General features: G+C 61.1%; 53 protein-coding genes and 2 pseudogenes (1 of these 55 only partly in view). 38 read left to right on the forward strand and 17 right to left on the reverse strand.

From position 1 onward, the window contains the following. On the reverse strand, positions 1 to 1,206 hold a 1,206-nt coding region (gene istA, locus PQR53_RS31770), incomplete at its 3' end, for an IS21 family transposase (RefSeq protein WP_408463171.1). Positions 1,207 to 1,371: 165 nt separating this feature from the next. Between istA and PQR53_RS31775 the strand changes: the two genes are divergently transcribed. The 4 genes from PQR53_RS31775 to PQR53_RS31790 all read left to right on the forward strand — a co-directional run bounded on the left by PQR53_RS31775 (position 1,372) and on the right by PQR53_RS31790 (position 6,982). Then, positions 1,372 to 2,904 (forward strand): hypothetical protein, encoded by a 1,533-nt coding sequence (locus PQR53_RS31775; protein WP_408463174.1) that lies wholly within the window; start codon positions 1,372 to 1,374, stop codon positions 2,902 to 2,904. Positions 2,905 to 3,295: 391 nt separating this feature from the next. Continuing rightward, on the forward strand, positions 3,296 to 4,981 hold the full coding sequence (locus PQR53_RS31780) for a hypothetical protein (RefSeq protein ID WP_408463176.1): 1,686 nt from the start codon (positions 3,296 to 3,298) through the stop codon (positions 4,979 to 4,981). Then, the gene (locus PQR53_RS31785) at positions 4,978 to 5,553 is read left to right on the forward strand and encodes a hypothetical protein (RefSeq protein ID WP_408463179.1); all 576 of its coding nucleotides are present in this window, start codon (positions 4,978 to 4,980) and stop codon (positions 5,551 to 5,553) included. Before PQR53_RS31780 ends, PQR53_RS31785 begins: the two co-directional genes overlap by 4 nt. Before the next feature lie 4 nt (positions 5,554 to 5,557). Next, a complete protein-coding gene (locus PQR53_RS31790; protein WP_408463182.1) occupies positions 5,558 to 6,982 on the forward strand; it encodes a tyrosine-type recombinase/integrase in 1,425 nt (474 codons plus the stop codon). 122 nt (positions 6,983 to 7,104) lie between these two features. Here PQR53_RS31790 and PQR53_RS31795 read toward each other — a convergent pair. After that, positions 7,105 to 8,118 (reverse strand): annotated as a pseudogene (locus tag PQR53_RS31795) (YifB family Mg chelatase-like AAA ATPase); the annotation flags it as partial. A gap of 124 nt (positions 8,119 to 8,242) precedes the next feature. Beyond that, positions 8,243 to 8,500 (reverse strand): accessory factor UbiK family protein, encoded by a 258-nt coding sequence (locus PQR53_RS31800; protein WP_154564624.1) that lies wholly within the window; start codon positions 8,498 to 8,500, stop codon positions 8,243 to 8,245. A 408-nt stretch (positions 8,501 to 8,908) separates the two neighbouring features. Between PQR53_RS31800 and PQR53_RS31805 the strand changes: the two genes are divergently transcribed. The 7 genes from PQR53_RS31805 to ptsP (PQR53_RS31835) all read left to right on the forward strand — a co-directional run bounded on the left by PQR53_RS31805 (position 8,909) and on the right by ptsP (PQR53_RS31835) (position 16,724). Beyond that, a complete protein-coding gene (locus PQR53_RS31805; RefSeq protein ID WP_006048089.1) occupies positions 8,909 to 9,247 on the forward strand; it encodes a P-II family nitrogen regulator in 339 nt (112 codons plus the stop codon). Between the two features lie 43 nt (positions 9,248 to 9,290). Next, positions 9,291 to 10,808 carry an ammonium transporter gene (locus PQR53_RS31810; RefSeq protein WP_408463185.1) on the forward strand — a complete coding sequence of 506 codons (1,518 nt, stop codon included), beginning with the start codon at positions 9,291 to 9,293 and terminating at the stop codon, positions 10,806 to 10,808. A 240-nt stretch (positions 10,809 to 11,048) separates the two neighbouring features. Beyond that, entirely contained in the window at positions 11,049 to 12,338 is a 1,290-nt protein-coding gene (gene gshA / locus PQR53_RS31815) for a glutamate--cysteine ligase (RefSeq protein WP_408418342.1), read from the forward strand. 101 nt (positions 12,339 to 12,439) lie between these two features. Next, entirely contained in the window at positions 12,440 to 13,396 is a 957-nt protein-coding gene (gshB, locus tag PQR53_RS31820; protein WP_408463188.1) for a glutathione synthase, read from the forward strand. 349 nt (positions 13,397 to 13,745) lie between these two features. After that, the gene (locus PQR53_RS31825) at positions 13,746 to 14,273 is read left to right on the forward strand and encodes a PTS sugar transporter subunit IIA (RefSeq protein ID WP_323044767.1); all 528 of its coding nucleotides are present in this window, start codon (positions 13,746 to 13,748) and stop codon (positions 14,271 to 14,273) included. Positions 14,274 to 14,407: 134 nt separating this feature from the next. Beyond that, complete coding sequence (locus PQR53_RS31830; protein ID WP_012431596.1) at positions 14,408 to 14,677, forward strand: HPr family phosphocarrier protein; 270 nt, start codon at positions 14,408 to 14,410, stop codon at positions 14,675 to 14,677. A gap of 298 nt (positions 14,678 to 14,975) precedes the next feature. Next, entirely contained in the window at positions 14,976 to 16,724 is a 1,749-nt protein-coding gene (gene ptsP / locus PQR53_RS31835) for a phosphoenolpyruvate--protein phosphotransferase (RefSeq protein WP_408463192.1), read from the forward strand. A gap of 89 nt (positions 16,725 to 16,813) precedes the next feature. On the opposite strand, the gene PQR53_RS31840 is transcribed toward ptsP (PQR53_RS31835), so the two are convergent. From PQR53_RS31840 to gpmA, 3 genes are all read right to left on the reverse strand, one after another. Continuing rightward, positions 16,814 to 17,572 carry a HesA/MoeB/ThiF family protein gene (locus tag PQR53_RS31840; RefSeq protein ID WP_408463195.1) on the reverse strand — a complete coding sequence of 253 codons (759 nt, stop codon included), beginning with the start codon at positions 17,570 to 17,572 and terminating at the stop codon, positions 16,814 to 16,816. A 206-nt stretch (positions 17,573 to 17,778) separates the two neighbouring features. Then, positions 17,779 to 19,365 (reverse strand): S41 family peptidase, encoded by a 1,587-nt coding sequence (locus tag PQR53_RS31845; RefSeq protein ID WP_408463198.1) that lies wholly within the window; start codon positions 19,363 to 19,365, stop codon positions 17,779 to 17,781. Between the two features lie 306 nt (positions 19,366 to 19,671). Beyond that, complete coding sequence (gene gpmA / locus PQR53_RS31850; protein ID WP_408463201.1) at positions 19,672 to 20,418, reverse strand: 2,3-diphosphoglycerate-dependent phosphoglycerate mutase; 747 nt, start codon at positions 20,416 to 20,418, stop codon at positions 19,672 to 19,674. Between the two features lie 137 nt (positions 20,419 to 20,555). Here gpmA and PQR53_RS31855 point away from each other — a divergent pair, with 137 nt between their 5' ends. The 5 genes from PQR53_RS31855 to PQR53_RS31875 all read left to right on the forward strand — a co-directional run bounded on the left by PQR53_RS31855 (position 20,556) and on the right by PQR53_RS31875 (position 23,504). Then, positions 20,556 to 20,981 carry a rhodanese-like domain-containing protein gene (locus tag PQR53_RS31855; protein ID WP_179735820.1) on the forward strand — a complete coding sequence of 142 codons (426 nt, stop codon included), beginning with the start codon at positions 20,556 to 20,558 and terminating at the stop codon, positions 20,979 to 20,981. Next, positions 20,978 to 21,241 (forward strand): glutaredoxin 3, encoded by a 264-nt coding sequence (gene grxC, locus PQR53_RS31860; protein WP_007179466.1) that lies wholly within the window; start codon positions 20,978 to 20,980, stop codon positions 21,239 to 21,241. Before PQR53_RS31855 ends, grxC begins: the two co-directional genes overlap by 4 nt. A 151-nt stretch (positions 21,242 to 21,392) precedes the next feature. Then, positions 21,393 to 21,863 carry a protein-export chaperone SecB gene (gene secB, locus PQR53_RS31865; protein WP_054035743.1) on the forward strand — a complete coding sequence of 157 codons (471 nt, stop codon included), beginning with the start codon at positions 21,393 to 21,395 and terminating at the stop codon, positions 21,861 to 21,863. Between the two features lie 21 nt (positions 21,864 to 21,884). Continuing rightward, entirely contained in the window at positions 21,885 to 22,883 is a 999-nt protein-coding gene (locus PQR53_RS31870) for an NAD(P)H-dependent glycerol-3-phosphate dehydrogenase (RefSeq protein WP_408463204.1), read from the forward strand. Between the two features lie 96 nt (positions 22,884 to 22,979). Further along, positions 22,980 to 23,504, forward strand: a complete 525-nt coding sequence (locus PQR53_RS31875; protein WP_408463207.1) for an O-acetyl-ADP-ribose deacetylase — start codon at positions 22,980 to 22,982, stop codon at positions 23,502 to 23,504. On the opposite strand, the gene trmL is transcribed toward PQR53_RS31875, so the two are convergent. Both trmL and PQR53_RS31885 read right to left on the reverse strand, forming a co-directional pair. Beyond that, positions 23,501 to 23,971, reverse strand: a complete 471-nt coding sequence (gene trmL / locus PQR53_RS31880) for a tRNA (uridine(34)/cytosine(34)/5-carboxymethylaminomethyluridine(34)-2'-O)-methyltransferase TrmL (RefSeq protein WP_408463210.1) — start codon at positions 23,969 to 23,971, stop codon at positions 23,501 to 23,503. The genes PQR53_RS31875 and trmL overlap by 4 nt on opposite strands. An 18-nt stretch (positions 23,972 to 23,989) precedes the next feature. After that, on the reverse strand, positions 23,990 to 24,799 hold the full coding sequence (locus tag PQR53_RS31885; RefSeq protein ID WP_408463213.1) for a phosphoribosyltransferase family protein: 810 nt from the start codon (positions 24,797 to 24,799) through the stop codon (positions 23,990 to 23,992). A gap of 84 nt (positions 24,800 to 24,883) precedes the next feature. Here PQR53_RS31885 and PQR53_RS31890 point away from each other — a divergent pair, with 84 nt between their 5' ends. From PQR53_RS31890 to PQR53_RS31925, 8 genes are all read left to right on the forward strand, one after another. Then, positions 24,884 to 25,849, forward strand: coding sequence for a methyltransferase domain-containing protein (locus PQR53_RS31890; RefSeq protein ID WP_408463216.1), 966 nt, complete (start codon positions 24,884 to 24,886; stop codon positions 25,847 to 25,849). 317 nt (positions 25,850 to 26,166) lie between these two features. Further along, positions 26,167 to 26,640 (forward strand): DUF2244 domain-containing protein, encoded by a 474-nt coding sequence (locus PQR53_RS31895; protein WP_408463219.1) that lies wholly within the window; start codon positions 26,167 to 26,169, stop codon positions 26,638 to 26,640. Positions 26,641 to 26,706: 66 nt separating this feature from the next. Continuing rightward, on the forward strand, positions 26,707 to 28,353 hold the full coding sequence (coxB, locus tag PQR53_RS31900; protein WP_408463222.1) for a cytochrome c oxidase subunit II: 1,647 nt from the start codon (positions 26,707 to 26,709) through the stop codon (positions 28,351 to 28,353). A 44-nt stretch (positions 28,354 to 28,397) separates the two neighbouring features. Continuing rightward, positions 28,398 to 30,011, forward strand: coding sequence for a cytochrome c oxidase subunit I (gene ctaD, locus PQR53_RS31905; RefSeq protein WP_179735838.1), 1,614 nt, complete (start codon positions 28,398 to 28,400; stop codon positions 30,009 to 30,011). A 117-nt stretch (positions 30,012 to 30,128) separates the two neighbouring features. Next, entirely contained in the window at positions 30,129 to 30,263 is a 135-nt protein-coding gene (locus PQR53_RS31910; RefSeq protein WP_211607278.1) for a cytochrome oxidase small assembly protein, read from the forward strand. Between the two features lie 42 nt (positions 30,264 to 30,305). Then, the gene (locus tag PQR53_RS31915; protein WP_408463225.1) at positions 30,306 to 30,920 is read left to right on the forward strand and encodes a cytochrome c oxidase assembly protein; all 615 of its coding nucleotides are present in this window, start codon (positions 30,306 to 30,308) and stop codon (positions 30,918 to 30,920) included. A gap of 34 nt (positions 30,921 to 30,954) precedes the next feature. Further along, on the forward strand, positions 30,955 to 31,164 hold the full coding sequence (locus tag PQR53_RS31920; protein ID WP_408463228.1) for a DUF2970 domain-containing protein: 210 nt from the start codon (positions 30,955 to 30,957) through the stop codon (positions 31,162 to 31,164). Positions 31,165 to 31,296: 132 nt separating this feature from the next. Beyond that, positions 31,297 to 32,154: a cytochrome c oxidase subunit 3 gene (locus tag PQR53_RS31925; protein ID WP_408463230.1), complete on the forward strand. Its 858-nt coding sequence runs from the start codon at positions 31,297 to 31,299 to the stop codon at positions 32,152 to 32,154. Between the two features lie 175 nt (positions 32,155 to 32,329). On the opposite strand, the gene PQR53_RS31930 is transcribed toward PQR53_RS31925, so the two are convergent. Beyond that, a complete protein-coding gene (locus PQR53_RS31930; RefSeq protein WP_007179452.1) occupies positions 32,330 to 32,539 on the reverse strand; it encodes a twin transmembrane helix small protein in 210 nt (69 codons plus the stop codon). A gap of 114 nt (positions 32,540 to 32,653) precedes the next feature. Between PQR53_RS31930 and PQR53_RS31935 the strand changes: the two genes are divergently transcribed. The 7 genes from PQR53_RS31935 to PQR53_RS31965 all read left to right on the forward strand — a co-directional run bounded on the left by PQR53_RS31935 (position 32,654) and on the right by PQR53_RS31965 (position 39,711). Then, positions 32,654 to 33,370, forward strand: a complete 717-nt coding sequence (locus tag PQR53_RS31935) for an SURF1 family protein (protein ID WP_408463233.1) — start codon at positions 32,654 to 32,656, stop codon at positions 33,368 to 33,370. A 73-nt stretch (positions 33,371 to 33,443) separates the two neighbouring features. Continuing rightward, positions 33,444 to 34,106: an SCO family protein gene (locus PQR53_RS31940; RefSeq protein ID WP_408463236.1), complete on the forward strand. Its 663-nt coding sequence runs from the start codon at positions 33,444 to 33,446 to the stop codon at positions 34,104 to 34,106. Positions 34,107 to 34,128: 22 nt separating this feature from the next. Further along, on the forward strand, positions 34,129 to 35,238 hold the full coding sequence (locus PQR53_RS31945) for a COX15/CtaA family protein (protein ID WP_408463239.1): 1,110 nt from the start codon (positions 34,129 to 34,131) through the stop codon (positions 35,236 to 35,238). Between the two features lie 6 nt (positions 35,239 to 35,244). Continuing rightward, positions 35,245 to 36,150, forward strand: coding sequence for a heme o synthase (gene cyoE, locus PQR53_RS31950; protein WP_408463242.1), 906 nt, complete (start codon positions 35,245 to 35,247; stop codon positions 36,148 to 36,150). Positions 36,151 to 36,155: 5 nt separating this feature from the next. Further along, the gene (locus PQR53_RS31955; RefSeq protein ID WP_408463245.1) at positions 36,156 to 36,785 is read left to right on the forward strand and encodes an SCO family protein; all 630 of its coding nucleotides are present in this window, start codon (positions 36,156 to 36,158) and stop codon (positions 36,783 to 36,785) included. Positions 36,786 to 37,130: 345 nt separating this feature from the next. Then, the gene (locus PQR53_RS31960; RefSeq protein ID WP_408463248.1) at positions 37,131 to 38,708 is read left to right on the forward strand and encodes a methyl-accepting chemotaxis protein; all 1,578 of its coding nucleotides are present in this window, start codon (positions 37,131 to 37,133) and stop codon (positions 38,706 to 38,708) included. A 190-nt stretch (positions 38,709 to 38,898) separates the two neighbouring features. Further along, positions 38,899 to 39,711: a MetQ/NlpA family ABC transporter substrate-binding protein gene (locus PQR53_RS31965; RefSeq protein ID WP_408463251.1), complete on the forward strand. Its 813-nt coding sequence runs from the start codon at positions 38,899 to 38,901 to the stop codon at positions 39,709 to 39,711. Between the two features lie 93 nt (positions 39,712 to 39,804). On the opposite strand, the gene PQR53_RS31970 is transcribed toward PQR53_RS31965, so the two are convergent. Next, complete coding sequence (locus tag PQR53_RS31970; protein WP_408463254.1) at positions 39,805 to 40,734, reverse strand: bifunctional helix-turn-helix transcriptional regulator/GNAT family N-acetyltransferase; 930 nt, start codon at positions 40,732 to 40,734, stop codon at positions 39,805 to 39,807. Between the two features lie 368 nt (positions 40,735 to 41,102). Between PQR53_RS31970 and PQR53_RS31975 the strand changes: the two genes are divergently transcribed. From PQR53_RS31975 to nagE, 5 genes are all read left to right on the forward strand, one after another. Next, a complete protein-coding gene (locus PQR53_RS31975) occupies positions 41,103 to 41,837 on the forward strand; it encodes a GntR family transcriptional regulator (RefSeq protein ID WP_120297531.1) in 735 nt (244 codons plus the stop codon). A gap of 106 nt (positions 41,838 to 41,943) precedes the next feature. After that, positions 41,944 to 43,047, forward strand: a complete 1,104-nt coding sequence (nagA, locus tag PQR53_RS31980) for an N-acetylglucosamine-6-phosphate deacetylase (RefSeq protein ID WP_408463257.1) — start codon at positions 41,944 to 41,946, stop codon at positions 43,045 to 43,047. Continuing rightward, positions 43,040 to 44,047, forward strand: coding sequence for an SIS domain-containing protein (locus PQR53_RS31985; RefSeq protein WP_408463385.1), 1,008 nt, complete (start codon positions 43,040 to 43,042; stop codon positions 44,045 to 44,047). Before nagA ends, PQR53_RS31985 begins: the two co-directional genes overlap by 8 nt. Positions 44,048 to 44,058: 11 nt before the next feature. Further along, a complete protein-coding gene (gene ptsP / locus PQR53_RS31990) occupies positions 44,059 to 46,650 on the forward strand; it encodes a phosphoenolpyruvate--protein phosphotransferase (RefSeq protein WP_408463260.1) in 2,592 nt (863 codons plus the stop codon). Positions 46,651 to 46,745: 95 nt separating this feature from the next. Further along, positions 46,746 to 48,548, forward strand: coding sequence for an N-acetylglucosamine-specific PTS transporter subunit IIBC (nagE, locus tag PQR53_RS31995; protein ID WP_408463262.1), 1,803 nt, complete (start codon positions 46,746 to 46,748; stop codon positions 48,546 to 48,548). A 296-nt stretch (positions 48,549 to 48,844) separates the two neighbouring features. Here the strand turns inward: nagE and cydX are convergent, their stop codons facing one another. The 5 genes from cydX to rpoH all read right to left on the reverse strand — a co-directional run bounded on the left by cydX (position 48,845) and on the right by rpoH (position 53,288). Further along, on the reverse strand, positions 48,845 to 48,961 hold the full coding sequence (gene cydX / locus PQR53_RS32000) for a cytochrome bd-I oxidase subunit CydX (RefSeq protein ID WP_408463265.1): 117 nt from the start codon (positions 48,959 to 48,961) through the stop codon (positions 48,845 to 48,847). 28 nt (positions 48,962 to 48,989) lie between these two features. Continuing rightward, positions 48,990 to 50,126 (reverse strand): cytochrome d ubiquinol oxidase subunit II, encoded by a 1,137-nt coding sequence (gene cydB / locus PQR53_RS32005; RefSeq protein WP_408463268.1) that lies wholly within the window; start codon positions 50,124 to 50,126, stop codon positions 48,990 to 48,992. Between the two features lie 34 nt (positions 50,127 to 50,160). Continuing rightward, positions 50,161 to 51,750, reverse strand: a complete 1,590-nt coding sequence (locus PQR53_RS32010) for a cytochrome ubiquinol oxidase subunit I (protein ID WP_408463271.1) — start codon at positions 51,748 to 51,750, stop codon at positions 50,161 to 50,163. Continuing rightward, positions 51,740 to 52,000, reverse strand: a complete 261-nt coding sequence (cydP, locus tag PQR53_RS32015; RefSeq protein ID WP_408463273.1) for a cytochrome oxidase putative small subunit CydP — start codon at positions 51,998 to 52,000, stop codon at positions 51,740 to 51,742. Before cydP ends, PQR53_RS32010 begins: the two co-directional genes overlap by 11 nt. A 352-nt stretch (positions 52,001 to 52,352) precedes the next feature. Next, the gene (gene rpoH, locus PQR53_RS32020) at positions 52,353 to 53,288 is read right to left on the reverse strand and encodes an RNA polymerase sigma factor RpoH (RefSeq protein ID WP_007179432.1); all 936 of its coding nucleotides are present in this window, start codon (positions 53,286 to 53,288) and stop codon (positions 52,353 to 52,355) included. A 363-nt stretch (positions 53,289 to 53,651) separates the two neighbouring features. On the opposite strand from rpoH, the gene PQR53_RS32025 reads away from it, so the two are divergent. Together PQR53_RS32025 and PQR53_RS32030 are read left to right on the forward strand one after the other, a co-directional pair. Beyond that, on the forward strand, positions 53,652 to 54,215 hold the full coding sequence (locus PQR53_RS32025) for an acyloxyacyl hydrolase (RefSeq protein WP_408463275.1): 564 nt from the start codon (positions 53,652 to 53,654) through the stop codon (positions 54,213 to 54,215). 43 nt (positions 54,216 to 54,258) lie between these two features. Beyond that, entirely contained in the window at positions 54,259 to 54,642 is a 384-nt protein-coding gene (locus tag PQR53_RS32030) for a nuclear transport factor 2 family protein (RefSeq protein ID WP_408463278.1), read from the forward strand. 114 nt (positions 54,643 to 54,756) lie between these two features. On the opposite strand, the pseudogene PQR53_RS32035 reads toward PQR53_RS32030, so the two are convergent. Next, a pseudogene (locus PQR53_RS32035) lies at positions 54,757 to 55,740 on the reverse strand (2-isopropylmalate synthase); the annotation flags it as partial. Between the two features lie 533 nt (positions 55,741 to 56,273). Then, on the reverse strand, positions 56,274 to 56,817 hold the 3' portion of the coding sequence (gene ybiB, locus PQR53_RS32040) for a DNA-binding protein YbiB (RefSeq protein ID WP_408463281.1). It continues 428 nt past the right edge of the window; the window shows 544 of its 972 coding nt (coding positions 429–972); its start codon lies beyond the right edge, outside the window — the gene reads right to left on this strand; the stop codon is at positions 56,274 to 56,276.

Genomic DNA, 56,817 nt, shown 5'->3' on the forward strand with positions numbered 1-56,817 from the left:
GGCGAACGGCGCGCCGTTGCGCAACGCTCCAGGCTTGCGCTGCAGGACTGCGAGGTAATGACGCCAGTCGTAGATGGTTTCTCCGCGATCATGGCTGCGGTTGATACGCCGGACATGCTCCGCGATGACCTGGCCTTCGGCGACGAAGACGAGCTGGGACGCATAGACATGCAGGCTGATGGGCCGGTTGGCAAATGCCGCCGGCACGCTATAACGGTTGCGGTCGAAACTCACCAGACACGTGGGCGAAACAAGCTTGGTGTGCTCGACAAAGCCGTCGAATGCCTGGCCGACCGGCATCAGATGGGGCCGCTCGATCGACCACGCGTCCCAGATCGTCGTGTCCTGCTCAGGATGCTGCGTCTGCTGCCAGAGCAGGACGCACTGGTCGGCCAGCCAGTCGTTCAATGCAGCGAGCGAACCGAACGCGGGCACTCGTTGCCACAGCCGGTGACGGCTGTCCTGAACGTTCTTCTCGATCTGCCCTTTCTCCCAGCCCGAGGCCGGATTGCAGAATTCAGCGTCAAACAGGTAGTGACTGACCATGGCGCTGAAGCGCGCGTTGACGTCCCGAAGCTTGCCACGACGTACCTTGTCGACAGCGGTCTTCATGTTGTCATAGATACCCCGGCGCGGAATACCACCCCACGCGACGAACGCGTGGTGATGGGCGTCGAACAGCATCTCGTGAGTTTGCAGAAGATAGGCACGCAGGAAGAACGCCCGGCTGTGGCTAAGCTTGAATTGCGCAACCTGCAGTTTGGTGCGCTCGCCGTTGATCACGGCCCAGTCCTCGCTCCAGTCGAACTGGAATGCTTCACCGAGTGCAAAGCTCAGCGGCACAAAGGTGCCACGTGCTGCGCTCCTTGCCTGCTCCTGCTGCTCCTGTCGCCAGCGGCGCGCAAAGGCGGCGACCCGGTCGTAGGATCCGGTGAACCCCAGCACGGTGAGGTCAGCGTGAATCTGCTTGAGGGTTCTGCGCTGTTTGCGCGGCCGGTTTGCTTCCGTCTTTAACCAGCCGGCGAGCTTCGCCGCAAATCCGTCGAGCTTGCTCGGGCTCTGCCGTTCCGGATAGGTGGGCACTACGGTGCCGGCGCGTATATAGCGCCTGACGGTGTTTCTTGAAACGCCAAGCCGTTTGGCGATCTCGCGTAGCGAGACATGATCGCGATAATGCCAGCGTCGGATGATGCTCAATATTGCCATGTCGATCACTCCGTTCTCCCGCTAGCTGCTCAGCGGGCCAGTGTGTTCTACGTGGGTCAATATTCGATGCAAATCACCGGGTCAGGTGGGTCAGAATTCAGTGCAAATCAACACATAAAGCACGCTATCTGGGCGAGCGTATCCAAGGTGTGGGCGACTTTCTCCATGCTAATCAAGAATTACTTAGTCCCGGCCGGGCTTGTGGCCGAAATACCGCTGCCGACATTACCAAGCGGCAGAGAAGGTGCCGACGCAAGAACCCACCTTGGAAAGACGAAGGATGGAACGGTCGTCAAGAAGAAACTACTCCGAGCGTTCCCTCTTCACATTCCGAATGGTGCCGTTCTCGACCAGATTCTCACCGACCTAGAAAGTGAAATGAGTATTGTCGACACGTGGGCTCGGGCTGAAGTCAAGAAAACAAACGCTTTGGTACGTCGATGCAGTGACCTAGCAAGTACGGGGAGCCCTCGGACGCTGATTTCCCCAGCTTCTACCGAGAAAAAAGCCGTGTTCACACCGATTCGGGATTCGATGAATTTGGCTGACCACGCAGCAACCTTGCATATTCACGGATTTAGAACACGCAGAAAACCCTATTTTGAATCCTTTTTTCCGAAGCCGAGACCAGAGAACCTTGGGAGAGAGCTCGGGTTACCGGTTGCCGGGACCCTCATCCCGTATGCGGCGTTGCTCGTTTTGCGCAATCCCACGATTACGCTGAGTTTCCTTGAAAACTTCCAAATTTACGACAGCCGGGGACGTCGGAGGGGATTTGTTCGCACAAACAGTGGCTGGGTGCTCGATGGGCGAAAGAATCGTCGTGGTCCGCGAGACGCACAGCAGGTTATTGACATTACCGAGGAAGACCGGCTCGTGGTTGAGAACATCATCGCTTTAACGCAACCTTTGCGCGACGCGCTCAAGCGGGATGGAAATCCGAAATGGCGGAGGCTATTCCTTGGGTGTGGACGTGGCTTTGACGATGTCGCCGTCGCAAATCTGAGTGCGCATACATCTGAGCCAGACCGCGTCCGCGCTCTGCAGAGGGATTTCATGACATCCGCCGGCCTGATTGAATCGGAGGCTATGGATTTTGCTAAGGCGTTCAGCTTGGTGCGTCTCCGCGCTCAGACAACCGTAGTCTCGTTTATTAAAGACCCAGATGTTTATCGAATGGCAATGGCGCTCGGGCATAAGCGATATGACCCGAAGCTGTTGTCGAGTTACTTGCCCGACGCGTTGCGAACGTACTTCGATGAGCGCTGGATTCGAATTTTCCAGATAGGCCTCCTTTTGATTTCAATCAAGGACCGCGAGCTGGCGCTCAGAGCAACAGGTCTCAAATCTGAAGAAGAGATGGACGAGCTATTGAGACACTACCCTATTGCGCTTCCGGCCGATGCAGCTCCGCAGGAAGCAGATGAAGAGGGGCAACCGGATAATGGCGACGACCTATCTGAAGTGCTTTTACAGGCAGACAAGGACACGTTCATTGCCTTGCATTCGCTGAAGCACGCTGTCGATGAGTCGAGCGGCAAGGTCGGAGCGAATTCGCTTTACTACTCGAGGCTCGCGCATCGCTTGGGTGCGTACATCGAAAAGGGCAGCAATGTGCGTGACCATGTACGCACCAGTTGGGAAGACGCAAAGAGAGAGGCAAGCACGAAGCTCTTTGCGGGAGCAATTCATGGGTAACGTTATTCCGGACTCCGTGCTTACCCTCTTAGATTCCTTCGTGGACGACAAGGGTCTCGTACCGCAGCCTTGGTGGCTAGAGTCAGACCCGGCAGACCCTGTTTGGATTTGCAATTTTGGCACACGAGCGTTCAAGGTGAACTGGGACGTTAAGGTTGCTCGTCATAGTTTGCTAGACCCCGTGAACCGTACCTTGTACACCGAGCTCACGACGTGGGCTTTGCTCCAGACGAGCTATGTGCTGAGGGGCCGCGAGCTCGCGCCCAGTTCGGCGTACAACGCAGTAACGCACGCTTTAAGGCTGTGTGATTACATCTTGCTCAATGCAGCCGAGTTGGAGGTAGAAGGGATGGGACTCAGAGCCCTAACCAGAGGCGATATGAGGCGGTGGATGACCGACCTCGCCCGCTCCAGCTCCGACGTGTTTTCGATATACGCATGGGATAAACGATTGGAAACGTATCTGCGAGAGAATGCCGGAAAGGTGACGTCTCAAATGGCGTACCGGGCGTATCTTGAAGCGGGCTCTATCTTCTCAATCGAAACGCCGGAGGAAGAATGGAGACTTGCACTCAGCGAGGAGGAACTGATTTGCGCTCGAATATGGCTCTGGTCGGAGGGCCTCTATCGATACTCCGACAGATTAAGCGAGTTTACTTACAGCATAAACACGAGAAAAATTTCGGAGATTTTGTATCGGAATACTCTCTTCGGCGAATCTAAAAAGCCGCAGTATGACGAGCTCTGTTTTGGTGCGGCGATTCGTTATAGACGAGAATATCCTGGTGTCAATGTGCGGGTCAGCGACGGCTATGAATCCACTGAGCAACATTTGCAGCTGCACATGACTTTCTTAAGGTCCCTCAAGGAGCTAAATGGATTCTCAATTGGACCGCGAGCTGACGTTGTCAAATCTTTAAAATATCCAACCAAGGACCTTCGAAAAGCCGGAAGGTATCGAACGCCAAAGGCATCACAGGTCGTTGCGATGCTGGATGAAAGCGCAAAATTTATCGACTGGCATGGTGAACATTTAACAAACAGCTTCATCAATGTAGCTGTCACTGCCAAGAACTTGGGCATCGGAGTGTACGAGCTCGCCAGTGATGCGGCGTTCCCCGACGTCCTTGATAGCCGCACGCGCAAGCTTGGTGTGAGGCACTGGTCTCTCCTTCAGGCCGTCACAAAAAAAGAGGCCAATCGAGGATGGCGTCCCAGAGAATACGTGCAACCGAGTGACTTCTTTGCCCGTCTGCGAGACAACGAAGGATTAACTGAACTTTTGCAGGTTTTGTATGGCGCAGGCATATGCCATTTAGGCAGTATGTCGGCCCGCCGTCAAGAAGAGCTTTTCGAACTGAAATTGGAGAGTTGCATCGACGGCATCGGGCAGTATCTGATTTTCGAAAATGGAAAGTCTGGAGGGCTGGGCGAGCGTGAAATTAATATGCGTCCGATTCCCCCGTCTTGCGTTAACTTCGTAGGGCTGGTCGATACGTTGCAGAGTGACTTGGTTTCGTTTGGCGTTATAACGCATAAAACGTTTCTGCTTTCTATCCCGACTGCAGATGGGAGGCTACGTAGTTCAAAGCGTACATATGAGCAGGCGATAGATATCTTTCTCGACTATACGTCTTCGCCGTTGTATGACGGTGTGAGACGATTTTATCTGAGAAACCACCAGCTACGTCGCGTGTTCGCAATATGGTTTTTCTACGGCACAGATTACGGTCGTCTGGACACACTTCGTTGGTTTTTGGGGCATGTCAGTCTTAAGCATCTCTACCACTACATCACCGATGCTATGGATGGAGAGATGTTGCTTTGGGTAAAAGCGAATTTCCTTGGTCACAAATTAACGGAGGAACGGGAAGCCGACGATTCATATGAGCGTCTGGGCGATATTGTGGCAGAGCGCTTTGCGCATCGGAATTTTGCTCTCATGGACTGTGATGCATTAGAGGATTATTTGAAACACCTGTTGAAGGAAGGACGAGTGGTCGTCGAGCCGGAATTTTTCCGCACGCAGGACGGCGAGCAATATCGTATTCTTGTGAGTGTCAGGGACCGGAAATGAAAGGTATTGATGCGAAGAAGGGCAATGAGCGGTCTTTCGATGCGCTTGTGAAGCTGCTCCGCGCGATTATCGCCACACCCGAAGCATACGTGAATGATTCGACTCTCGAGCAGGCCCTCGGAACACAAAAGGGAATGGCGGCTTATGAAGACACGGGACGCGAAATTAGTCACAGCTCATTAAATACGATTCGTCGCCTTTGCGCGCGCAAGTACGGCGACCTTACGTTTGAGGAATTTGACCTGCTGAGAGCCCGAGCGCGTAACGCTTTGTTGAGCCATAAAGCCGCACTGCTGGTTGCGAGGGAAACGACTGACGCTCGAGTTGCAGAAAAACTGGATTCCCGTGATGCGATGCGGCTACGTATCGCGACTCTAAAAAGGCAAAAACAGGCAGCAGTGGAGAGCGCAATACACGCTTCGGGGGCGTTCATGGAAGCGCTGCGAATCTGTAGAGATTTGGCGAACAGTATTACTGACTCCGAGAGGCTTAAGATATGGCGCAAGGAGGAGAAGGAGCTATTGATGAGGTTTTCGCTCCGCCGCAATTACGACGGAAAAGAGAACGAATGAAAGTATGACTGATAGTGCCAATAGGGCCATTCCGGGCAGGCCGTATATTTTAGCAAGTCGGGAATTTTCACTGTACAGCGCACTCACCCGAGAGGGGATTGAAACGCGTTCGGTTCCTAATATGCCAATCGTGCTATGGCCCGATGGGCGGGTATGTTTCGAAGCAAGCGAATTTATTCGCTCTCTGGTCGAGGAGGGCGTGTCGCTTACCGGTAATGGCGGAACGGCCAGCACCAAGGCGTCAAATCTTACCGTGCTGGTGCGATTTTGCTTTTATAAGAACATTGACTTTATGGCTTTGACGAACAGTCAATTCGTCGAGTACCTAAAAGAACTTCGCGCCGAAAAAACGGGGAAAAACGGAGTTTCGGAGAGCGTCAGAAATGATACAACCGTTATAAGGATAGGTCGCACCGCTCTTGAGTTTCTTGATTTTCTTGCTGAGAATATTTTCCAGATAAAAAATTTCATCTCGAAGAAGGGCAGAATTAAGGGCTACCTAAAAGCCTATGACGTAAGAAACAAAAATGGGAAGCCGACGGGAAAAATAAGTTATCACTGGCACCACCCGCAATTTCCAGAGCAGGTGGGTGGGGAGCGACGATTACCGATTACAGACGAGCAAATCGATTTGCTACACAAAGCGATAAATACCATCCAGGCGTCACCATTCTTGCGCGAGCGTCGGTATATCTTACTGAGGCTTCTCGAAGAAACCGGTGCTCGCAGGTGTGAGCTTGCATTGCTAACGTGTGAATCCGTTTATGCAGCTCAAAAAATGAAAAGTCCAGCGCTCGAAATGTTGACTGCAAAAAAACGTGGCGGATACATGAAAGTTCGATTGGTGCCAGTAGAGCGGCAACTTGTCAACGAACTAGCTAATTATATAAAGAGATTCAGACATGTTGTAATTGGAAGAAAGTGTGGCGAGTCCGATGACGCCGGTTATTTGCTGATTAGCGAAACATCAGGAAAGGCGCTGAGGGCAAATACGATAACGCAGGAAATCACCATTCTTCGCGCAGCAGCAGGCATCTTGGAGATAGTCTGTGCGCATATGTTTCGTCACCGTTTTATAACGAAGAAATTTGTATCGCTTATTCGGCGGCACAAATTCAAATCTGTGGACGATTTCCAGGCGGCGCTCCTGGATATTGAAGGCCTGTATGAAGAAATTAGACAATGGACGGGACACAGCAGCGTAGAAAGCCTTCGTGTGTACATGCATCTGGCATTCCGCGAGTTCCTCGGCATGCCGCCGTCACGTGAGCCTTTTGAGGCTGAGGAACTGAGCGATGCCCTTGCACGAGCTCTGGAAAGACTCGATGCGATGGGCTCCTCGATTTCGGCAAAGGAGCTACGCGAGCAAACTTTGTCGCTCATTCAAACGGCGGTTGAGGGGCTGAAGAAGTTCAGCGGGCGCAAATAAAGTTTGTGTTGTCGATGAACCAATGCTCCAACAATTTTACGGCCGAAGTATCGGTATAAGTCATTGAAATTATTAAATATATTCGAGGTTTGGAGCACGCCGCGAAACAGTAAAAGTATGGGCTCATCCAGAAACAGCACACCCAGATGTGCGAGCGTGATTTCGCCGGGTTGCGGCGGATTGCGGCCGCCGACCAGCGCCGGTGCGCTCGACGAATGATGCGGCGCGCGAAACGGCCGTTGCCGCCATTGCGACGGCGTAAAGCCGGCCCGGCTGGCGGACAGCAAGGCGGCCGAACTGAGTGCTTCGTCGTCGGTCATGGGTGGGAGGAGGCCAGGCAGGCGGGCGGCGAGCATCGATTTGCCCGCGCCAGGTGGCCCGACCAGCAAGACGTGATGTCCGCCGGCCGCGGCGACTTCCAGTGCGCGGCGCGCGCCGCGCTGGCCGATCACATCGGCCATGTCGGGAACAGCGGCGGGTGCGGTCTCGCGGAGGTCGGGGGCCGCGACGGGGTGAAGCCGGGCCTCGGGCGCTCCGGCCAGATGCGCGCACAGTGACGGCAGATCGGCGGCGCCATAGACATCGACGCCCGGCACGAGGGCCGCCTCGGCAGCGCTGGCAGCAGGCAGATAGAGCTGCGGGGTGCACTGGCTATCCGTCGCGGGTATGCCCTGCTCGCCGGGCGCCATAAAAGCGGGAGCGTCACTGGGGACGCCGCTTAGAGCGCCGTGAGACGCGCCGCTGCGGGCCGTCCCGCAAGCCATCGCGAACGCCCCGCGCATTGGCCGCAATGCCCCGGTCAGTGACAGTTCGCCCGCGAATTCCCGATTCAGCAGGGACTCGGCCGGAATCTGCCCGCTCGCCGCCAGAATGCCCAAAGCGATCGGCAGATCGAAGCGGCCGGATTCTTTCGGCAAATCGGCGGGAGCGAGATTGACGGTGATGCGCCGCACGGGGAAATCGAAACTGCAGTTCTGCAGCGCCGCGCGCACGCGCTCGCGGCTTTCGCGCACTTCCAGATCGGGAAGGCCGACGATCGAAAAAGAGGGTAATCCGTTGGCGAGGTGAACCTCGACGGTTACTTCGGGCGCGCGGCCAGAGGCCGGCGCGCGACTGCGCACCACGGCAAGCGACATGTTTTCTCCCGTCGGACGGCGCGCCGTGGGCGCGCGCGAGTCCCCTAAAACGCTGATGACGTCACGGCTCGCTTGCCAGTGATGTGCAGCACTGCGCAGCAGCTAATGCGCTGCGAGCAAAGCTTCAGGGCGTTTGCGTGGTGACCGGCAGCTTCTGTTCGAGCTCGGCGACGCGGCGCTCCAGTTCTTCGAGGCGCGCACGGGTGCGCACCAGCACCTGGGTCTGCGTATCGAATTCCTCACGCGTGACGAGGTCGAGCTTGGAAAAGCCTTGCGACAGCATGGCCTTCACGTTGCGTTCGACGTCTTTGGCCGGCGAGTTCTTGAACAGCTCGCTCATGCGGGCCTGAAAATCGTTAAAGACATCGTTCGGTTGTTTCATGGTGTTCCCCTTGGTGCACAAAAAGTGTGCATGTTTCGTTACGCCTGTGCTTTGTCACGGCTGATGGGCCGTCTTGGTGCATGGCCGGTGGACCGCCGCTGCCGCATGAGCCCGTTTGGTGCGCGCTCAAAACGTTAAAAGCCTTCGAACACTCTAGCAACGATCCATACGCCGCGCCACCGTCCCCCGCCAACGCTGGCCGTCCGGCCAGGGCGGCTTGCGCCCCTTCTGCAGTGTGCAGGAGACGAAGTCTGACACAACATGGCATGCGAGTTGCTGTTACTGCCCCGCGCGCACTGCCGGGTGCTTTTTACGGCAGCGGAACGAGACCACGCGAACGGGCTACAGGTACACAAACAGGGTGAGCAACGCTTACGCAACGGGTTACGCAACTTAGCGAGGGATTTCATGAAACTCATTACCGCAATCATCAAGCCGTTCAAGCTCGATGAGGCGCGCGAAGCCTTGTCGGCCATCGGCGTCTCAGGCATCACGGTGACCGAAGTCAAAGGTTTCGGTCGTCAGAAGGGCCATACGGAGCTGTATCGGGGCGCTGAATACGTCGTCGATTTCCTGCCGAAGGTGAAGATCGAGGCAGCCGTCTCCGACGACATCGTCGACCAGGCGATCGAGGCGCTCGAACGCGCGGCACGCACCGGCAAGATCGGCGACGGCAAGATTTTTGTCACCCCGATCGAGCAAGTGATTCGGATTCGCACCGGGGAGACCGGCGCGGACGCTCTGTAATACCAAAAGATAGCGACACAGATAGCGACAAGAGGAAACGAAGATGCGCAAATTATTGATGTCCATGCTGATGGCCGGTTCGCTGCTCGCGGGCGGTATCGGCGCCGCCCTCGCGGACGACGCTTCCGCCCCCGCGGCCGCCTCGGCCGCTGCTTCCGATACGACGGCGAGCGCGCCGGCGCCGGACGCCTCGGCAGCCCCGGCTGCCGCAGCGGCCTCGGCACCGGCCGCTGACGCGTCCGCCGCACCGGCTGCCAGCGCCGCAGCCGCACCTGATGCATCGGCCGCATCCGCTGCTGCCGCACCGGCAGCTCCGACCGCGCCGTTCTCGGTCGATTCGTCGAAGATCAATTCGGGCGACACGGCCTGGATGCTGACTTCCACCGCGCTCGTGCTGTTCATGACGATCCCGGGTCTGGCACTGTTCTACGGCGGCATGGTCCGCAAGAAGAGCGTGCTCGCGATCCTGATGCAAAGCTTCGCGATCACCTGCCTCGTGTCGATCGTCTGGGTGGTGGTGGGCTACAGCCTCGCCTTCACGCCGGGCAACTCGTTCATTGGTGGGTTCTCGCGCTTCTTCATGGCGGGCATGAACTACATCAAGGGCGACAAGGCCACGACGCTGACCGTCAGCCACCTCGCGCCGACGATCCCGGAAACGGTCTACGTCGTCTATCAGATGACGTTCGCGATCATTACCCCGGCCCTGATCACGGGCGCCTTTGCCGATCGTATGAAGTTCTCGGCGATGCTGGTGTTCATGACGCTGTGGTCGATCATCGTCTACTCGCCGATCGCGCACATGGTCTGGGAACCGACCGGCTGGCTGGCTAGCGCGGGCATCCTCGACTTCGCGGGCGGCACGGTGGTGCACATCAACGCCGGTATTGCGGCGCTGGTCTGCGCGCTGGTGCTCGGCAAGCGTGTCGGCTATGGCAAGGAAGCGATGGCACCGCACAACCTGACGCTCACGCTGATCGGTGGCGCCATGCTGTGGGTAGGCTGGTTCGGCTTCAACGCGGGTTCGGCAGTGGCGGCAGACGGCCGTGCCGGCTTCGCGATGTTCGCAACGCAAGTGGCAACCGCAGCAGCAGCACTCGCATGGATGTTCGCTGAATGGGCAACCAAGGGTAAGCCGTCGGTACTGGGTATCGTGTCCGGCGCCGTGGCAGGTCTGGTGGCGATTACGCCGGCTTCGGGCTTCGTCGGCATGGCGGGCTCGCTGGTGATCGGCATTGCGGCAGGCGTGATCTGCTTCTGGTCGGCAACGTGGCTCAAGCACAAGCTCGGTTACGACGACTCGCTCGACGCGTTCGGCGTGCACTGCATCGGCGGGATCGTGGGTGCTCTGCTGACCGGCGTGTTCGCGGTCAAGGACATCGGCGGCGCGGACGGCAGCGTGATCCTGCAAGCCAAGGGCGTGCTGACCACCCTGATCTACAGCGGCGTGGTGAGCTACATCCTGTTGAAGATCATCGACATGGTGATGGGTCTGCGCGTGACGGAAGAAGAGGAGCGCGAAGGCCTGGACGTGACCCTGCATGGCGAACACGTCGAATAAGGATCGTCCGTAACCGCAAGCTCCCGGGCTTGCGGATCAGAATCAACAAGCGCAGCGACTTTGGCCCGCCTTTTTTAAGGCGGGCTTTTTTCTTGCGGCTTATCTTGTTAACGGTAGATTTCCCCGCCTATCATGGCGATAGCGAGAATGCATTCGCGTCCGCTTGCGAATGGAGAAACCGTCCCCAAATGGACAAAGCATTTGCTCTACAATCTTTTTTCTCCAGTCTGCGAGTGATCAATGGTTCCGCACCTAGTTACGGCGTTAAACGGCCCGCTGCTCGACCTCGAGCGGAAGATCCTCGACGCGACCCCCGCCATCGAACGCTGGTTCCGGCTCGAATGGCAGGAGCACACGCCACCGTTCTACTGTTCAGTCGATCTGCGTAACGCGGGCTTCAAGCTCGCGCCGGTCGACACCAATCTGTTTCCCGGCGCATTCAATAATCTGCCGCAGGAAGTGCTGCCGCTCGCCGTGCAGGCTGCCATGGCATCGATCGAGAAGATCTGCCCGGACGCCAAGAATCTGCTGGTGATCCCCGAGCGCCACACGCGCAACGCGTTTTATCTCGAGAACGTCGCCCGTTTGGCCGCGATCATGCGTCAGGCCGGCTTGAACGTGCGGTTCGGCACGCTCGACGAAAGCATCGTCGGGCCGGTCACGATCGCGCTGTCCGATGGCCAGAAACTCGTGCTTGAACCGCTCGAGCGTTCGCAACGGCGCCTAGGTCTGAAGAATTTCGACCCGTGCTCGATTCTGCTGAACAATGATCTGTCCGGCGGCATTCCGCCCGTGCTGGAAAACCTGCACGAGCAGTATCTGCTGCCGCCGCTGCATGCCGGCTGGGCCGTGCGCCGCAAATCCACGCATTTCTCCTGTTATGACGACGTCGCGAAGAAGTTCGCGAAGATGGTTGAAATCGATCCGTGGATGATCAATCCGTACTTCGCGCATGTCGAAGGGGTCGACTTCCAGGAGCGCACCGGCGAAGAGGCGTTGACGGATGCGATCGACGGCGTGCTCAAGAAGATCGCCAAGAAGTATCGCGAGTACGGCATCTCCGAAAAACCGTATGTCGTCATCAAGTCAGATGCCGGCACCTACGGTATGGGCGTGATGACCGTGCACGACGCGTCGGAAGTGGCCGCGCTCACGAAGCGCGAACGGGCCAAGATGGCCGCCACCAAAGACGGTCTCGAAGTGCACGACGTGATCGTGCAGGAAGGCGTGTACACCTTCGAGCGCATCGGCGAAGAAGTCGCCGAGCCGGTCGTGTACATGATCGACCGTTACGTGGTGGGCGGCTTCTACCGCGTGCACGGCAGCCGCGAGCGCGATCAGAATCTGAACGCGCCCGGCATGCACTTCGTGCCACTCGGTTTCGAGCATACGGCGCTGCCGGACGCGCACGCCAAGCCCGGCGCCGCGCCGCCGAACCGCTTCTATATGTATGGCGTGGTGGCGCGGCTCGGCTTGCTGGCCGCATCGGTCGAACTGGAAAAGACCGATCCGGAAGCGATTCAGGTTTAAGCCTCGCGAGGTGGCCGATGGCGGCATGCGTGCCGCCATCGCCATTTTCAGCGACACTGTTGACGATCAATGCCAAGCCCTAAGGGCGCACCGGAATCCCCATGGACATTCTTTTCATCGCCGATCCGCTTACGCAGTTCAAGATCTACAAAGACTCGACCTACGCCATGATGGCCGAAGCCGCGCGCCGCGGTCATACGCTGTACACCTGCGAGCCGAAGCATCTGGCGTGGACGGGCGGCGACGTCGAGGCGAACGTGCAGCGCTTTGCGATCGTCGGCGACGTGACGGACCTGCATCGCGACACGTGGTACGCCGCTGAAGCGGCCACGCCGAAATCGCTGAAAAACTTCAGCGCGGTCGTGATGCGTAAAGACCCGCCGTTCGACATGGAATATGTGACGTCGACCTGGCTGCTGGAAATGGCCGAGCGCGGCGGCGCGCGCATCTTCAACAAGCCGCAGGCGATTCGCGATCACTCGGAAAAGCTGGCGATCGGCGAGTTCGCGCAATTCGTGACACCCACTTTGGTCACGCGCGACGCCACCCGTTTGCGGGCCTTCCACGAAGAACACGGCGACGTGATCCTGAAGCCGCTCGACGGCATGGGCGGCATGGGCGTGTTCCGCGTGAAGGCCGACGGCATGAATCTCGGCTCGATCATCGAAATGCTGAGCCACGACGGTGCTCGCTCGGTGATGGCGCAAAAATTCATTCCCGAGATCAAGGACGGCGACAAGCGCATTCTCCTGATCGGCGGTGAAGCGGTGCCGTTTTCGCTCGCGCGGATTCCTCAGGGCAATGAAGTGCGCGGCAACCTCGCTGCGGGTGGCTTGGGTGTGGCGCGACCGCTCACCGAGCACGACCGCAAGATCGCCGACACGCTCGCGCCGGTGCTAGCCGCGCGCGGCTTGCTGCTGGTCGGACTGGACGCGATCGGCGACTGGCTCACCGAGGTGAACGTGACGAGCCCGACGTGTTTTCGCGAGATCATGGATCAGACCGGTTTCGACGTTGCCGCGATGTTCATCGACGCCTTGGAGCGTGCAACGACTTGAGGCCAGAGAAGCCCTTGAATGGCCGCCATAGCCCCCAAACTGTGTAGTAAATCCGCATCGAGCGAAACACCGGCTTTGGCGCGAAAATGAGCCTGCTACAATGCCCGCTCTCCCGCGCCAAGCCGAGTCGATAGCGTCTGCCGGACGCTCCAGGCATGGTTTGCGGACTTGGTTTGCGGACTGTAAGCGAGCAGTTTTTCCGCGCGCGCCGTTGCTACATTCGGCGCCGCGGGCCGCTCGTCAGACGATGTGTTCCGGCCCTCACGACCCACGGCCGGTCGGGGGCGCTTGCGAACCGGGCTTCGTTCCGGTTCATGGTTCGGGGCCGTTCTTTTGCAGTAAGGCTGACATGGCAGGCATTCTGATCATTGCGCACGCTCCGTTCGCCACCGCGTTGCGCGATTGCATTTCGCACATCTACGGTGGCTTGCCGGCTCGCATCGGGGTGATCGACGTATCGCCGGATTGCGATCCTGCGCAGCAGGTTGCGTTCGCGCACTCCGAAATCGAGCGGCTCAAGGAAGAAAACGGCGCGCTCGTGCTCACCGACATGTTCGGCGCCACGCCGGCGAATATCGCCGGGCGGCTCGCATCGGTGCCGAACGTACGCGTGCTATGCGGCGTCAATCTGCCGATGCTGGTACGCGCGGTCTGTTATCGCGCTACACCGCTCGATACGCTGGTCGACAAAGCGCTCGCCGGGGCCACCAAGGGCGTGCATGCAATTGGGCCGGCCACACCGGCGCCGGTTGCGCCTTGCGCGGAATCCGGCGACTGTTTGCCGGCTTTGCCGCCCGAGGCCGCAGCGGCGGATTGTTTGCCCGCGTTACCGGCCGAGGCCGACCTGACGCAAAAAGCTGGCTCGACCGGCTTGTAAGCGCATCGCACGGCTTTAAACGGTTGCAATCGGGTTGCCGCCCGCTTGCAACGAGTTTGCAACCGATTTGCAACTGGTTTGCAGTTTCACCTTTTACCTTCACCACAACACTCACCCGCGCTTCGGACCATCACATGCTGCAACAGGAAACGACTATTGTGAACAAGCTGGGGCTGCACGCGCGCGCGTCGGCCAAGTTGACGCAACTCGCGGGCAACTACCAGGCTGAAATCTGGATGAGCCGCAATGGCCGCCGTATCAATGCCAAGAGCATCATGGGTGTGATGATGCTGGCCGCGGGGATAGGCAGCACGGTGCTGATCGAAACAGAAGGTAGCGACGAAAAAGAAGCAATGGACGCACTGTTGAAACTGATTGCCGATAAATTCGGCGAGGGTCAGTGATTCGCGCGCTCTCCTTGCCTGAAGCAAAATGCCGCGCTTGTCCGCGGCATTTTTTTTAGCGCGTGACAATCGGCGCATGAGAAGTGCGAGGGTGCATGGGGCGGCAACGCGTGGAGGGCTAACGTGACCGGACCACGCAGTGGATCATGGCGCATTGTCGCCGATGGTGACGGTATTTCGTGCTGCGCTGCACACAGCCCTAACGTATCTACACGGGGCGCGGAATTTATAATGACGACGAGAGTCTGAGAGCATTGCAGCGGTTTGCCGCGGCATCACACAACTAGAGGAGGTGCGCGTGTCCTTCACGCTGCATGGAATTCCCGTGTCACGCGGTATCGCCATCGGGCGGGCTTATCTGATCGCCCCGGCTGCACTTGACGTAGACCACTATCTGATCGAACCCGCCCAGATCGAGGGCGAGATCGAGCGCTTTCGCGTGGCGCAGCAACATGTGCATCACGAGCTCGACGCGTTGCGCGCCGATCTCGCCGCAGATGCGCCCAGCGAAATGGGCGCGTTCATCAACGTTCATTCAATGATCCTGAACGATGCGATGCTCGTGCAGGAAACCATCGACCTGATCCGTACGCGTCGCTACAACGTCGAGTGGGCGCTGACCGAACAACTCGAGCGCCTGTCGCGCCATTTCGACGATATCGAAGACGAGTACCTGCGCGAGCGCAAAGCCGACATCGAACAGGTGGTGGAGCGGGTACTGAAGGCGCTCGCGGGCGCCTCGGTGGCGCTGGTGGACGGCGTGCACGGGACCTGCGAGGAGATGATCGTGGTCGCGCACGACATCGCGCCGGCCGACATGATGCAGTTCAAGACGCAAACCTTTCAGGGTTTCGTCACCGATCTCGGCGGTCGTACTTCGCACACGGCGATCGTCGCGCGCAGCCTGGGTATTCCGGCCGCGGTGGGCGTGCAACATGCGAGCGCGCTGATCCGCCAGGACGACCTGATCATTGTCGATGGCGATCATGGCATCGTGATCGTCGATCCCGCGCCGATCGTGCTGGAGGAGTATTCGTACCGCCAAAGCGAAAAAGCGCTCGAGCAACGCAAGCTTCAGCGTCTGAAATTTTCGCCCACGCAAACGCTGTGCGGCACACGCATCGAACTGTGCGCGAACATCGAGTTGCCGGAGGACGCGCGCGCGGCGATCGATTCAGGCGCAACCGGGGTGGGCCTGTTCCGCACCGAGTTCCTGTTCATGAATCACAAGCACCAGCTGCCTGAAGAGGAAGAGCAGTTCGCTGCCTATCGTCGCGCGGTCGAGTTGATGAACGGCTTGCCGGTCACGATCCGCACGATCGACGTCGGCGCCGACAAGCCGCTCGATTCGATGGGCGGTGGTGACGGCTACGAAACCGCGGCGAACCCCGCATTGGGGCTGAGGGCGATTCGCTGGAGCCTCTCCGAGCCGCAGATGTTCCTGACGCAACTGCGCGCCATTCTCCGCGCGTCGGCATTTGGCAAAGTGAAGATTCTGATTCCGATGCTCGCGCATGCGCAGGAGATCGATCAGACGCTCGACCTGATTCGTGAAGCCAAGCGTCAACTGGATGATGCCGGCATCGCCTACGATCCGGCCGTGCAGGTCGGCGCGATGATCGAGATTCCGGCCGCCGCGATTGCCTTGCCGCTGTTTCTCAAGCGGCTCGATTTCCTGTCGATCGGCACCAACGATCTGATCCAGTACACGCTGGCAATTGATCGCGCGGATAACGCGGTCGCGCATCTGTACGACCCGCTGCATCCGGCCGTGCTGCATCTCATTGCCTTCACGCTGCGCGAGGCGAAGCGGGCGGGTGTGCCGGTGTCGGTGTGCGGCGAGATGGCAGGCGATCCGGCGTTGACGCGTCTGTTGCTCGGCATGGGGCTTACCGAGTTTTCGATGCATCCGAGCCAGTTGCTGGTAGTGAAACAGGAAGTGCTGCGCTCGCATCTCAAGACGCTCGAGAAGCCTGTGGCCGACGTGCTGGCTTCGTTCGAACCGGAAGAAGTCCAGGCGGCGCTCAAGCGCGTCGTGCTGGCCTGAAGCTGCAAGCCCGGATCGGGTTCCAATGAAAAACGCCGCACCCGTGTGCGGCGTTTTTCATTTCAGCGTCTTAGCGTTTTATTTAGGCTTCAGGCCCGATGCCGTTGTCCGCATACTGGGCAATCCGGCTGGCGCGCAATGCGCATCGTGTTCCATTCCATGCGCAGCGAATCGAGCATGGTCAGGCGGCCCACCAGCGGCGTACCGATTTCGCCGATCACTTTCAGCGCTTCAGCCGCTTGCATCGAACCGATGATGCCGACCGTCGGCGCGAACACGCCCATGGTCGAGCAAGCGACTTCCTCGAACGGTTGATCCTCCGGGAACACGCATGCGTAGCAGGGCGACGCCGCGTCGCGGAAATCGAAGGTGCTGATCTGGCCGTCGAAGCGCAACGCCGCGCCCGACACCAGCGGCACACCATGTCTCACGCACGCCCGGTTGATTGCGTGGCGCGTGGCGAAGTTATCGGTGCAATCGAGCACGACGGTGGCGTGCGGCACCTCGCGATCCAGCCATGCATCGTCGACGCGTTCGGCGATCGCATTCACCACCACCTCAGGATTGATCTGGGTGATCGCGTCGCGCCCGGATTCCACCTTCTTGCGCCCGACCGACGCGCTCACGTGCAGAATCTGCCGCTGCAGATTGGTCAGGTCGACCGTATCGGCGTCGACCAGCGTCAAGCGGCCGACGCCCGCCGCTGCCAGATACATCGCCGCGGGCGAACCTAAACCGCCCGCGCCGACGATGATCGCGTGCGCGTCGAGAAAGCGCTGCTGCGCCTCGATGCCGATTTCGTCGACGAGGATGTGGCGGGAATAGCGGAGGAGTTGATCGTCATTCATGGCGGGGTGCGCGGAGTGTCGCGCAATGAGATGCCGGGCCGGTGCCCTGGCGTGCGCGGTTTCGTTATTTTAATCGCGCGGGGAGCGGGTGTTCGTACCGGTGCTGGGTATACCTGCGGAAGCGCGTTTGGCACCGCATACGGCAGCGTGTACTGCTACGTGTCTTCGCAGCATGTTCAGCTGCGAAGACACGTCGGGTTTGCTGCTTAGTTGCTTTGCGTAGCAGGCGCCGAGGCCGGAGCCGGCCCCGATGCGCCCGGTACCGGTTGAGTGGGCTTCACCGCGACCGGCGCGGAGGCCGACGTGGCCGGCTTGTTCTGCGCCAGACGCCGCTCGCTCAGCGATTTCGATTCCTGAACCGGCTTGCCTTCCAGCTTATTCAGGGCTTGTTGCAGCATGAAATCGTCGTTCGAACCGAACTCGACCGGCTTGCGCTCACGATCCTTCTGACGCTGTTCCGGCGTCTTCTTATCGTTCTGCTCTTCAAGGACGCGCAGCTGTTCCATGCGATCCGTTTCGCGCTGTTCCGCTTCCTTCTTCTCGTTCGGATCCTGCGTGTTCGCAAGGTGGTTCGAGTAGTCGACTTCGCGGGTAACCAGTGCGTCGTCCGGATCGCCTTCCGCGTACTGATCGACCGCGATGTCAGGACGAATGCCCTTGTTCTGGATCGAACGGCCGCTCGGCGTGTAGTAATACGCCGTGGTCAGACGCAGCGCGGTGTCGGCCGTCATGGGACGCACGGTTTGCACCGAGCCTTTGCCGAAGGTGGTCTTGCCGACGATCAGCGCACGGTGCTGATCCTGCAGCGCGCCCGCGACGATCTCCGACGCCGACGCCGAGTAGGCGTTGGTCAGCACGATCATCGGCACGGTCTTGAAGATCGGCGCTTCGTCTTTCAGCGGATCGCTGTCGAACGATTGCAGGCGGTAGTTATCGTACGTGTCGCGATAGACCTGCTTCGAATCCGGAATCTGGCCATTGGTGGACACCACAACCGAATTCGGCGGCAGAAACGCGCCGGCCACGCCGACCGCGCTTTGCAGCAGACCGCCGCCGTTATTGCGCAGGTCGAGCACGAGACCCTTCAGGTTCGGCTGTTGGCGCGCGATGTCTTGCAGCCTCGCGGCCAGATCAGGCGTGGTGCGTTCCTGGAAGCTGGTGATGCGGATATATGCGTAGCCCGGTGCCAGGATCTTCATCTTGACCGATTGAACCTTGATGATCGCGCGCGTTACCGTGAGTGGGAACGTACGGTCGTCGGTCTTGCGGAAGATGGTGAGCGTGACCTTGGTACCCGGGTCGCCGCGCATCTGTTTGACGGCCTGGTCGAGCGTCATGCCGCGCACCGGCTTGTCATTGATGCGGGTAATCAGGTCGCCCGGCCGGATGCCGGCACGCGAGGCGGGCGTGTCGTCAATCGGCGAGATCACCTTGATGAGGCCGTCTTCAGACGAAATTTCGATGCCGAGACCCGCGAAGCGACCCTTGGTCTGCTCCTGCAGTTCTTCGTAATCGGTCTTGTCGAGATACGACGAGTGCGGGTCGAGGCTCGACACCATGCCCTTGATCGCGGCGGTGAGGAGCTTTTTATCGTCGACCGGTTCGACGTACTCATGTTTGATTTGCCCGAAGACTTCGGCAAAGAGCCGGAGTTGGTCCAGCGGCAACGGTGCGACGGCGCTCGAGGCGGCGCTGGCGGGCTGCTGGGCCGAGGCGGAAAGTTGCAGGGTGGCAAATACGCCGGTAGCAAGGCCCGCGGCAATCAGGCCGATATTTTTCAGGTTCTTTCGCATAGAGTCTGTTGCGGTCGGAAGCGCGTGGCAGCGTCGATAGAGATGGGGACGGACAAGTATAACTGCACACCCGCCCGGTCAGGGCGCGGCGCAGGCAATCGTGATTCGACAGCGCGCACCGGGCCTGGTTCGTAGGATCGGCCCGACGCGGGTGAAGTAATGTGCGGTAACAGTCGAATGACGGCCAGAAAGGCACGCAGCGGGGATATGGGACGCGTCAACCAGTATGTCTTGCCGGTCGGCGCGGCCCATTTAGCCGCCATTGCGCTGCATTTCTGACGGCAGCATGGCGGCAAGATGGCAGGATCAGCCCGCCTTGCCTTGCTGGGCAACCGCGGCTTGCGCCTTGGCGATCGCGTCCTGGTCGCCTAGGTAGTAGTGCTTGATCGGCTTCAGGTTTTCGTCCAGTTCATAGACGAGCGGTACGCCGTTCGGAATATTCAGGCCGACGATGTCGTCGTCCGAAATATTGTCGAGGTACTTCACCATGGCGCGGATCGAGTTGCCATGCGCGGCGATCACGATCTTGCGGCCCGACTTGATGGCGGGTGCAATCGACTCGTTCCACAAGGGCAGAACGCGCGCGACCGTGTCTTTCAGGCACTCGGTGAGCGGCAACTGTTCGCGCGGCACCTTGGCGTAGCGCGGATCGTTGTACGGCGCGCGTTCGTCCGACGGCTCGAGCGCCGGCGGCGGCGTATCGTAGCTGCGGCGCCAGACCAGCACCTGTTCGTCGCCAAACTTCGCGGCGGTTTCAGCCTTGTTCAGACCCGACAGCGCGCCGTAGTGGCGTTCGTTCAGGCGCCACGAATGCACCACCGGGATATACATCTGGTCCATTTGGTCCTGCACGTGCCACAAGGTGCGGATCGCGCGCTTGAGCACCGAGGTGTAGGCGATATCGAACGTGTAGCCCGATTCCTTCAGGAGCACGCCCGCTTGTTGCGCTTCACGATTGCCCTGTTCCGTCAGGTCGACGTCGACCCAGCCCGTGAAGCGATTTTCCTTGTTCCACGTCGATTCGCCGTGGCGGATGAGAACGAGTTTGTACATGAGATTGCCGGTCGGTAGTAAGGAAGCGGTAAAGCGTTGCGAGGGTCCTCTAGAGGAGCGCCGCCATCGCGTCAGACGGTTATTTTATAATGGGTGGATTGCCCTTTTCGATTTCTCTCTTTTTCGGCGGATTTTCCGTGAAGTTTTTCACTGATTACACAAACCTTGTACTGATCGCAATCGTCCTCATCTCCGGTGGGTTGCTGCTGTGGCCGACGATCAGCCGGCGCGGCCGCGGTGGCCTGTCGGCTGCTGAAGCCACGCAATTGATCAACCGGCGCAATGCGGCGGTCGTCGATCTGCGTTCGTCCGCCGACTTTGCCAAGGGCCATCTGCCCGCGGCACGGCACCTTGAATTCGCGGAGTTGCAGGCGAAAGTCGCGCAACTCGTGAAGAACAAGAACAACCCGGTGCTTCTGGTATGCCAGACCGGCCAGCAGTCGAACAAGGCAGCGCGTATCGTGCAAGATGCAGGGTATGCCGAAGTCCACGTTCTCGAAGGCGGTGTCGACGCCTGGCAGAAAGCCGGTATGCCGGTTGTGAAACAAGGAGTTGCCAAGTGAACAAAGTGATCATGTACAGCACGCAGGTGTGCCCGTATTGCCAGATGGCCGAACGTCTTTTAAAGTCGCGCGGCGTCGAGCATGTTGAAAAGGTACTGATCGACAAAGACCCGGCCCGTCGTGAAGAAATGATGACACGGACCGGTCGCCGCACGGTGCCACAGGTGTTCATCGGCGAGACGCATGTCGGCGGGTACGATGACCTGTCCGCGCTCGATCGCGCGGGCGGTTTGATGCCTCTGCTCGAAGCAACTGCCTGAACTCGCGCGCCAGACGGCGCGTGAACGAGGCGGACGACATACAAGCCGGCGCGCGCTCGCCCTCCCGGGGCGGGCGGTGTGTCGCAACGATCTGGCGGCCCGTGAAGCCATGGGCTGCCGCCACGCATACCTATCAGGGAATCACTCAATCATGTCCGACGAGAATAACCAGCCGTTCTTCAACATCCAGCGCATCTACCTGAAGGACATGTCGCTCGAGCAGCCGAATTCGCCGGGCATCTTCCTCGAGCAGGAAATGCCCTCGGTCGAAGTCGAAGTCGACGTGAAGGCCGAGCGTCTTGCCGACACCGTGTTCGAAATCCTCGTCACGGGCACCGTGACGGCCAAGGTGTCAGACAAGGTTGCGTTCCTGATCGAAGCCAAGCAAGCCGGCATTTTCGATATCCGCAACATTCCGGCTGAGCAGATCGATCCGCTGGTCGGCATTGCCTGCCCGACGATCCTGTTCCCGTACCTGCGCTCGAACATCGCCGACGCGATCACCCGCGCAGGCTTCCCGCCGATCCACCTTGCCGAGATCAACTTCCAGGCGCTGTACGAGCAACGTCTCGCGCAAATGGGCGGCCAGGAAGGCGCGGCGCAAAACGGCGTCACGCATTAACGCGTCCGTTCGGTGCCGGCTATGAAGGTTGCCGTCCTTGGCGCCGGTGCATGGGGCACAGCCCTCGCCGGCCATCTGGCCGCGCGGCACGACACGGTGCTGTGGGCGCGCGAACCCGCGCTCATCGCCGATCTCTCCGCTTCTCACGAAAACGCCCGCTATCTGGCGGGCGTTGTCTTGCCTGAGGCGCTTCGCTACGAAACCGATCTGAATGCCGCGCTGGAGCACGGGCTCGCCGGCGACGCGTTATGCGTCGTGGCAACGCCCGTCGCCGGTCTGCGGGGTTTGTTCCGGGCAATGCGCGACGCGGGCAAAGTGCCGGCGCACGTGGTGTGGTTGTGCAAGGGTTTCGAAGCCGACTCGCAATTGTTGCCGCATCAGGTGGTCGCGGCGGAATTGCCGGGGCATGGCAGCAACGGCGTGCTGTCGGGCCCAAGCTTCGCGCGCGAAGTGGGGCAGGGCTTGCCGGTCGCGTTGACGATCGCGAGCGCCTCATCAACGTGCCGTGAGCGCACGGTTGCCGCGTTCCATCATGGCGCTATGCGCATCTATACCGGCGACGACATCGTCGGCGTGGAAGTGGGCGGCGCGGTGAAGAACGTGCTCGCGATTGCCACAGGTATCGCCGACGGTCTCGGTCTCGGTCTCAACGCGCGCGCGGCGTTGATCACGCGCGGTCTGACTGAAATGTCGCGCCTTGGCGTGACGCTCGGCGGACGGGCGGAGACGTTTACCGGTTTGACCGGTCTCGGCGACCTGATCCTGACCGCCACCGGCGATCTGTCACGCAATCGTACGGTTGGCGTGCAGCTCGCGGCGGGCCGTACGCTCGACGATATTCTCGGCGGTCTCGGTCACGTGGCCGAAGGCGTGCGCTGTGCGCAAGCCGTACTAGCGATTGCGCGCGTCCATGCGATTGAAATGCCGATCACGCAGGCGGTCTGTGCCGTGCTGTTCGACGGTGTGGCGCCACGCGACGCCGTCAGCGCCTTGCTGCGGCGCGATTCGAAAGCTGAATAAGTCTGGTCTTTCAGCCGTTTAGCGCGAAAAACGCTGAACGGCTGCCCGCTGTCGCTGTCCACATTTTATCGACGCGTCGGATCATCGAGGTTTCCCATGCTCAGTTTCACTAACTGCACGCTAGAAGCGCGCGTGGTCGACATCACGACACTCGCCGTGGATGCGATCGTCAACGCCGCGAATACTTCGTTGCTAGGCGGAGGCGGCGTGGACGGCGCGATTCACCGCGCAGCCGGCAAGGAGTTGCTGCGCGAGTGCGAGACGCTCGGCGGCTGCGCGACGGGCGACGCGAAAATCACCCGTGGCTACCAATTGCCGGCCAAACACGTGATCCATGCGGTCGGCCCGGTCTGGCAGGGCGGTGCGCGCGGCGAGGAGGATCTGCTTGCCTCCTGCTATCAGCGCTCGCTCGAGGTCGCGCATCAAGCGCATTGCACAAGCATTGCGTTTCCCGCGATTAGTTGCGGCGTCTACCATTTTCCTGCCAATGAAGCTGTGCAGATCGCCGTGGGCACGGTGCTCGAAACTTTGCCGCGCACTCCGAAGATCGAGCGCGTAGTGTTTGCCTGTTTCGACGACGCAATGCTCGCGCGCTACGAAGCCGAACTGAACCAGCATTAGGCGCCGCCGTCGAAGCCGGTCTGACGCCAGGCTTCGAACACGACTATGGCCACGGTATTGGAGAGATTCAGGCTGCGGTTGCCCGGCCGCATCGGCAGACGCACGCGTTGTTCGTTGGCGAATTGATCTAGCACGGTGTCAGGCAGGCCGCGTGTTTCCGCGCCGAATACGAACCAGTCGCCGGATTGAAACGCATGCTCGTGAAACCGGCCCGAACCACGGGTGGTGAAGGCGAACATGCGCGCTGGATCGGGCGCTTCGCTGGCGACGAATGCTGCCCAATCGGCATGCACGTTCATCTGCGCATACTCGTGATAGTCGAGACCGGCACGGCGCAGCTTGGCGTCGTCGAGCGGAAAGCCCAGCGGCTCGATCAGATGCAGCCGCGCGCCAGTGTTGGCGCACAGGCGGATGACATTGCCGGTGTTCGGCGGGATTTCCGGTTCGACGAGAACGACATTGAACATGATGGCTTTGGGTGGAGACTAGTTTTTCGGCGTGCGCAGCGCGATAAAGTTAGTGACGCGCCGCGCACCGGCAGCTTTGAGTGTGCGCGCCAGCGCTTCGAGCGTCGCACCGGTCGTCATCACATCGTCGACGATGCCGACGTGCAGACCTTGCACCGGTTTCACGACGCGGAATGCGCGGCCCACGTTCAAGCGGCGCGCGTCCAGGTCGAGCCGCGATTGTGGCGCGGTGTGGATCACACGCTGCAGCAAGGTGGCGTCGCTGCGCACATTCAACGCACGGGCCAACGGCCTGGCAATCTGCCACGCCTGGTTGTAGCCGCGCTCGGTAAGACGCTTATTGGCCAGCGGCACGGGTGCAAGCACGTCGGGTATGTCGCATGCATCCACCCAGGAGTCCTTCGCGAGACGCGCGAGGCGTTGTGCAAACTCGCGCGCCAGCATCAGCCGGGCGCGGAATTTCAGGCCGAGCGCCAGAGCGTCGAGCGGCCGGCGGTAGTCGGCGAGGGCAAAGGTCGCCTCGAATGGCGGCGGCTCGCCGATGCAATCCGCGCAGCGATATTGCACCTGATTCGCCCTGCGGGTTCCGGACAGAGGAACCGCGCACACCGTGCAACGCAACCGGCCTTCATTCCAGTACGCCTCATCACAACCCGTGCAGACCGTCTCATGCGACAAATTGCCACATAGCGCGCACAGGTTCGGCAACGTGGCCTGCAGAACATGCGGCCAGGCTGATTGGAAGCCGCGCGCGAAGCGTGCAAGGCCGAAATGCACAAGTCGTGCCGTCGTACGACCGGGAAACGAGGAATTTTTTCGGAATGGCATGATCGGACCGCCCGCGAAGACCTTTCACGCTGAAGGGAAGGAAGCGAGCGAGTATACTTCGTGCTCCACGCCAGCACGACACCCATGCCCCCAACTTCGTCTCAATCTGGCCGTCCGGCCTATGATTCCCGGCGCCTCAGACAGATTTTCGACCGTCGCGCGGCGACCTTCGACAACGTCGCGTTCCTGCCGCGCGAGATCGCGCAGCGCATGCGCGAGCGCCTCGACTACATTAAGGTCACGCCGGCAAGCGTGCTCGACGCCGGCTGTGGCGCGGGCGAAGACATCCCTGCATTGCGTGAACGCTTTCCCGAGGCGCCGGTGTTCGGCACCGATCTGTCGCATGGAATGCTCAGCCGCGCGCTGCGTCACGATTCCGGCGACACCAGCTGGCGGCGCTTTCTGCCTGCCACGCTCGGGAAGGCGCTCGGCGCCCGCGGTCCGCGTTTCGCTCAGGCCGATTTCTCGGCACTTCCGTTCACGGCCGGCGCCTTCGATTTCATCTGGTCCAATCTCGCCCTGCACTGGCATTCGCGGCCCGATCTCGTGTTTCCTGAATGGCAACGCGTGCTGAAAGTGAACGGTTTGCTGATGTTCAGCACGCTCGGTCCCGATTCCCTGAGGGAATTGCGCGGTGCCTACGCCGAAGTCGAGGCCGCGCATGGCGTTGCTTCGCGCAAGCACGTGATCGACTTTGTCGACATGCATGACCTGGGGGATATGCTGGTCGAGAGCGGTTTCGAGATTCCCGTAATGGACCAGGAAACCCTCACTATTACCTATAAGTCGCCCGAGTCGCTGCTCGCGGACGTCCGCCGCTGGGGCGCTTATCCGTTCGAGCGCGAGGCTACCTCGAATGCGGTCGCGCGCAGACTGCACAAGGCTTTGCTGGCCGCGCTCGAAGCCCGCCGGCGCGCCGACGGCACGATCGCGCTGACCTTCGAAGTGATCTACGGCCACGCGTGGAAAGCCGTGCCGCGCACCACGGCAGAAGGTCATGGGATCGTGCGGCTCGAGGATATCGGGCGAGGCTCGTCGAGGAATCGGTGAGGAATCAATGAAGCGGTAAAGAGGACATCTGTTATGCCTGAAATTACCGCTTCAAAAGGCGCGCGAAAGTGGCGTCAAAACAGCGCGGAGGCTTGTCGCACCTGGCTTGTGGGCCGATCGAGGCTTGCTTGTGGATGCTATGGATCGCGCCTATAATGCGTCAGTTTGTCGCCCGGAGTTCCCACATTTGGGGCGGCAGGCCCGAGGCACAGGGCTGCAACATGAAGTGACGCGGCGGCGCTTGAGGGGCCGTTTCAGCGGTCGCGAATAATGAATGGCCGCAGGCGGCGATTGGTGGCGCTCTGCAGGAGACAGCGATGGAAGCATCAGATCTGCTGGCGGATTCAGAACCGGTTCTCAAAGACTGGACGATGAAACGCAACTGTTCGATTTCACCGCGGCAGTTTGTATGTCTCTACGTGTCGCTTGCGTTGTTCTCGTTGGCAATTGCTTTCATGCTGGTTCTGGTCGGCGCGTGGCTGGTGTTGCCGTTCACGGGTATCGAATTGCTGGCGGTGGGCATCGCGTTTGCCATATATGCGCGTCATGCTGTCGATTACGAGCGCGTCCGGCTGTTCCAGAACCGGCTCGTGATCGAGCAGGTCAGCGCCGAGCAGCTTACGCAGTTCGAATTCAATCCGCGCTGGGTGCGGATCGAACCGGGCGCAACGCCGCGTGACCAGATCAAGCTGGTCTCGCGTGGCCAGACGATCATGATCGGGCAACATCTCGCGCAGTATCGGCGCGCGCAGTTCGCAGGCGAACTGCGTATGTGGCTCACCCGGTGTTAGACGGGTTGAGACGCGCGGCGTTCACGGGGGGCGCGAGACAGCCTGCCAGCGGGGTCGAGGGTTTGAATGGAAATTTTGGGTAAGGAAGCTATGAAAACAATCAAGCGAGCCCTCATGGGCGTGCTGGCGATGAGCGGACTGCTTTTCGCCGGTGCGGCCCTGGCAGTGGGCGATGTTCCGGGCGGCCCTGCCGTCAACGAGATCAATCTCCAGCCGCCTGCGACAAAAATCGCTGAGGAGCTTTTCAGCCTCCACATGTTCATGCTGGTTCTTTGCCTGGTGATCTTCGTCGGCGTGTTCGGTGTGATGTTCTATTCGATCTTTGCGCACCGCAAATCGAAAGGTCACAAGGCTTCGAATTTCCACGAAAGCACCACCGTCGAAATCATCTGGACGATCGTGCCGTTCGTCATCGTCGTGCTGATGGCGCTCCCCGCCACCAAGACCGTCGTCGCGATGAAGGACACCACTAACGCCGACCTCACCATCAAGGTCACCGGCTACCAGTGGAAGTGGGGCTACGACTACGTAAAGGGTCCGGGCGAAGGCATCAACTTCCTGTCCACGCTGGCCACGCCGCGTGCGGAAACCGATGGCCGTCAGCCGATTTCCACCACGTATCTGCAAGAGGTCGACAATCCGCTGGTCGTCCCGGTCGACAAGAAAATCCGCATCATCACCACGGCGAACGACGTGGTTCACTCCTGGTACGTGCCGGCTTTCGGCGTGAAGCAGGATGCGATTCCGGGTTTCGTACGCGACACGTGGTTCAAGGCTGACAAGATCGGCACGTTCCGCGGCTTCTGTACCGAACTGTGCGGCAAGGAACACGCGTTCATGCCGGTGGTGGTCGAAGTGCTGTCGGCAGACGACTACGCGAAGTGGGTCGATACGCAGAAGAAGAAAATGGCCGCGGGCCAGGACGATCCGAACAAGACCTACACAATGGCCGAGTTGATGGAACGCGGCGGCAAGGTGTACGCGTCGAACTGCGCGGTTTGCCACCAGCCGACCGGCAAGGGCGCGGGCGCATTCCCGGCGCTCGACGGCAGCAAGATCGCCAATGGTCCGATCGCGGAGCACGTGAGTCTGGTGCTGAAGGGCAAGAACGCAATGCCTTCGTGGGCGCCCACGCTGAACGACGTCGAAATCGCTTCGGTCATCACGTACGAACGTAACTCGTGGGGCAACCACACCGGCGACATTCTCCAGCCGAAGCAAATACTGGATGCGCGTAACGGCAAGCTGCCGGAAGGCGGCAATCATCTGGCCGACGCGGGCACGGCGGCAAGCGGCGCGCAAGGGGCTTCGGGCGCGGCGGCAGCTTCGGGCGCAACCGCAGCCTCTGGCGCGCAAGCAGATGCGGCCGGTTCGGACAGCGCGGCAGCATCGCAAGCGGCACTGCCGGCAAGCATCTACTTCGACACCGGCAAGAGCACGCTGCCGGCCGACGCAAAAGCAGCGGTCGACGCGGCCGCGGCCTACGCGAAAGCACATCCGGACGCCAGGTTCACGCTGTCGGGCTTCACCGACGCCACCGGTTCTGCCGAAGTCAACGCGAAGCTCGCGAAGACCCGCGCGGAAGCCGTGCGCGACGCGCTGAAAGCAGCCGGCATTGCCGAAGACCATATTATTTTGAAGAAGCCGGAAACGATCACGGGCGGCAGCGACGCGAAAGAAGCCCGGCGTGTTCAGATCAGCCCGGCTGCCTGACGTGTTCATGGTCAGCACCGCAGTATTCGCTTTAGGAGATTGTCATGTCTAGCATCGGACACGATGTAGTCGCAGGCCACGAGCACGTGCACGGGGACCATGCCCACGAAACGCCGCATGGCTGGCGTCGTTGGCTGTTCGCAACCAATCACAAGGACATCGGTACGCTGTACCTGATCTTCTCGTTCACCATGTTCCTCTCCGGGGGCGTGATGGCGCTGATGATCCGTGCCGAACTGTTCGAGCCGGGTCTGCAGATCATGCGCCCCGAGTTCTTCAACCAGTTGACCACCATGCACGGCCTGATCATGGTGTTCGGCGCGATCATGCCGGCCTTCGTCGGCTTCGCGAACTGGATGGTGCCGCTGCAGATCGGCGCATCGGACATGGCTTTCGCGCGGATGAACAACTTCAGCTTCTGGCTGCTGCCGGTGGCCGCGGTGTTGCTGGTCGGTTCGTTCTTCGCACCGGGCGGCGCGACCGCCGCGGGCTGGACGCTGTACGCACCCTTGTCGACGCAGATGGGCCCGGGCATGGACTTCGCGATTTTCGCGATTCACTTGATGGGTGCTTCGTCGATCATGGGCGGGATCAACATCGTTGTGACGATCCTGAACATGCGCGCACCCGGCCTTACGCTGATGAAGATGCCGATGTTCGTCTGGACGTGGCTGATCACCGCGTACCTGCTGATCGCCGTGATGCCGGTTCTGGCTGGCGCGATCACGATGGTGCTGTTCGATCGCCACTTCGGCACGTCGTTCTTCAACGCGGCAGGCGGCGGCGACCCGGTGATGTACCAGCATATTTTCTGGTTCTTCGGGCACCCCGAGGTGTACATCATGATCTTGCCGGCGTTCGGGATCGTGTCGCAGGTGATCCCGGCGTTCTCGCGCAAGCCGCTGTTCGGCTATAGCTCGATGGTCTACGCAACGTCGTCGATCGCGATTCTGTCGTTCATGGTCTGGGCGCACCACATGTTCGCGACCGGCATGCCGGTGACGGGCCAGCTGTTCTTCATGTACGCGACGATGCTGATCGCCGTGCCGACGGGCGTGAAGGTCTTCAACTGGGTTGCCACGATGTGGCGCGGTTCGCTGACCTTCGAAACGCCGATGCTGTTCGCGGTCGGCTTCCTGCTGGTGTTCACGTTCGGCGGTCTGTCGGGCCTGATGCTCGCCATGGCGCCGCTCGACATCCAGTATCACGGTACCTATTTTGTGGTGGCTCACTTCCACTACGTGCTGGTGGCAGGATCGCTCTTCGCGCTGTTCTCCGGGTGGTACTACTGGGCGCCGAAGTGGACCGGCTGGATGTACAACGAAACGCGCGGCAAGATCCACTTCTGGGCGTCGATGTTCTTCTTCAACCTCGCGTTCCTGCCGATGCACTTCGTCGGTCTCGCAGGCATGCCGCGTCGTTATGCTGATTACCCGGCACAGTTCACTGACTGGAACCAGGTTATTTCCATCGGTGCTTTCGGCTTCGGTCTGGCACAGGTCTACTTCCTGTTCGCGGTTGCACTGCCGGCGTACCGCGGCGGCGGCGAACTCGAAAAGGCTGGCGACAAGCCGTGGGACGGCGCAACGGGCCTCGAATGGACCGTGCCGAGCCCAGCCCCGTTCCACACGTTCGAAAATCCGCCGACCGTCGAGTAATCGGCAGTCGGTGAGGTTGCCGGTTCTGGCGGCGGCGCCTCAATCGCCACTAGAACCGGGCAGCCACGCGAGCCGTGGCAGCACCCGTGGTCACGAAAAGTATTCAGAAAGCCGAGCATGACGCGCAATCCTCAAGAAAGACGTACGCCCGAGCAGGTTCGCGCGGGCAACCGGCGGATCGGTATTGTGATGTTTGTCATCGCCGCGGCCTTTTTTGCGAGCGTCATCATTCATCAGAAGTGGTTTACCTGACGCGGTAGTTCGAGTCTGTGTGCAGGATTGTTGAGGATTGAGATGTCGACGCAACCGCCGGCTCAAGCCGACCGCTCTTTTAACCGTTCGATGCTGATCAAGCTGTTCATCGTCGCGTTGATGATGTTCGGGTTTGGCTTTGCACTGATACCGATGTACCGCGCAATCTGCGAGGTCACCGGCATCAACAATCTCGTGCAGCGTGATGCCACGGTGCGTGAGGCGAAGAATACGCAGGTCGACATGAGCCGCACGATTTCGATCGAATTCGATGCGAACGCGCGCGGCCCGCTGGGTTTCAAGCCGGAGCAGCGCAGTCTCGACGTGCATCCGGGCGAAGTGACGACAGTGATGTACGAGGTCAGCAACGAACAGGCGCGCACGATTCAGGCGCAAGCGATTCCGAGCTACGCGCCGAAGCAGGCAACCGAGTACTTCAAGAAGATCGAATGTTTTTGCTTTACGCAGCAGACTTTGACGGCGAACCAGACGAAGCGGCTGCCGGTGGTGTTCGTGGTTGACCCGAAGTTGCCGAAGGATGTGAAAACGATCACGTTGTCGTACACGTTCTTCGAGTTGAATACGCCGGCAGCGGCGACGGCCGGGAGCGCTGCACCCACGGCCAACACGGCGGAAACCAGCGCCAATCCCGCCTGACGGCGTTTGCCGCAGGCGAAGGACAACGAAAAAGATGAGCGATAACGGCGGCAGTCCGCGTAAGAGCAGTTTTGGCCAGTCGATGAAAGCGGTGTTCTGGTCGTTCTTCGGGGTCCGTAAGCGTCGTGATCTGGAAGCGGACGCTGTGCAGTTGAACCCGCTGCATGTGATTGCGGCGGCGTTGATCAGCGCGGCAATTTTCATCGGCGTGCTGATCCTGATTGTGCACGCGGTGGTGGGCTGAGACGCTTAGACCGTTGCGTAGTACAGGGCGAAGCAGAGCCCACGAATTAGAGTGAAGCGGTGCGGTATCGACGCGCCGCCGAAGATACAGCCGGAGATTCCGGAACAACTGGACTGAAGTGGAGAATCAAGAATGAGCGGTCAAAACGAGAGCCCGTACTATTTCGTACCGCATCCGTCGCGGCATCCGATCAGCGCCGCTACCGGGTTGCTGGTCATGCTCGGATCGCTTGCGGCCTGGATCAACGATCATGAACTGGCGCCGATCGGTGTCGTCGTCGGGTTGCTGTGGCTGCTCTATACGCTTTGGCACTGGTTCGGCGACGCGATCGCCGAGTCGGAAGGCGGCATGTACGGCAAGAATGTCGACAAGTCGTACCGCTGGAGCATGAGCTGGTTCATCTTCTCCGAAGTGATGTTCTTTGGTGCCTTCTTTGGCGCGCTGTTCTATGCACGCGAAATCGCGTTGCATCAACTCGGCAGTCTCGACTACAAACTGATCTGGCCGGATTTCTCGGCGGTGTGGCCGAACAACGGTCCGGCGGCGCTGGTCTCGACCTTCAAGTCGATGCAACCCTGGCCGGTGCCGACGATCAACACGGCGTTGTTGCTGTCCTCGGGCGCTACGTTGACGGTCTCGCACCATGCACTGCGTGAGGATCATCGCAGGAAGGCGATCATCTGGCTGGCGGCTACGCTGGTGCTCGGCGTCTGCTTCCTGTTCCTGCAAGGCTTCGAGTATTTCCACGCGTACAACGAACTGAACCTGACGCTGTCCTCGGGTGTGTACGGTTCGACGTTCTTCCTGCTGACGGGCTTCCACGGTTTCCACGTGTTCCTCGGCGGCACGATGCTGGCTGTGGTGCTGGTGCGGATGATCCGTGGCCACTTCACCGCGGAGCATCACTTTGCATTCGAAGGCGCTGCCTGGTATTGGCACTTTGTGGACGTGGTGTGGCTGGGGCTGTACATCGTCGTGTACTGGCTGTAACGCAGTCTGGCCTGCGCCCACCGGTTTCCGGAATGTGTGCAGGCCGTTCGCGCATCGCCTGTGACAGGCGCGGCGCACGAGCAGTACGCAGGTTATGCAGCGCCGCCCTCGACCCTGTCAGGGCGGCGTTTTGTTTGGCGAAGTGATCGCCGACGTGAAGTTTTTTCCGCCGAGCTCAACGCCCGTAAGGAATACCGGTCGACTGAATCCAGCCCATCCAGTGAGCGAACAGGATGAACAGGAACAGCGAGATCGACAGGCCCACCCGCGTGGCGAGCGACCAGACCATCCGCTTGGTTTTGCCCTTGTCATGCATCATGAAGTACAGCGCCGACACCATGCTGGCGATGATCAGGACGAAGGCGATGGGAACGAGAATGTGCATGGAACCAACTGAAACCAGAAAGCGCAGAGGCAAGGCCTTTATTATCGCACCGCGCGTCGGCGTCTGCCGTGGGTTCCAGGCGCCGTCGCAGGCGATGCGGACGGAGTGTGTTCGATGAAGTTCCGGCTCGTTCCCGCGCTGTTGATTCTGCTGGTAATTGCGGTGACCGTGCGGCTCGGTTTCTGGCAGCGCGACCGCGCCCATCAGAAGGAAGCGCTTGAAGCGCACATCACGCAATTCGAAGACGCGCCCGCGCAGCCCGTGAGCGCCGCGCCGGTCGAACTGAAGGACATCGAGTTCCATCGTGTGAAGGCGCGCGGCAGTTTCGTCGCGGACAAGGTTGTCTATCTGGATAATCGCCCGTATAACGACCAGCCGGGCTTTTACGTCGTGATGCCTTTTAAACTGGCCGACGGCGGTTATGTGCTGGTCAATCGCGGCTGGCTGCCGCGCAACATAAACAATCGCGAGACGATCGCGCCCTACGCGACGCCGCAAGGCGAGATAGAAATCGAAGGCATCGCGCGTGCCGATGCCTCGCGAGCTTTTGAGTTGGGGCAGGGCGGATCGGCCGCGCATCAGAAGATTCGCCAGAATCTGGATACGGCGGCTTATGCCGCGGAAACCGGGTTGCCATTGCAATCGTTCGTGATCCAGCAATTGAGCGACGACGGCGACAAGCTGGTGCGCGACTGGCCGGCGCCGACAAGCGGTGTCGATACCAACTACGGCTACATGTTCCAGTGGTGGGGCATGGCGGCCGCGGCGCTTGCATTTGGTTTGTACGCCGCGCGCCGTGCCGCGAAGAAAGAGCACGCCCCGGGCGTGTAACGTATCGCCTGCGGTTTCTCGTACCCCCGAACAAGGGCCTCGAAGCCGCGCAATCATTGAAAGAGGTTCTGTAGTGTCGACGCAATCTCCCCGTTCGCCGCAAGCCGGCAAACCCGCAACGCCGAAAGTGATGCCTGGGCAACCCAATGGCCCGGGGTCGTGGCAGCGCGGCCGTTGGATGCTGCTGTTGCTGGCGGTCATCTGCGCCGCGCCGATCGTCGTGTCGTATTTCGTTTATTACGTGGTCAAGCCGACCGGCGGCAGCACGAGCTACGGCACGCTGGTTCAGCCGCAGCGGCCAATCCCCGAGTCACTCGTCGTCACGGGCGAAGACGGCAAGCCGCTCAAGCTCACGTCGCTGCGCGGGCGCTGGCTGCTGATCTCCGTCGACAACAGCGCGTGCGACAAAGCCTGCGTCACCAAGCTGTACTTCATGCGACAAATCCGCGCAGCGCAGGGCCCGGAACGCGAACGCGTCGTGGAAGTGTGGCTGCGCACCGATGCAGGCCAGGTGTCCGACGTGATACAAAAGGCCTACCCCGACACCAACATGCTGATTGCCGACCCGGCGCAGGTGTCCGCATGGCTGCCGACCGACACCGGTACTCAACTCACCGACCACATCTACATGGTCGATCCGAACGGCAATCTGATGATGCGTTTCCCGAAAGATCCCAATCCAAGCAAGATCAAGGGTGACGTGACCAAGCTGCTCAAATGGTCGAGCATCGGCTGATGTCGCAACAAGGGTAAGAAAGATGTTCGTACTGGAACTCGCCCTGATCGGCTTGTGTTTCGCGCTGTTGCCGTTGTCCTATGTATGGGTCAAGGCTGACGACAACAAATTCCGCAAGCTGGTGTGGCTCACCACTTTCCTGACGCTGGACCTGGTGATGTTCGGTGGCTTTACGCGTCTCACCGATTCCGGTCTCGGCTGCCCCGACTGGCCCGGTTGTTATGGCACGTCGTCGCCGTTCATCGCGCACGCCGCGATTACCGCCGCGCATCAATTGATGCCCACCGGCCCGGTCAGCATGACCAAAGCCTGGATCGAGATGATCCACCGTTACTTTGCGATGGCGATCGGCGTGCTGATCATCGCGCAGACCTTGATTGCGTGGACGGCTCGTATCAAGCGCCGCCCGCTGCATGTGTCGCCGTGGTGGCCGACTTCGCTGCTGCTGCTGATTCTTGTGCAGGGTGCGTTCGGCGCATGGACCGTGACCATGAAGCTGCAGCCGATCATCGTGACGACGCATTTGCTGCTCGGCCTTGCCTTGCTCGGCACGCTCGGCTGGCTGGCCGCGCGCCAAACGCCGCTGCCGGCTTATGAGCCCGAAGTTGCGCGCTGGCGTGCGGCGGCGATCGCCGGCCTCGTGCTGCTGGTCGTGCAGATCGCATTGGGCGGTTGGGTCAGCACAAATTACGCGGTGCTCGCCTGCACGGATTTCCCGACCTGCAACGGCCAATGGGTCCCGCCGATGGATTTTGCCCACGGCTTTCACCTGTGGCGCGCGCTCGGCATGACCGGCGACGGCGACATGATCACGCAAGACGCGCTGGTCGCAATCCACTGGACACACCGCACGTTCGCGATCGTGGTGGTCGCCTATCTGCTGTGGTTTGCGTTGAAACTGCGCCGTTTCGAGTCGCTGCGGCGGCCGGCCAACGGTGTGTTGCTGGTGGTGCTGATCCAGTTCATCACCGGTTTGTCGAACATCGTCCTGCAATGGCCGTTGCCCATTGCGGTCGCGCATAACGGGGGTGCCGCGATCCTGCTGCTTCTGCTCGTTATGTTAAACTTTCGGATCGCTTATAGCCGTCCCGGCCGCGCCGTGTTGCCTGCGCGCGATGCCGCGCCAGCGTGACCCCACATGGACAGCACAACTCTCTCCCAAACGCCCGGTAGCCGGGTCTCCCAGTACATCGCCCTGACGAAGCCGCGCGTCACGCAGCTCGCTGTGTTCTGCGCAGTCATCGGCATGTTTCTGTCGACGCCCGGCATGGTGCCGTGGACCGTCCTGATCGGCGGCACCGTCGGCATCTGGCTGCTGGCCGGTGCGGCGTTCGCCATCAATTGCCTGATGGAACAGAAGATCGACGCGAAGATGCGTCGCACCTCGTGGCGGCCGTCCGCGCGCGGCGAAATCACGACCCCGCAAATTCTGCTGTTTTCGGCGGTGCTCGGTGGCCTTGGCATGTGGACGCTCTACACGTTCGCCAATCCGCTGACCATGTGGCTCACGCTCGCCACGTTCGTCGGCTATGCGGTCATCTACACGCTGGTGCTCAAACCGGCCACGCCGCAGAACATCGTGATCGGCGGGGCGTCGGGCGCGATGCCGCCGGCGCTCGGCTGGGCCGCCGTCACCGGTCACGTGCCGGGCGACGCGTGGATTCTCGTGCTGATCATTTTCGTGTGGACGCCGCCGCATTTCTGGGCGCTCGCGCTGTATCGCCGGAAAGACTACGAAAACGCCGGTCTGCCGATGCTGCCGAATACGCACGGCGAAAAGTACACGCGCCTGCACATTCTGCTGTACACCGTGATCCTGTTCGCGGTCACGATGATGCCGTTCATCTCCGGCATGAGCGGCGTCGTGTACCTCGCGGCGGCTGTGTTGCTCGGCGCGGTGTTCCTCGCGTATGCGTGGAAGATCCATCGCGAATATTCCGACGACCTGGCGCGTAAGACCTTCCGTTACTCGATCGTTTATCTGTCGCTGCTGTTCGCCGCGCTGTTGATCGACCACTATGCGCGCGTCGTGATCGGCGCGTAACACCCATGCTTACACAACGCTTTGTGCGCACGGCGCGTGCCGCCGCGCGTGTCGCCGTGATTGCCTGCGCACTTGGTGGCGCATTGCTGGTGGCCGGCTGCGGCAAGCAGCCGCCTGCGTTCACGAACCTCGACATCACCGGCAACACGCAATTCGGGAGCGACTTCTCGCTGCCCGACACGTCCGGCAAGATTCGCACGATGGCGGATTACAAGGGCAAGGTGGTGGTCCTGTTCTTCGGCTACACGCACTGCCCGGACGTTTGCCCCACCACGATGGCCGAGCTCTCGCAAGCGCTCCAGCAACTCGGCCCGGAAGACGCGAAGCGTGTGCAGGTGCTGTTCGTCACCGTCGATCCCGACCGCGACACGCCGGCTTTGCTTGCGCAATACGTGCCGGCGTTCAACCCGACATTCGCCGGCTTGCGTCCGGCTGATCAGGCGCAACTCACCAAGATCACGAAAGACTTCCGCGTCTATTACGCAAAGGTGCCAGGCAAGACGCCCGATAGCTACACGATGGACCACACGGCGGCGAGCTATGTGTTCGACACAGACGGCAAGCTGCGTTTGTTCGCGCGCGATGGCCAGGGCGCCACGCCGTGGGTGCACGACTTCAAGCTGCTGCTCGATTGATGCATCAACATTGATGCACTGATCCAGGCGGGCGCGTCCATCTGCCGCGCGCCCCTATTCAATTTCCTTCCTGTATCCCTCAAGCCGCTATCGGAACATTCACCTCGTCACGCGCGAGCTTCTGTTCAGCGAACGACTTGTCGCTCACGCCAACGTCGGCACCTCTCTCCCCGGCCGTCGGTTCCTTACAAATTCCCTAAAGTCGACCGGCTGCCACGCCGATATATGTGAGGCAATCGTTTGCGCGTCAGATCCAACGCCCGGTCGCAATTCGCGACCGCATGGCGTCCGGCTCACCATTCAGACCGCAAACAGAACACGAATCACACGAAAGAGGCCACCACAATGAGCAGGATGAGTTTGAATCGAAAACTATGGCTGTCGCTCGCGCTCGTCTGGCTAGGGTTGCTTGGCGTCGGGCTGTGGAGCGCGGTCGAAACGCGCAGCACGATGCTGGCGGAGCGCAAGGCGGGCATGGCAAATCTCGTCGAGGCGGCGCAGGGCGTCGTGAACGGCTACTACACGCTCTCGCAGGGCGGCAAGATGAGCGAGGCCGACGCGCAGCGCGAAGCGCTCGCACGCCTGGCTACGATGCGCTACGGCGAATCCGGCTATCTGTTCGTGATGGACTCGAAGCCGGTCGTGCTGATGCATCCGACGCTGCCGCAAATGACCGGCAAGCCTGTCGGCGATTTCAAGGATCCGGACGGCAAGCTGCTGTATGTCGCTCTCGTCGACGCGGCCAAGGCTACCGGCCGGGGTTTCGCGCAATATCGCGGACGCCTGCCGCACAGCGAAACCGCGGTGCCGAAAATCAGCTACGTGGTGCGTTTCGCGCCGTGGGACTGGAACATCACGAGCGGCGTATTCATCAAGGACATCGACACGGTCTACTACGAAACGCTGCTTGGCCACCTGCTTGTCGTGCTGGTGATCGGCGCGATCATTTCGCTGGCGATGCTGCTGATCATCCGCAACGTGCGCGCGAGTCTCGGCGGCGAACCGGACCAGGCGGCGCGGCTTGCCGCGAGCATCGCGAAGGGTGATCTCACGCAGGTCGTCGAGCTTCGTGCGCACGACAAGAGCAGCATGATGGCGGCCATGCACGAGATGCAGAACCGTTTGCAGCGGACCATCGGCGAGATTCGCCACTCGGCGCAATCCATCGCCTCGGCGACGCAGCAGATCGCGGCCGGCAATGGCGATCTGTCACAACGCACCGAGCAGCAGGCGGCCTCGTTGCAGGAGACCGCGGCGAGCATGGAAGAGCTCACGGCGACGGTCAAGCAGAACGCGGACAATGCGCGTCAAGCGAGCGGCCTCGCGCACAACGCGTCGGAAATCGCGATGCGCGGCAACGACGTGGTGAGCCGCGTGATCGGCACGATGGGCGAGATCAATGACAGCTCGCGGCAGATCGCCGACATCATCGGTGTGATCGAAGGCATCGCGTTCCAGACCAATATTCTGGCGCTGAACGCAGCGGTCGAAGCCGCGCGCGCCGGCGAACAAGGCCGCGGCTTCGCGGTCGTCGCGGGCGAGGTGCGCAGTCTCGCGCAACGCTCGGCAACGGCGGCCAAGGAGATCAAGCAGTTGATCGGCGCGTCGGTGGAGCGCGTGTACAACGGTTCGACGCTGGTCCAGCAGGCTGGCACGACGATGAGCGAGATTCTGCAAGCGGTGCAGCGCGTGACTGACATCATGGGGGAGATCGCCGCAGCGTCCGAGGAGCAGAGCAGTGGTATTTCGCAGGTGGGCCGCGCGGTCACGCAGATGGACGAAGTGACGCAACAAAACGCGGCTCTGGTCGAACAGGCTGCCGCTGCGGCGGCTTCGTTGCAAGATCAGGCAGGGCGTTTGCGCGACACGGTGAGCGCGTTTCGCGTGAACGGCGCCGGCGCCGCGATGGCGGGGCCAAGGTGACCGCGTGCTGCGTTGTCTGCACGCGGTCCCGTCGCGCGCCGTTGCAGGAGCATAACCATATGCGATCGTGATATTTCCCATCTCGCCGGGCATATGAGACCATTTACGGTCCAGTTGGCGGCCCATCCACAAGATGCACGCCGCCGGCTTCCACCCGAATCTGACATCGATCAGAGAAAGCGAGAATCACATGCAGCGCAGAAACATCCTCAAAGCCCTCTCGGCAGTGATCGCCAGCGCGGCGATCGTCACCAGCTTCGGCGCTCATGCCGACGACAAGGTGATCAAGGTCGGCACCATCGGCGGTCCGGACGCGCAAATCTGGGAAGTCGTCACGAAAGTGGCGAAGCGTGAAGGCCTGAACGTGAAGGTGGTCGAATTCAACGACTACGTGCAGCCGAACGCCGCGCTCGACGCCGGCGATCTGGACGCCAACAGCTTCCAGCACCAGCCGTATCTCGACAGCCAGGTCAAGCAGCGTGGCTACAAGATCGTCAATGCAGGCCTGACGTACATCTCGCCGCTCGGCATCTATTCGAAGAAACTGAAGTCGTTGAAGGATCTGGCGCAAGGCGCGAAGATCGCGGTGCCGAACGATCCGTCGAACGAAAACCGCGCGCTGCTGCTGTTGCAGACGCAAGGCGTGATCAAGCTGAAGGCGGGCGCGGGTACGAACGGCAACAACGCCACGCCGCTCGATGTCGCCGAGAATCCGAAGAAGATCAAGCTGGTTGAACTCGACGCAGCACAACTGCCGCGCTCGCTGTCGGATGTCGACGCTGCCGCGATCAATACGAACTTCGCACTGGCCGCCGGTCTGCAGCCGACCAAAGATGCGATCGCGCTCGAAGATATCCACAGCCCGTACGCGAACCTGATCGCCGTGCGCACGCAGGACAAGGACAAGCCGTGGGTCAAGAAGCTGGTTGCGGCTTACCAGTCGGAAGACGTGCGCCAGTTCATCAAGACGCAATTCAAGGGTTCGGTGGTGCCGTCGTTCTAAGCGGCCACGTCGACCGCGTCTGGCCGGCCGTAAACAAAAACGCCACGGCGACAAAACCGTGGCGTTTTTTTATGCATCGTTGCTTCGCTATCGCTAAGCCAGCTCCAGCTCCCATCGTTCGATCGTCAGATCCTTGCCGAAGCGCCGCTCCGCCGTCGCGCAGGCGAGCTTAAAGCCCGCTCGTTCGCATAGCCGTCGCGGCTCTTCCAGCGTGCTGGCGGTGGTCAGCGTGAGCTTCGTGTACCCCGCGCGTCTGGCGAAGTGCATGCATTCGCTGATCAATTGCGTGCCGATACCAAGACGCTGCACGTCCGGCTCGACCCACAACAGCCGTACGCCCGCCACCGTCGTGGACACCCCGACGATGCACACCGAGCCGACCACCACGCCTTCCTGATCGGCGACCCAGCACATCTCGCGCACCGGATCGCCGCGTTGCGAGTAATCGGCGACGATGCGCGCGAGCAAGCCTTCGAACGATTGATCCCAGCCGTATTGCGCGGCGAACCACTGTGCCTGTCGATGCACGAGCCAGCCGCATTCGCCGGCACGCGGTTGCCGAAGGACCACGGGTTCACGCTGCGGCTTGCCGTCGAGCAGCCGCTCGATCACTTTCATCGCGGTGATCAACTGGTCCTGGGACAGCATGGTGAGACCGTTCAGCAGCGCCGATACTTCGTCGATCGCAGCTGTCTCGAGCGGCGCATAGGCCGCACGACCTTCGTCGGTGAAGGCGATCAGCGACTGGCGCGCGTCCGAGTCGGACGGGTGCCGCGTAATCAGATTGCGTCGTTCGAAGCTGGTCAGAAGGCGGCTGAGATAGCCACTGTCGAGGCCGAGGTTGCGCCCGAGTCCCGAGGCCGTCTGCGCGCGTCCGCGGGACAGCTCGTGCAGTACGCGCACTTCCGTCAGCGAGAAGGCGCTCTTTGCCAAATGCTCGTGCAGTGCGCCGATGTGCTGGGTATAGAAGCGGTTGAAATGGCGGACGGCCTGAGCGCGCCATAGCGCCTCGGAATCTGTCAAAAGCTGCTCCCCGGGGGAATTTTTTTGGCTTGCTGCCCACCACTATATTGGAAGGCAACTTTTTAAAAAAGCACGCTACCGCGGGGTGCATCAAACTGGTATCAAAAAGGTATCGTTCCCGTGTGCCGATCCTGTAAATGGGGGCCCGTGTGAACCTGGGGAAGGGCAGCCCGTATGCCCCATAGGGGTAAATCCCGATCTCCGAAATCCACTATCCGACACCCCTAAACACGCTCTGAAGCCCGTCCTGTAAGGCTTTCGGCGGCCCATACCAGCATGAGACCAGTCGATTGACTGGTATTATGTTGGTTATATAATGGGCTCTCATTTTCGTAGGCCGCACTTCTCGAGACGACCGCCGGAGCCCCATGGAAACTCGCTGGTCCGCACTGATGCCTGACGCTCGCAACGTCACGCCGCTCTATCTGCAGCTCGCGCGCAATCTGGCGACGGCGATCCACTGTGGCGTGTGGTCGGCAGGTGAAGCGCTGCCCTCGGAGCGCACGCTCTCGGATGCGATCGGCGTGTCGCGCATCACCGCACGCAAGGCGATCGAACTGCTGGTCGAGCAAGGTTTGATCCGGCGGGCGCGGGGCGCGGGCAGTTTCATTACGCCGCGCGTCGAAGACCCTTTATCGCGGCTCACCGGTTTCACAAAGAAGATGCAGCAACGTGGGTTCCGGCCGGATTCGGTGTGGCTCGAGCGCGATATCCGCGCCGCCAACCGTGACGAGCTGGTGCACCTCGGCTTGTCGCCCGGCGCGGCGGTGGCGAGTCTGCGGCGCCTGCGGCGCGCGGACGGCATCGTGATGGCGGTCGAGCATTCGGCGCTGCCGGCGGCGATCGTGCCTGATCCGCAAGCCATCGGCGTATCGCTTTACAGCTATCTCGAACAACGCGGCGCCGCCGTCGTGCGCGCCTTGCAGCATTTTCGCGCGGTCAACGCTTCGAGCGAGATCGCCTCGTTGATGGATATCGAACCCCGCTCGGCGCTGCTGGTCATCACCCGTATCGGCTATAGCGCGGACCAGCGAGCGATCGAACTGACCGACACCTATTGCCGCGACGATTACTACGACTTTGTCGCGGAATTGCGCACCTGACTGGCGCATCTGATTTGGGCACTGAGCGGGCCGCGTGGCCCGCCCGCATGCGGCGCCATCGAGCGCATTTCAGTCACACCCGCATTACGTCTCACCAGAGAGAATCATGCTGACCGGAAACATACTCACCACCGATGGGTGGATTCACGGCACGCTCGAATACGAAAACGGCCGCATCACGGCGCTGACCGGCGAGCGCGCCGATCCGGCGAAGAATGACGCGCCCTACATCCTGCCCGGCTTCATCGATCTGCACGTGCATGGCGGCGGCGGCTCCGACGTGATGGAAGGCGGCGACGCGATCGAAACCATCACCCGCACGCATGCGCGTTACGGTACGACCAGCCTGCTCGCCACCACGATGACCGCGCCGCGCGACGAGCTGATGAATGTCGTCGCGGGCTTGGGCAACAACGCGCGGATTCGCACGCCAGGCGGTGCGCGCGTGCTCGGCGTCCATCTGGAAGGTCCGTACATCAACCCCGGCAAGCTTGGCGCACAGCCCGACGCCGCCGTCTCGGCGGTGATGGACGAAGTGCTGAAGTATCTGTCGATCGCGCCGATTCGCGTGGTCACGCTGGCGCCGGAAATCGCCGGCCACATGGAGATCATCTCCGAGATGGCGGCGCGCGGCGTGCGCGTGCAGCTCGGCCATTCGCTCGGCACCTACGACGACGCCGTTGCCGCGCTCAAGCACGGCGCTTGTGGCTTCACGCATCTGTTCAACGCGATGTCGCCGTTGCATCACCGCAATCCTGGCCTCGTGGGCGCCGCGCTCGCGCACGCCGAATTCGCCGAAATCATTCCCGATTTGCTGCACGTTCATCCGGGCGCGATCCGTGCCGCGTTGCGCGCGATTCCGCGTCTCTACGTGGTCACGGACAGCACCTCGGCCACCGGCATGCCCGACGGCGAGTACCGCCTCGGCAGCCAGCGCGTGACGAAGTGCCTCGGCGGCGTGCGTCTCGTTGACGGCACGCTCGCCGGCAGCACCCTGACGATGGATCAGGCACTGCGCAATCTCGTCTCGATCGGCTTGCCGATCGCCGATGTTTCAAACCGTTTGTCGCGCTACGCCGCCGACTACCTCGGCATCGAAGACCGCGGCCGCATTGCGCGTGGCGCGTGGGCCGATGTGGTCGTGTTCGATCGTGAACTGGCGTTGAGCGCGACTTACGTCGAAGGAGAATCAATTGTCGAATATGCTTAAAGAGGCGCTGGCGTCCGCTGAAACGGTCGCCGCGCAACTCACGGATACATCGCGCGTCGAGGCTCTCGCGGCGAAGCTCGCCGAGCAGCCGCGCCATGTCGCGCTGACCGTCGCGCGCGGCAGCTCGGACCATGCCGCGAGTTACTTCGCAAGCCTGACGATGAGCCGCCTCGGTGTGCCGGTCGCCTCGCTGCCGATGTCGGTCGCGACATTGCAGCAAGCGCCCTTGCAGGTGCGCGCTCAGCTCGCGCTGGCGTTCTCGCAATCGGGCAAGAGCCCGGATCTGGTCGGCACGATGGACGCGTTGCGCAAGGCCGGCGCATTGACGGTGGCCGCCGTGAACGCGCCAAACTCGCCACTGGCCGACGCTTGCGAATTTCATCTGCCGCTCGTGGCCGGTCCGGAACTGAGCGTCGCGGCCACCAAGAGCTACATCGCGATGCTGTCGATTTCCGCGCAACTGGTCGCACATTGGCAGAAAGACGACGCACTGCTCGGCGCGTTGAACACGCTGCCCGATGCACTGCAAACCGCCGGCAAGCTCGACTGGTCGAAGGCAGTGGACGAACTGCGCGGCATCGAGCGCATGATCGTGATCGGCCGCGGTCTGGGTCTCGCGATCGCCCAGGAAGCCGCGCTGAAACTGAAGGAAACCTCGGGCATTCAGGCCGAAGCGTTTTCGAGCGCGGAAGTGCGGCACGGTCCGATGGAACTGATCGACCGCGACTATCCGCTGCTGGTCTTCGCACCGCGCGGTCCCGAGCAAGCCGGCTTGCTGCAACTCGCGTGCGACATGCAGGCGCGCGGTGCACGCGTGCTGCTCGCCGCACCGGCCGACGTGCCGGAAGCCACGCTGCCGCTTGCCACTACCGCTCATGCTGCGCTCGATCCGATCGCCGCGATCCTGTCCTTTTACGTGATGGCCGCCGGCCTTGCCGCCGCACGCGGGCGCAATCCTGACGCGCCCCGCCATCTCAACAAAGTCACCGAAACTCACTGACGAGAAATCAGATGCGACGTGTCGAGGAGTCCCGCTTGAAGAGCCATTCTGAAGGCCATATTGTTTTGCTCGCGCCGCTGACCGGACCGGTCGTGCCGCTGGCGAATGTGCCCGACCCTGTGTTTTCGGGCGGCATGTTCGGCGACGGCATCGGCATCGATCCGCTCGAGGGGCGGCTCGTCGCGCCGTGCGACGGCACCATCACCCATCTCGCGCGCACCGGCCACGCGGTCACGCTCGCGACGGCCGAAGGTGTGGAGATTTTGCTTCACATCGGCATCGATACCGTCGAGTTGAACGGCAAGGGCTTTGCGCCGATGGTCGCGCAAGGCGCACAGGTGCGTGCCGGCGACGTGCTGATCGAGTTCGATCAGGACCAGGTCGCGTTGAACGCGCCGAGTCTGGTCTCGGTGATCGCGATAGCCAATTCGGACGCGTTCGAGATTATCGAGCGTGTGCAGGGCGGCATGCTGAAGGCAGGTGAAACGCCGTTGCTGGTGCTGCGCGCTCGCGGCGGCGAGGCGGCACATGCATCGCGCCAGGCGAGTGCTACCAACGTGACCGAAGAAGCCCGGCAGCAAGTCACGCTGGTCCACGCCGGCGGTTTGCATGCGCGGCCGGCGGCACGCGCTCGCGAAGCGGCGCGTGGTTTCGACGCGCGCGTCGAAGTGCGTTACGAAGGGCGCAAGGCGGCGATCGAGAGCGTGGTCGGTTTGCTCGGTCTTGGTGCTGGCGAAGGCGCGACCGTCGAGCTGCTCGGCGTGGGGCCGCAAGCCAAAGCCGCGATCGAAGCGATCGCTCATGAATTGACGCGTGAAGCGCACGGCGAAGTCGAAGAAAAACCGGCGCGCCAAAGCTCGCCGGCGCCGCAAGCGGTTGCGCGGCCGACGGGTGAAACGCTCGCGCCGAATACGCTGGCGGGTGTCTGCGCGTCGCAGGGCGTGGCGGTCGGCAAGCTGGTGCGCTGGGACGACGCGGACATCGATCCGCCGGAAAAGGCGAACGGCACGTCGGCGGCGGAAAGCCGTCTGCTCGACAAGGCGATTGCCACGGTCGACACGGACCTCGGTACGACCGTACGCGATGCGTCGCAACGCGGCGCGGTGGGCGAGGCGGGCATCTTCGCGGTGCATCGCGTATTGCTCGAAGACCCGACGCTGCTCGACGCCGCGCGCGATCTGATCAGCCTCGGCAAGAGTGCCGGGTTTGCGTGGCGCGCAGCGATCCGCGCACAGATCACCATCCTGACGAATATCGAAGACGCGTTGCTCGCCGAACGTGCCGCCGATCTGCGCGACATCGAAAAGCGCGTGTTGCGTGCGCTCGGCTATACGAATGCCGCGGCGCGCACGCTGCCGGAAGAAGCCGTGTTGGCGGCGGAAGAATTCACGCCGTCGGATCTGTCCTCTCTGGATCGCTCGCGCGTCACTGCACTCGTGATGGCGCGCGGCGGTGCGACTTCGCATGCGGCGATTCTCGCGCGCCAGGCCGGTATTCCGACGCTGGTGGCAGTCGGCGATGCCTTGCACGCGATCCCCGAAGGCACGCAAGTGGTGGTGAACGCCACCACCGGCCGCCTCGAATTCGCGCCGACCGAGCTCGACGTCGAACGTGCGCGCCTCGAGCGCAGCCGCCTCGCCGGCGTGCGCGAAGCGAACCGCCGCACGTCGCAACAGGCGGCAGTGACATCCGATGGCCATGCGATCGAAGTCGCCGCGAACATTGCCACGCTCGACGACGCGAAAACCGCCGTCGACAACGGCGCCGATTCCGTCGGCCTGTTGCGCACCGAACTGCTGTTCATTCATCGCTCTGCGGCGCCGACCGTCGACGAACATCGTCAGAGCTACCAAGCGATCGTCGATGCATTGAGCGGCCGCACTGCGATCATTCGTACGCTGGATGTCGGCGCGGACAAAGAAGTCGATTACCTGACGCTGCCACCGGAACCGAATCCGGCGCTCGGCCTGCGCGGCATCCGTCTCGCACAAGTGCGCCCCGATCTGCTCGACGATCAGTTGCGCGGCCTGCTCGCGGTGCAACCGCTTGGCGCAGTACGCATCCTGCTGCCGATGGTGACGGACGTCGGCGAATTGATCCGCATCCGCAAACGCATTGACGAATTCGCCCGCGAATCGGGTCGTACCGAACCGATCGAAGTCGGTGTGATGATCGAAGTGCCGTCGGCTGCGTTGCTCGCCGACCAACTGTCGCAACACGCCGATTTCCTCTCGATCGGCACGAACGATCTGACGCAATACACGCTCGCTATGGACCGTTGTCAGGCGGACCTCGCGGCGCAAGCGGACGGCTTGCATCCGGCGGTGCTGCGCCTGATCGCAGCGACGGTGCAAGGCGCGGACAAGCATGGCAAATGGGTTGGCGTATGCGGCGCACTGGCGGGCGATCCGCTGGCTGTGCCGTTGCTCGTCGGCCTTGGCGTGACCGAGCTTTCGGTGGATCCGGTGTCGGTGCCGGGCATCAAGGCGCGAGTGCGCAACCTCGATTATCAGCTGTGCCGTCAGCGCGCCCAGGATGCCCTGGCGCTCGAATCGGCGCAGGCGGTAAGAGCAGTAAGCCGCGAAACCTGGCCTTTGGACTGAACCCCACACGGTCCGCAACCAGCTTCGCCCAGTAACCACGTAAAGCTAGAACTCAACGACAACTGTCGACTACGAGACAAGGATTGGAGGTGTCAATGGATGGGAATCCGTTTCTGAAGATTCAGCGCCTGGGACGCGCGCTGATGCTGCCGATTGCAGTGCTGCCGGTTGCAGGCCTGCTGCTGCGATTGGGCCAGCCCGATGTGTTCAACATCAAGATGATCGCCGACGCTGGCGGCGCGATCTTCGACAACCTGCCGTTGCTGTTCGCCATCGGTGTGGCGGTCGGCTTCGCGAAAGACAACAACGGCGTGGCGGGTCTCGCGGGTGCGATCGGTTATCTGGTCGAAATCGCGGTGATGAAGGACATCAACGACAAGCTCAACATGGGCGTGTTGTCCGGGATCGTGGCGGGTGTCGTCGCGGGCTTGCTGTACAACAGGTACAAAGACATCAAGCTGCCCGACTACCTCGCATTCTTCGGAGGGAAACGCTTTGTGCCGATTGTCACCGGCGTGGTCTGTCTGGTGATAGGCATCGTGTTCGGCTACGTATGGCAGCCGGTGCAAGCTGTCATCGATACGGCCGGCCATTGGCTCACCACTGCGGGCGCGCTCGGCGCATTCGTGTTCGGCGTGCTGAACCGTTTGCTGCTTGTCACGGGTCTGCATCACATTCTCAATTCGCTGACGTGGTTCGTGTTCGGCTCCTTCACGCCGCCGGGCGGCGCCGCGGTGACGGGCGATCTGCACCGCTTCTTCGCGGGCGATCCGACTGCCGGCACGTTCATGACGGGCTTCTTCCCGGTCATGATGTTCGGTCTGCCGGCCGCGTGTCTCGCGATGTATCACGAGGCCCCGAAAGAGCGTCGCGCGATGGTGTTCGGCCTGCTGGCGTCGATGGCGCTCACCTCGTTCCTGACGGGCGTGACCGAGCCGATCGAATTCAGCTTCATGTTCCTCGCGCCGGTGCTGTATGCAATCCACGCGGTGTTGACGGGCTTGTCGCTGGCGATCTGCTCGGCGCTCGGGATTCATCTCGGCTTCACCTTCTCGGCCGGCTTTATCGACTACGTGCTGAACTACGGCCTGTCGACCAAGGGCTGGTGGGCGATACCGATCGGTCTCGTGTACATGGTCGTGTACTACGGCCTGTTCCGCTTCTTCATCCGCAAGTTCAATATGGCGACGCCGGGCCGCGAACCCGCCGCCGAAGAAGAACAGGTCGAGTCGTTCACGGCCGGCGGTTTTGTGTCGCCTGTGGCGGGTACCGCCGTGCCGCGCGCGCAGCGTTATCTCGCTGCGCTGGGTGGCGCGTCGAATCTGTCGGTGGTGGACGCCTGCACGACGCGTCTGCGTCTGTCCGTGGTCGATTCCAGCAAGGTCTCGGAAAGCGAACTGAAGACGATCGGCGCGCGTGGTGTGCTCAAGCGCGGCTCGACCAACGTGCAGGTGATCATCGGACCGGAAGCGGACATCATCGCCGATGAAATCCGTACCGTGATCGCGCAAGGGGGTGGAGAGGCTGTGAAGCCGGTAGCTGCTGCAGCACCTGCAGTCGCTGCGGCGCCTGTCGCGGCAGTAAACGGTGCTCAAGCCGGTGCTCAGGCCGGTGCTCAGGCCGGTGCGCTCGATCCGGATCCGCTGCGTTGGCTGGCCGTGTTCGGCGGCGCGGGCAACGTCGTGTCGCTGGATGCCGTGGCGGCAACGCGTCTGCGTATCGTGGTTCGCGATCCGTCGGCGGTGGATCGTCAACGTCTCGCCACGCTCGATACGGCTTGGGTCTCGGCGGATACGTTCCACATCGTAGTGGGCGACGCGGCTCAGCGTTACGCCGCACAACTGGCGACGCGTCTGGCGCCGGCTACGGGCGCAGGTACGGCGCCACAGCCTGCGTAATCTCAGCGAGGCTTCGAGATGTGGTGACTTCGGTCTGCCGCTCAGTTCGTGAGCCGCGTTATTCGAAAAGCCTCCGGGATTCCGGGGGCTTTTTTTATGCACGGTAGAAGCATAGTCGTGAGCGGTGCGACGCAGCGGCGCTATTTGTGAAGCAAGGCGCGGCTCGGGAGTGGGAAAACATCGCATCCGGTGGAGTTGCGCGTCTCGCGTCAACAAAAAAGCGGCACCTCGATTCAAGGTGCCGCTTGGGCGTTTACGAGCCTGAGTCTAACGGCGGCCGGCCGGCAACCGATGCATCAACGTGTTTTCTGCTCACCGGCTTCAACAGGCCGGCGCGCTTCCAGCCACATCACGTTGATAATGCCGAATGCCAACGCCACGCCAATGCCGAGAAACCAACTGAAATACCACATCACAAACTCCTGTTAATCGTATTGCCGGTCAATACATCGAATGATGATTTTCTTCGAGCGCCGCGGCGGTCACCTTGCCGCGCATCACGCGATACACCCAGCTCGTGTAGATCAGGACGATCGGCAGGAAAATGATCACTGCGATCAGCATGATCTGCAGCGTCATGCGGCTCGAGGTCGAATCCCAAACGGTCAGACTGCTGCGGCCGTCGAGCGAGGAGGGCATGATGAACGGGAACATCGAGAAGCCGGCCGTCAGGATCACGCCGATGATCATCAGCGAGGTCGACAGGAACGCGCTCTTTTCAAACCGCGAGCGCGCCAGCAACAACGCAAGTACGCCGCCTACGAGGCCGGCCACCGGCGCGCTCACCATCCACGGATAGCTTGCGTAGTTGGTGAGCCACAGGCCGGGTGCGCCGATTACGTTCTTCAGCAGCGGGTTGGCAACCGTATCGAACGGCGGGGCGTCGATGATCTGATAGCCGCCGATCATCGTGGCGATCAGCGTGCCGGCAAGCAGAAACAGCACCACGGCCGCGAGCGAAGCGATGCGCAGTGCCAGCGAGGCACGCTCGGCGACGATGTCGTCCGCTTTCATCTTCACGAAGGCGGCTCCATGCGCGGCCAGCATCGACACGCTCACGAGACCGCACAGCACGGCGAACGGGTTGAGCAGCGCGAAGAAACCGCCGTGGTACCTGACGCGCAGATCGGTGTCGAACGAGAACGGCACGCCTTGCAGCAGGTTGCCGAACGCCACGCCGAACACCAGCGCCGGTACGAAGCCGCCGATAAACAAGGCCCAGTCCCACGCGCTGCGCCAGCGCGGGTCTTCACGCTTGCTGCGGTAGTCGAAGCCGACTGGTCGGAAGAATAGCGAGAACAGCACCAGCAGCATCGCGAAGTAGAAGCCCGAGAACGACGCGGCATAGACCAGTGGCCACGCGGCGAACATTGCGCCGCCAGCCGTGATGAGCCATACCTGGTTGCCTTCCCACGTCGCACCGACCGTATTGACGACGATGCGCCGCTCCGCGTCGGTTCTGGCGATGAACGGCAGCAGAATCGCCGCGCCCATGTCGAAGCCGTCGGTGAGCGCGAAGCCGATCAGCAGTACGCCGATCAACACCCACCAGATCAGTTTGAGGGTTGCGTAATCCATGATGATCTTTCCCTTGGAACAGAGTGGCGGCGAATCAGGCGGCCGTGTTGGTCGGCAGCGGCTGATGCAGCGGCTGTTCGTGGTGATAGCGCCCGGTGTGCAGCGACGAAGGCCCGAGTCGCGCGTACTTGAACATCAGCATGATTTCGATGATGAACAGCACCGTGTAGAACACGACGAAGCCGGCAATGCTCAGGTACAGATCGCCTGGCGTGAGGCTCGAGGCGGACAATGCGGTCGGCAGAATGCCGGCGATGGTCCACGGTTGACGGCCCACTTCAGCAACGATCCAGCCGAATTCAGCCGCGAGCCACGGCAACGGAATTGCCCACACGGCCCAGCGCAGGAACCAGCGGCGCTTCTCCAGCAGCAGGGAGCGCTGCGCACAGAACCAGAACGCCAGCACGAAGGTTGCAAGGAACAGAATGCCGAGGCCGACCATCAGGCGGAACGAGAAGAACACCGGCGCCACCGGCGGAATCGTCTTCTTGGCGGCTTGCACGATCTGATCCGGCGTCGCATCCGTGACGTTCGGGGTGAACTGCTTGAGCATCAGGCCGTAGCCGAGGTCCGCCTTGTGTGCGTCGAAGGCGGCTTTGGCTTCGTCCGTGGCGTCGCCTAGCTTCAGTTGTTGCAGCGCGGCGTAGGCGAGCATGCCGTTCCTGATGCGCACTTCATTCTGTGCCATCAGGTCTTTCAAGCCGACCACCGGTTCGTCGATCGAACGCGTGGCGATGAGGCCGAGCGCGTAGGGAATGCGGATCGCGTAGTCGGTGCGTTCTTCCTTCTGGTTCGGAATGCCGATGATCGTGAACGGCGCGGGTGCGGGCGCGGTTTCCCATTCGGATTCGATCGCGGCCAGCTTGACCTGCTGAACTTCGCCGGTGCGGTAGCCGGATTCGTCGCCGAGCACGATCACACACAACGTTGATGCCAGACCGAAACCCGCGGCGATCGCGAACGAGCGCAGCGCGAATTCGGTGTCGCGACGCTTCAACAGATACCACGACGACACGCCGAGCACGAACATCGAGGCGGTCACATAACCGGCCGATACGGTGTGGACGAACTTCACCTGCGCGACCGGATTGAACAGCACCGAGAAGATGCTGTCGAGTTCCATGCGCATGGTCTGATAGTTGAAGGTGGCGCCGACCGGATTGTTCATCCAGCCGTTGGCCACCAGGATCCACAGCGCCGACAGGTTCGAGCCGAGTGCGACGAGGAACGTGACGCACACGTGCTGCACTCTCGAGAGACGGTTCCATCCGAAGAAAAACAGGCCGACGAAAGTCGACTCGAGGAAGAATGCCATCAGACCTTCCACGGCCAGCGGCACGCCGAAAATGTCGCCGACATAATGCGAGTAGTACGACCAGTTGGTCCCGAACTGGAATTCCAGCGTGAGACCGGTGGTGACGCCCATCGCGAAGTTGATGCCGAACAGCTTGCCCCAGAACTGGGTCATGTCCTTGTAGATCTGTTTGCCGGTCATCACATAGACGGACTCCATGATGACGAGCAACCAGGACAGACCGAGCGTGAGGGGCACGAACAGAAAGTGATAAAGCGCCGTGATGGCGAACTGGAGGCGCGACAGTTCTACGACTTCGCTAACGGGCATGTTGATCACCTTGGGACGGATGCGTGGCAGGCGTGGACAGCAGCGCCTGCGCGACTTGCTCAGGCGGCAGCGACATATGCTCCGCCTGCGGATGATTGAAGAATGTGTACTTGAGCGCCATCAGCAGTGCGAATTTGATGGCAAGGACGATGGCGATATCCCGCGCCAGCGTCGGACCGCGTACCCAGGCGGCGAGCCGTTTGCGCAGGCTCGGGCGAGGATTGCTATGGCGATTCAGGGCTAGGGTCATGATCGGTCGAAGGCGACTTCACGCCGGTGAATCCGGCTGGATCCAGGCCGCCCGAGCGGTCTGGCGAGTGCATCCCGATTCTAGGAGCAGTGACCTTGCGCGGTGAGTCCAGCGCTGCGACATTGGGTCGCGAGTTTCGCCCCGTCTGGACAGTATTGCGATGGGGTTTGTGATACGTCAAGAAACGCGTGTCTGGCGAGAGCGTTCTTGAGCGGCGGCCGCGTGGATCCGCGATTGGGTGCGTGTGCCGTTCAGTGGGCACAAAAAAAGCCCTGCCGTCTTTCGAGGGCAGGGCTCTGCGGCTAAACTTCGCGCGCCGGGCGAACGCCGGCGCGATTCAAGCTTTTAAGTGTTAAGCGTACTCTGTCAATGCGCCGCGCATTTTCTTCATTGCGCTCGCCTCGATCTGACGAATACGTTCGGCCGACACGCCGAATTCGTCGGCAAGTTCGTGGAGCGTGGAACCGCCCGAACCGTCGTCTTCCACCTTCAGCCAGCGTGCCTCGATGATGCGGCGGCTGCGGGCGTCCAGAGCGTCCAGCGCACTCGCGATACCGTCGCTCTGCAGCTTGTCGCGCTGACGCGAAGCCAGCACGGCAGTCGGCTCGCTATGCGAGTCGGCGAGGTAAGCGATCGGCGCGTACGACTCTTCGCCGTCTTCGACCTGACCTTCCAGCGCAATATCGCCGCCGGACAAGCGCGTTTCCATCTCGGAAACTTCCTCGCGCTTCACATTCAGCTCTTTGGCGAGACCTTCGATCTCGTCCGGCGTGAACGCGCCAAGCCCCTGCTTGTGACTGCGCAGGTTGAAAAACAGCTTGCGCTGCGCTTTGGTGGTGGCAACCTTCACCATCCGCCAGTTACGCAGGATGTATTCGTGGATCTCAGCCTTGATCCAGTGCATGGCGTACGACACGAGACGCACGTTCTGCTCCGGGTCGAAGCGCTTCACGGCCTTCATCAGGCCGATATTGCCTTCCTGAATCAGGTCGGCATGCGGCAGTCCATAACCCAGATAATTGCGCGCGATCGATACGACCAGCCGCAGGTGCGACAGGACGAGACGGCGCGCGGACTCAAGGTTGTCCTGCTCGCGAAATTCGGTGGCGAACTGGCGTTCTTCCGCCGGCGTCAGCATCGGAATCCGATTTACGGCCTGGATGTAGGCGTCGATATTGCCCAGTTGACCGGGCAGCAGCGAGGAATGCGAGAGCGCCAGTGCACCTGCCGAAGCGGCCTTAGCCGACGACGGGCTCAGAGTACTCGGAAGGGTCATTGCATGGCTCACGTAGGAAACTCCTTTGGAATCAGACAAAAGCGTATTCAGGTAAACGACTCCAGCGTTGGATGTTAGCACTCTGATTTGCCGAGTGCTAATACTTAGAGGCCGTAGGGCCATCCAAGTTCCGCATATTCCTATTGAAAATTAGGTTCCGATAGCTATCTGATGCCGGTTGTATCGAACGCGCTCGCGCTGTAGAAGTTACCTAACAGCTTGTTTGCGATCATATAAGTGACCGATTTTTCCAAAAATAGAAGTGACTAATTGCGAAAAGTAAGGTTTCTTCAGATGATCCACGAATTCCGGATTGTCATTAGAATAGGCCCAACATTGAGAAGGTAATCAACGTTCGGCTAGCTCGGGTGTTCGATGACAAACAAAAAAAACGCTTTGCGTGGACTGGCTCTAAAAGGGGCCTGTGCGGTTGTACTGGTTGGCGCTTCGGGGTTGGCTGCGGCCGACCAGTTCGGCGTCCAGTTTGCGGTCGGTACCGGTGACCATCACTTCAAAAAGTACGATCTCGGTTTTGTCTGGGATCCGAATCTGACGTGGTGGCAGATCGGCGACTGGCACTTCGCGCTGATCGGTGAGGCCCATGCGGCCTGGTGGCACACCGACGAGGCGAACGTCCACAAAGACATCGGCGAATTCGGCGTGACGCCGATTATCCGCTTCATCAAGGGAACGGGCGCGATCCGTCCTTTTATCGAAGCGGGGGCGGGCGTGCGCCTGTTGACGAGTCCCACGGTCTCGACCGACTACAACTACTCCACGGCGTTCCAGTTCACACCCATGGCGGGTGTGGGCGTGCAGCTCGGCAACCACCAGCAGTATCAGATGGGCTACCGCTTCCAGCATATTTCCAACGGCGGTATCAAAGAGCCCAATCCTGGTATAAATTTCCACCAGCTATATTTGCAATATAACTTCTGACGACCGTGGCCACGTTCGGCTCATCGGTGCGAGGGGCTGAGCAATGGCGGCAAAGATAATCGAAGCGATTCGCGGACTCGAGCGCGAGCGCTTCCGTGCGATGGTCGACGGTGACGCGCAGTCGCTCGATGCACTGCTCGCGGACAACGTGAGCTATGTCCACACGAACGGCAAGCGTGAAACGAAGCGGCAGTTCATCGACGGTATTACCGCTGGGCGCCGCCGCTATCGGCAGATCGAGGTGCAGTCGCAAGAGGTGCTGCCGGTGGGGCGTGAGACTTGCGTCGTCACCGGGCGCGCGCTGATCGAAATGGAGGCGAACAACGGGGCGCTGCTGTTTCCGATCGCGTACACGGCGATTCATACACAGGAAGATGGGCAATGGCGTCTGATTGCCTGGCAGGCGACGCGTTGCGCGATCGAGTGAGCCTTTTGGGCTCACTCCGTTTCGCCAGTTGCGCCGGGTGAGCGCTGGCTGCAAATTCTCTCAAGCTGCTACGCGCTGCAAATCTTCATCGCTCCACACGGCTTGTTTTGCGGCCTCGCCCGCATACGGATGCCGCGGATGCACCGGAATCTGGTTGCAGCGCTCGACCACATGCCGCACCGCAGCGATCTCCGAGAAGTCGAGGCCCGGATCGACCCCCTGCATCTGAAGGTTCATCGCAACCGTGACGAGGTCCACATTGCCGGTGCGCTCGCCGTTGCCGAACAGACATCCTTCGACACGATCCGCGCCCGCCAGCAGCGCCAGTTCCGCTGCGGCCACCGCCGTGCCGCGATCGTTATGCGGATGCACCGACAGCACGATGCTGTCGCGATAGCTGAGATTGCGGTCCATCCATTCGATCTGGTCGGCGAACACGTTGGGTGTCGCCGCCTCGACGCTCGCGGGCAAGTTGACGATCATCTTGTGATCGCGCGTGGGGCGCCACGTCTGCGCCACCGCGTCGCATACTTCGCGGGCATACGGAAGCTCGGTCGTGTTGAAGGTTTCGGGCGAATACTGGAACGTCCAGTGCGTATCCGGCCGCGCCTGAGCATGCTCCTTGATGATGCGGGTGCCTTCGACGGCCAGCGCCTTGATTTCGTCCTTCGACTGGTTGAAGACGATCTTGCGAAACGACGGGCAGATCGCGTTGTACAGATGCACGATGGCGCGCGGCGCGCCCTTCAGCGATTCGAACGTGCGCGCAATCAGTTCCGTGCGTGAGGGCACGAACACTTCGATCGTCACGTCGTCGGGAATGCGCTTTTCTTCGATCAGTTTGCGGACGAAATCGAAATCGGTTTGCGAGGCCGACGGAAAGCCCACTTCGATCTCCTTGAAGCCGATCGCGACCAGCATCTCGAAGAATTCGAGCTTTTGCATGGCATTCATCGGTTCGATCAGAGCCTGGTTTCCGTCACGCAGATCGGTGCTCATCCAGATTGGCGCCTGGCTGACGGTGCGACTCGGCCATTTACGGCCGGTCAGGCGTACAGCGGGAAAAGGGCGGTATTTTTCAGCGGAATTGCGCAACATGATGAGCCTCGTTCGTTGTGTCGTATGCGAAAGGATGTGGCCTCGAGCGGCTAGCGGGCTGCCACGGATGCACGGCGCGCCAGCCGGTGGCTAGCGGCAACAACGAACGGGCGCGAACGAACAACGTCGTCGTGACGACGAAAACGAACGTGGATGAAGCCCATGCAACGTGCATTTGACCCTCGCGCTTCGTCCGAACGGTAAACGGACGAATGCAAACGACTACAGGTTGTGAAGAACTACGGTCGGGGGTGAAACGGGAACGGCTGAACTACTTTGAGGACCGCGCTTTGGGCAGCGAGTTTGGCTGCCACGCGCGGCGCCACGCCTGACTTACGCTAGACGTAGCGATAGGGGCCGCGCCAGGCGGCCGGAGGTAATTCGGAGGGGGTTCGGAAGGGAACGCATGGGTTGAATATATGACGGCTCGCTGTGGCGTGTCAACCCGCGCCGTCATGTTCGGCGCGCGGGTGCATGGCCGCAGGCGCGGTCCTGTACTTACGCGGGCAGGTCAGACGGGCATCACACGGGCATCACTCTGGCGTTTGGGCGACGTCGACGATCAACTGTACTTGCCGCTCGATCGCGCTCGGCACGGGCGCTTCGCCGCGTAGCACGGCGGCGATCCATGCGGCCGTGGTGGGGGCGTCGCGCGCTTCGGGCAAGTCGACCTCGGGCGCGTCGGACGACGAGCGCTCGTGCGGCACGCGCGTTTCGCAGATGCCGTCGTGCAGCCAGTCGACTTGCACCTGGCGCCGCGTGTCGGCCACCGCTTCGCCTTCGGTGCCGCGCGCGAGCAGGGCGCCACCAGCAGCGGCGTCCGGGTGCGTGTTGAACAGTTGCGTGAGGCTGTCACGATACGGCGGATGCGTGTAATTCACGAGCCGCAGTCCCGCGGGCGCGAACGGTTGCAGGATTTTCACGAGCGTATGCGTTGAATTGCGCACGCCCATCCGCCGGCGCAGCGAGAGGAGCCGCGCGAGCTTCGGTGCGAGGACCTTGATCGGCGCGAACGCAAGACGCCGCTCGGCGAGACCGTCTTCGATATCGGCGTGCGATTGCGCGTGCGGGATCTGC

It is taken from the genome of Paraburkholderia fungorum, assembly GCF_046027605.1.
Classification (GTDB): Bacteria; Pseudomonadota; Gammaproteobacteria; order Burkholderiales; family Burkholderiaceae; genus Paraburkholderia; species Paraburkholderia fungorum_F.

Coding starts and splice junctions, on each gene's coding strand:
- PQR53_RS31960 (WP_408463248.1), top strand. CDS start 37,131: ATGAGCAGGATGAGTTTGAATCGAAAACTATGGCTGTCGCTCGCGCTC.
- secB (WP_054035743.1), top strand. CDS start 21,393: ATGTCCGACGAGAATAACCAGCCGTTCTTCAACATCCAGCGCATCTAC.
- PQR53_RS32025 (WP_408463275.1), top strand. CDS start 53,652: ATGACAAACAAAAAAAACGCTTTGCGTGGACTGGCTCTAAAAGGGGCC.
- PQR53_RS31935 (WP_408463233.1), top strand. CDS start 32,654: ATGAAGTTCCGGCTCGTTCCCGCGCTGTTGATTCTGCTGGTAATTGCG.
- PQR53_RS31975 (WP_120297531.1), top strand. CDS start 41,103: ATGGAAACTCGCTGGTCCGCACTGATGCCTGACGCTCGCAACGTCACG.
- gpmA (WP_408463201.1), bottom strand. CDS start 20,418: ATGTACAAACTCGTTCTCATCCGCCACGGCGAATCGACGTGGAACAAG.
- PQR53_RS31780 (WP_408463176.1), top strand. CDS start 3,296: ATGACCGACCTCGCCCGCTCCAGCTCCGACGTGTTTTCGATATACGCA.
- PQR53_RS31965 (WP_408463251.1), top strand. CDS start 38,899: ATGCAGCGCAGAAACATCCTCAAAGCCCTCTCGGCAGTGATCGCCAGC.
- PQR53_RS31825 (WP_323044767.1), top strand. CDS start 13,746: ATGGCAGGCATTCTGATCATTGCGCACGCTCCGTTCGCCACCGCGTTG.
- nagA (WP_408463257.1), top strand. CDS start 41,944: ATGCTGACCGGAAACATACTCACCACCGATGGGTGGATTCACGGCACG.
- trmL (WP_408463210.1), bottom strand. CDS start 23,971: ATGTTCAATGTCGTTCTCGTCGAACCGGAAATCCCGCCGAACACCGGC.
- PQR53_RS31845 (WP_408463198.1), bottom strand. CDS start 19,365: ATGCGAAAGAACCTGAAAAATATCGGCCTGATTGCCGCGGGCCTTGCT.
- gshA (WP_408418342.1), top strand. CDS start 11,049: ATGGTTCCGCACCTAGTTACGGCGTTAAACGGCCCGCTGCTCGACCTC.
- ptsP (WP_408463260.1), top strand. CDS start 44,059: ATGCGACGTGTCGAGGAGTCCCGCTTGAAGAGCCATTCTGAAGGCCAT.
- PQR53_RS31810 (WP_408463185.1), top strand. CDS start 9,291: ATGCGCAAATTATTGATGTCCATGCTGATGGCCGGTTCGCTGCTCGCG.
- PQR53_RS31800 (WP_154564624.1), bottom strand. CDS start 8,500: ATGAAACAACCGAACGATGTCTTTAACGATTTTCAGGCCCGCATGAGC.
- PQR53_RS31830 (WP_012431596.1), top strand. CDS start 14,408: ATGCTGCAACAGGAAACGACTATTGTGAACAAGCTGGGGCTGCACGCG.
- PQR53_RS31930 (WP_007179452.1), bottom strand. CDS start 32,539: ATGCACATTCTCGTTCCCATCGCCTTCGTCCTGATCATCGCCAGCATG.
- nagE (WP_408463262.1), top strand. CDS start 46,746: ATGGATGGGAATCCGTTTCTGAAGATTCAGCGCCTGGGACGCGCGCTG.
- ctaD (WP_179735838.1), top strand. CDS start 28,398: ATGTCTAGCATCGGACACGATGTAGTCGCAGGCCACGAGCACGTGCAC.
- PQR53_RS31840 (WP_408463195.1), bottom strand. CDS start 17,572: ATGAATGACGATCAACTCCTCCGCTATTCCCGCCACATCCTCGTCGAC.
- coxB (WP_408463222.1), top strand. CDS start 26,707: ATGGAAATTTTGGGTAAGGAAGCTATGAAAACAATCAAGCGAGCCCTC.
- PQR53_RS31805 (WP_006048089.1), top strand. CDS start 8,909: ATGAAACTCATTACCGCAATCATCAAGCCGTTCAAGCTCGATGAGGCG.
- PQR53_RS31775 (WP_408463174.1), top strand. CDS start 1,372: ATGCTAATCAAGAATTACTTAGTCCCGGCCGGGCTTGTGGCCGAAATA.
- PQR53_RS32030 (WP_408463278.1), top strand. CDS start 54,259: ATGGCGGCAAAGATAATCGAAGCGATTCGCGGACTCGAGCGCGAGCGC.
- cydB (WP_408463268.1), bottom strand. CDS start 50,126: ATGGATTACGCAACCCTCAAACTGATCTGGTGGGTGTTGATCGGCGTA.
- PQR53_RS31915 (WP_408463225.1), top strand. CDS start 30,306: ATGTCGACGCAACCGCCGGCTCAAGCCGACCGCTCTTTTAACCGTTCG.
- PQR53_RS31895 (WP_408463219.1), top strand. CDS start 26,167: ATGGAAGCATCAGATCTGCTGGCGGATTCAGAACCGGTTCTCAAAGAC.
- PQR53_RS31985 (WP_408463385.1), top strand. CDS start 43,040: ATGCTTAAAGAGGCGCTGGCGTCCGCTGAAACGGTCGCCGCGCAACTC.
- cydP (WP_408463273.1), bottom strand. CDS start 52,000: ATGACCCTAGCCCTGAATCGCCATAGCAATCCTCGCCCGAGCCTGCGC.
- PQR53_RS31910 (WP_211607278.1), top strand. CDS start 30,129: ATGACGCGCAATCCTCAAGAAAGACGTACGCCCGAGCAGGTTCGCGCG.
- PQR53_RS31875 (WP_408463207.1), top strand. CDS start 22,980: ATGCTCAGTTTCACTAACTGCACGCTAGAAGCGCGCGTGGTCGACATC.
- PQR53_RS31890 (WP_408463216.1), top strand. CDS start 24,884: ATGCCCCCAACTTCGTCTCAATCTGGCCGTCCGGCCTATGATTCCCGG.
- cyoE (WP_408463242.1), top strand. CDS start 35,245: ATGGACAGCACAACTCTCTCCCAAACGCCCGGTAGCCGGGTCTCCCAG.
- PQR53_RS32010 (WP_408463271.1), bottom strand. CDS start 51,750: ATGCCCGTTAGCGAAGTCGTAGAACTGTCGCGCCTCCAGTTCGCCATC.
- PQR53_RS31955 (WP_408463245.1), top strand. CDS start 36,156: ATGCTTACACAACGCTTTGTGCGCACGGCGCGTGCCGCCGCGCGTGTC.
- PQR53_RS31870 (WP_408463204.1), top strand. CDS start 21,885: ATGAAGGTTGCCGTCCTTGGCGCCGGTGCATGGGGCACAGCCCTCGCC.
- PQR53_RS31945 (WP_408463239.1), top strand. CDS start 34,129: ATGTTCGTACTGGAACTCGCCCTGATCGGCTTGTGTTTCGCGCTGTTG.
- PQR53_RS31885 (WP_408463213.1), bottom strand. CDS start 24,799: ATGCCATTCCGAAAAAATTCCTCGTTTCCCGGTCGTACGACGGCACGA.
- PQR53_RS31785 (WP_408463179.1), top strand. CDS start 4,978: ATGAAAGGTATTGATGCGAAGAAGGGCAATGAGCGGTCTTTCGATGCG.
- PQR53_RS31925 (WP_408463230.1), top strand. CDS start 31,297: ATGAGCGGTCAAAACGAGAGCCCGTACTATTTCGTACCGCATCCGTCG.
- gshB (WP_408463188.1), top strand. CDS start 12,440: ATGGACATTCTTTTCATCGCCGATCCGCTTACGCAGTTCAAGATCTAC.
- PQR53_RS31920 (WP_408463228.1), top strand. CDS start 30,955: ATGAGCGATAACGGCGGCAGTCCGCGTAAGAGCAGTTTTGGCCAGTCG.
- PQR53_RS31790 (WP_408463182.1), top strand. CDS start 5,558: ATGACTGATAGTGCCAATAGGGCCATTCCGGGCAGGCCGTATATTTTA.
- cydX (WP_408463265.1), bottom strand. CDS start 48,961: ATGTGGTATTTCAGTTGGTTTCTCGGCATTGGCGTGGCGTTGGCATTC.